The 57,671-nt window shown below is 57.1% G+C and carries 47 protein-coding genes and 2 tRNA genes (1 of these 49 running past the window's edge); 24 read left to right on the top strand and 25 right to left on the bottom strand.

Annotation, left to right across the window (positions count from 1 at the left end; genetic code table 11):
* Window positions 1-81 precede the first annotated feature (81 nt).
* From glyA to VFU50_15795, 6 genes are all read right to left on the bottom strand, one after another.
* Entirely contained in the window at window positions 82-1,335 is a 1,254-nt protein-coding gene (glyA, locus tag VFU50_15770; protein ID HEU5234320.1) for a serine hydroxymethyltransferase, read from the bottom strand.
* A gap of 53 nt (window positions 1,336-1,388) precedes the next feature.
* Complete coding sequence (pruA, locus tag VFU50_15775; protein ID HEU5234321.1) at window positions 1,389-2,984, bottom strand: L-glutamate gamma-semialdehyde dehydrogenase; 1,596 nt, start codon at window positions 2,982-2,984, stop codon at window positions 1,389-1,391.
* A 295-nt stretch (window positions 2,985-3,279) separates the two neighbouring features.
* A complete protein-coding gene (locus tag VFU50_15780; protein HEU5234322.1) occupies window positions 3,280-3,546 on the bottom strand; it encodes a hypothetical protein in 267 nt (88 codons plus the stop codon).
* A gap of 499 nt (window positions 3,547-4,045) precedes the next feature.
* A complete protein-coding gene (dusB, locus tag VFU50_15785) occupies window positions 4,046-5,239 on the bottom strand; it encodes a tRNA dihydrouridine synthase DusB (protein HEU5234323.1) in 1,194 nt (397 codons plus the stop codon).
* Window positions 5,240-5,400: 161 nt separating this feature from the next.
* Complete coding sequence (rpmE, locus tag VFU50_15790) at window positions 5,401-5,634, bottom strand: 50S ribosomal protein L31 (protein HEU5234324.1); 234 nt, start codon at window positions 5,632-5,634, stop codon at window positions 5,401-5,403.
* A 190-nt stretch (window positions 5,635-5,824) separates the two neighbouring features.
* Window positions 5,825-6,025: a cold-shock protein gene (locus tag VFU50_15795; GenBank protein ID HEU5234325.1), complete on the bottom strand. Its 201-nt coding sequence runs from the start codon at window positions 6,023-6,025 to the stop codon at window positions 5,825-5,827.
* Between the two features lie 447 nt (window positions 6,026-6,472).
* Here VFU50_15795 and ppk1 point away from each other — a divergent pair, with 447 nt between their 5' ends.
* Together ppk1 and VFU50_15805 are read left to right on the top strand one after the other, a co-directional pair.
* The gene (ppk1, locus tag VFU50_15800) at window positions 6,473-8,635 is read left to right on the top strand and encodes a polyphosphate kinase 1 (GenBank protein HEU5234326.1); all 2,163 of its coding nucleotides are present in this window, start codon (window positions 6,473-6,475) and stop codon (window positions 8,633-8,635) included.
* Entirely contained in the window at window positions 8,632-9,279 is a 648-nt protein-coding gene (locus tag VFU50_15805; GenBank protein HEU5234327.1) for a phosphoglycerate mutase family protein, read from the top strand. Before ppk1 ends, VFU50_15805 begins: the two co-directional genes overlap by 4 nt.
* Here VFU50_15805 and VFU50_15810 read toward each other — a convergent pair.
* The 4 genes from VFU50_15810 to selD all read right to left on the bottom strand — a co-directional run bounded on the left by VFU50_15810 (window position 9,228) and on the right by selD (window position 14,028).
* Complete coding sequence (locus VFU50_15810) at window positions 9,228-10,751, bottom strand: Ppx/GppA phosphatase family protein (protein HEU5234328.1); 1,524 nt, start codon at window positions 10,749-10,751, stop codon at window positions 9,228-9,230. The genes VFU50_15805 and VFU50_15810 overlap by 52 nt on opposite strands.
* Window positions 10,752-10,775: 24 nt before the next feature.
* Window positions 10,776-11,627: a CHAD domain-containing protein gene (locus VFU50_15815; GenBank protein ID HEU5234329.1), complete on the bottom strand. Its 852-nt coding sequence runs from the start codon at window positions 11,625-11,627 to the stop codon at window positions 10,776-10,778.
* 24 nt (window positions 11,628-11,651) lie between these two features.
* The gene (locus VFU50_15820; protein ID HEU5234330.1) at window positions 11,652-12,863 is read right to left on the bottom strand and encodes a glycine C-acetyltransferase; all 1,212 of its coding nucleotides are present in this window, start codon (window positions 12,861-12,863) and stop codon (window positions 11,652-11,654) included.
* A gap of 178 nt (window positions 12,864-13,041) precedes the next feature.
* The gene (gene selD, locus VFU50_15825; GenBank protein HEU5234331.1) at window positions 13,042-14,028 is read right to left on the bottom strand and encodes a selenide, water dikinase SelD; all 987 of its coding nucleotides are present in this window, start codon (window positions 14,026-14,028) and stop codon (window positions 13,042-13,044) included.
* Window positions 14,029-14,221: 193 nt separating this feature from the next.
* Between selD and VFU50_15830 the strand changes: the two genes are divergently transcribed.
* The 3 genes from VFU50_15830 to VFU50_15840 all read left to right on the top strand — a co-directional run bounded on the left by VFU50_15830 (window position 14,222) and on the right by VFU50_15840 (window position 16,804).
* Window positions 14,222-14,866 (top strand): hypothetical protein, encoded by a 645-nt coding sequence (locus VFU50_15830; GenBank protein HEU5234332.1) that lies wholly within the window; start codon window positions 14,222-14,224, stop codon window positions 14,864-14,866.
* Between the two features lie 6 nt (window positions 14,867-14,872).
* Window positions 14,873-15,256 (top strand): transcriptional regulator, encoded by a 384-nt coding sequence (locus VFU50_15835; GenBank protein ID HEU5234333.1) that lies wholly within the window; start codon window positions 14,873-14,875, stop codon window positions 15,254-15,256.
* 180 nt (window positions 15,257-15,436) lie between these two features.
* Entirely contained in the window at window positions 15,437-16,804 is a 1,368-nt protein-coding gene (locus VFU50_15840) for an FAD-dependent oxidoreductase (GenBank protein ID HEU5234334.1), read from the top strand.
* Window positions 16,805-17,102: 298 nt separating this feature from the next.
* On the opposite strand, the gene VFU50_15845 is transcribed toward VFU50_15840, so the two are convergent.
* On the bottom strand, window positions 17,103-18,524 hold the full coding sequence (locus VFU50_15845) for a M28 family peptidase (GenBank protein HEU5234335.1): 1,422 nt from the start codon (window positions 18,522-18,524) through the stop codon (window positions 17,103-17,105).
* Between the two features lie 326 nt (window positions 18,525-18,850).
* Here VFU50_15845 and VFU50_15850 point away from each other — a divergent pair, with 326 nt between their 5' ends.
* The 4 genes from VFU50_15850 to VFU50_15865 are packed head-to-tail and all read left to right on the top strand — an operon-like array spanning window position 18,851 to window position 22,935.
* Entirely contained in the window at window positions 18,851-20,515 is a 1,665-nt protein-coding gene (locus tag VFU50_15850; GenBank protein HEU5234336.1) for an altronate dehydratase family protein, read from the top strand.
* Window positions 20,516-20,547: 32 nt separating this feature from the next.
* Window positions 20,548-21,312: a glucose 1-dehydrogenase gene (locus tag VFU50_15855; protein HEU5234337.1), complete on the top strand. Its 765-nt coding sequence runs from the start codon at window positions 20,548-20,550 to the stop codon at window positions 21,310-21,312.
* Between the two features lie 23 nt (window positions 21,313-21,335).
* On the top strand, window positions 21,336-22,169 hold the full coding sequence (locus VFU50_15860; protein ID HEU5234338.1) for an amidohydrolase family protein: 834 nt from the start codon (window positions 21,336-21,338) through the stop codon (window positions 22,167-22,169).
* The gene (locus VFU50_15865) at window positions 22,153-22,935 is read left to right on the top strand and encodes an SDR family oxidoreductase (protein ID HEU5234339.1); all 783 of its coding nucleotides are present in this window, start codon (window positions 22,153-22,155) and stop codon (window positions 22,933-22,935) included. The genes VFU50_15860 and VFU50_15865 overlap by 17 nt, the downstream gene beginning before the upstream one ends.
* Before the next feature lie 105 nt (window positions 22,936-23,040).
* Here VFU50_15865 and VFU50_15870 read toward each other — a convergent pair whose 3' ends face one another.
* Both VFU50_15870 and VFU50_15875 read right to left on the bottom strand, forming a co-directional pair.
* Window positions 23,041-23,505, bottom strand: a complete 465-nt coding sequence (locus VFU50_15870) for a MarR family transcriptional regulator (GenBank protein HEU5234340.1) — start codon at window positions 23,503-23,505, stop codon at window positions 23,041-23,043.
* Between the two features lie 59 nt (window positions 23,506-23,564).
* Window positions 23,565-23,654, bottom strand: a tRNA-Ser gene (locus VFU50_15875).
* Window positions 23,655-23,891: 237 nt separating this feature from the next.
* Here VFU50_15875 and VFU50_15880 point away from each other — a divergent pair.
* Window positions 23,892-24,683: a hypothetical protein gene (locus VFU50_15880; GenBank protein ID HEU5234341.1), complete on the top strand. Its 792-nt coding sequence runs from the start codon at window positions 23,892-23,894 to the stop codon at window positions 24,681-24,683.
* Window positions 24,684-24,704: 21 nt separating this feature from the next.
* Window positions 24,705-25,058 carry a phage holin family protein gene (locus VFU50_15885; GenBank protein ID HEU5234342.1) on the top strand — a complete coding sequence of 118 codons (354 nt, stop codon included), beginning with the start codon at window positions 24,705-24,707 and terminating at the stop codon, window positions 25,056-25,058.
* Between the two features lie 32 nt (window positions 25,059-25,090).
* Here the strand turns inward: VFU50_15885 and VFU50_15890 are convergent, their stop codons facing one another.
* The 4 genes from VFU50_15890 to VFU50_15905 all read right to left on the bottom strand — a co-directional run bounded on the left by VFU50_15890 (window position 25,091) and on the right by VFU50_15905 (window position 29,861).
* Window positions 25,091-25,651 (bottom strand): hypothetical protein, encoded by a 561-nt coding sequence (locus VFU50_15890; GenBank protein HEU5234343.1) that lies wholly within the window; start codon window positions 25,649-25,651, stop codon window positions 25,091-25,093.
* 596 nt (window positions 25,652-26,247) lie between these two features.
* Entirely contained in the window at window positions 26,248-26,856 is a 609-nt protein-coding gene (locus tag VFU50_15895) for an RNA polymerase sigma factor (GenBank protein HEU5234344.1), read from the bottom strand.
* Window positions 26,857-27,132: 276 nt separating this feature from the next.
* The gene (gene gatB, locus VFU50_15900) at window positions 27,133-28,605 is read right to left on the bottom strand and encodes an Asp-tRNA(Asn)/Glu-tRNA(Gln) amidotransferase subunit GatB (protein ID HEU5234345.1); all 1,473 of its coding nucleotides are present in this window, start codon (window positions 28,603-28,605) and stop codon (window positions 27,133-27,135) included.
* Window positions 28,606-28,652: 47 nt separating this feature from the next.
* The gene (locus tag VFU50_15905; GenBank protein HEU5234346.1) at window positions 28,653-29,861 is read right to left on the bottom strand and encodes an AI-2E family transporter; all 1,209 of its coding nucleotides are present in this window, start codon (window positions 29,859-29,861) and stop codon (window positions 28,653-28,655) included.
* 52 nt (window positions 29,862-29,913) lie between these two features.
* Between VFU50_15905 and ruvX the strand changes: the two genes are divergently transcribed.
* Window positions 29,914-30,360 (top strand): Holliday junction resolvase RuvX, encoded by a 447-nt coding sequence (ruvX, locus tag VFU50_15910; GenBank protein HEU5234347.1) that lies wholly within the window; start codon window positions 29,914-29,916, stop codon window positions 30,358-30,360.
* A 284-nt stretch (window positions 30,361-30,644) separates the two neighbouring features.
* Here the strand turns inward: ruvX and prmC are convergent, their stop codons facing one another.
* From prmC to VFU50_15925, 3 genes are all read right to left on the bottom strand, one after another.
* Window positions 30,645-31,487, bottom strand: coding sequence for a peptide chain release factor N(5)-glutamine methyltransferase (gene prmC, locus VFU50_15915; GenBank protein ID HEU5234348.1), 843 nt, complete (start codon window positions 31,485-31,487; stop codon window positions 30,645-30,647).
* Between the two features lie 13 nt (window positions 31,488-31,500).
* Entirely contained in the window at window positions 31,501-32,577 is a 1,077-nt protein-coding gene (prfA, locus tag VFU50_15920) for a peptide chain release factor 1 (protein HEU5234349.1), read from the bottom strand.
* A 102-nt stretch (window positions 32,578-32,679) separates the two neighbouring features.
* Window positions 32,680-33,681 carry a DUF1385 domain-containing protein gene (locus VFU50_15925; protein ID HEU5234350.1) on the bottom strand — a complete coding sequence of 334 codons (1,002 nt, stop codon included), beginning with the start codon at window positions 33,679-33,681 and terminating at the stop codon, window positions 32,680-32,682.
* Between the two features lie 158 nt (window positions 33,682-33,839).
* Between VFU50_15925 and VFU50_15930 the strand changes: the two genes are divergently transcribed.
* On the top strand, window positions 33,840-34,235 hold the full coding sequence (locus VFU50_15930) for a hypothetical protein (protein HEU5234351.1): 396 nt from the start codon (window positions 33,840-33,842) through the stop codon (window positions 34,233-34,235).
* A 90-nt stretch (window positions 34,236-34,325) separates the two neighbouring features.
* Entirely contained in the window at window positions 34,326-36,047 is a 1,722-nt protein-coding gene (locus tag VFU50_15935) for an ATP-dependent DNA ligase (GenBank protein HEU5234352.1), read from the top strand.
* A gap of 103 nt (window positions 36,048-36,150) precedes the next feature.
* On the opposite strand, the gene VFU50_15940 is transcribed toward VFU50_15935, so the two are convergent.
* From VFU50_15940 to VFU50_15950, 3 genes are all read right to left on the bottom strand, one after another.
* Window positions 36,151-37,404: a class I SAM-dependent rRNA methyltransferase gene (locus VFU50_15940; protein HEU5234353.1), complete on the bottom strand. Its 1,254-nt coding sequence runs from the start codon at window positions 37,402-37,404 to the stop codon at window positions 36,151-36,153.
* Between the two features lie 394 nt (window positions 37,405-37,798).
* Window positions 37,799-39,055, bottom strand: coding sequence for an OFA family MFS transporter (locus VFU50_15945; protein ID HEU5234354.1), 1,257 nt, complete (start codon window positions 39,053-39,055; stop codon window positions 37,799-37,801).
* A gap of 24 nt (window positions 39,056-39,079) precedes the next feature.
* Complete coding sequence (locus VFU50_15950; GenBank protein HEU5234355.1) at window positions 39,080-41,365, bottom strand: FdhF/YdeP family oxidoreductase; 2,286 nt, start codon at window positions 41,363-41,365, stop codon at window positions 39,080-39,082.
* A 232-nt stretch (window positions 41,366-41,597) separates the two neighbouring features.
* Between VFU50_15950 and VFU50_15955 the strand changes: the two genes are divergently transcribed.
* Window positions 41,598-41,870, top strand: a complete 273-nt coding sequence (locus VFU50_15955) for a DUF4242 domain-containing protein (GenBank protein ID HEU5234356.1) — start codon at window positions 41,598-41,600, stop codon at window positions 41,868-41,870.
* Here VFU50_15955 and VFU50_15960 read toward each other — a convergent pair.
* Complete coding sequence (locus tag VFU50_15960) at window positions 41,845-44,424, bottom strand: tetratricopeptide repeat protein (GenBank protein HEU5234357.1); 2,580 nt, start codon at window positions 44,422-44,424, stop codon at window positions 41,845-41,847. The genes VFU50_15955 and VFU50_15960 overlap by 26 nt on opposite strands.
* Before the next feature lie 255 nt (window positions 44,425-44,679).
* Here VFU50_15960 and VFU50_15965 point away from each other — a divergent pair, with 255 nt between their 5' ends.
* The 5 genes from VFU50_15965 to egtD all read left to right on the top strand — a co-directional run bounded on the left by VFU50_15965 (window position 44,680) and on the right by egtD (window position 50,202).
* The gene (locus VFU50_15965; GenBank protein HEU5234358.1) at window positions 44,680-45,270 is read left to right on the top strand and encodes a hypothetical protein; all 591 of its coding nucleotides are present in this window, start codon (window positions 44,680-44,682) and stop codon (window positions 45,268-45,270) included.
* 102 nt (window positions 45,271-45,372) lie between these two features.
* The gene (locus tag VFU50_15970) at window positions 45,373-46,446 is read left to right on the top strand and encodes a class I SAM-dependent methyltransferase (GenBank protein ID HEU5234359.1); all 1,074 of its coding nucleotides are present in this window, start codon (window positions 45,373-45,375) and stop codon (window positions 46,444-46,446) included.
* 51 nt (window positions 46,447-46,497) lie between these two features.
* Window positions 46,498-47,763, top strand: coding sequence for an acyl-CoA dehydrogenase family protein (locus VFU50_15975; GenBank protein ID HEU5234360.1), 1,266 nt, complete (start codon window positions 46,498-46,500; stop codon window positions 47,761-47,763).
* Window positions 47,764-47,951: 188 nt separating this feature from the next.
* Complete coding sequence (egtB, locus tag VFU50_15980) at window positions 47,952-49,250, top strand: ergothioneine biosynthesis protein EgtB (GenBank protein HEU5234361.1); 1,299 nt, start codon at window positions 47,952-47,954, stop codon at window positions 49,248-49,250.
* Entirely contained in the window at window positions 49,240-50,202 is a 963-nt protein-coding gene (egtD, locus tag VFU50_15985) for an L-histidine N(alpha)-methyltransferase (protein ID HEU5234362.1), read from the top strand. Before egtB ends, egtD begins: the two co-directional genes overlap by 11 nt.
* Before the next feature lie 13 nt (window positions 50,203-50,215).
* Here the strand turns inward: egtD and VFU50_15990 are convergent, their stop codons facing one another.
* Window positions 50,216-50,920 (bottom strand): four helix bundle suffix domain-containing protein, encoded by a 705-nt coding sequence (locus tag VFU50_15990; protein HEU5234363.1) that lies wholly within the window; start codon window positions 50,918-50,920, stop codon window positions 50,216-50,218.
* A gap of 131 nt (window positions 50,921-51,051) precedes the next feature.
* On the opposite strand from VFU50_15990, the gene VFU50_15995 reads away from it, so the two are divergent.
* The 4 genes from VFU50_15995 to VFU50_16010 form a co-directional block, all read left to right on the top strand.
* A complete protein-coding gene (locus VFU50_15995) occupies window positions 51,052-53,829 on the top strand; it encodes a TIM-barrel domain-containing protein (protein HEU5234364.1) in 2,778 nt (925 codons plus the stop codon).
* Window positions 53,826-55,430: a tannase/feruloyl esterase family alpha/beta hydrolase gene (locus tag VFU50_16000; GenBank protein HEU5234365.1), complete on the top strand. Its 1,605-nt coding sequence runs from the start codon at window positions 53,826-53,828 to the stop codon at window positions 55,428-55,430. The genes VFU50_15995 and VFU50_16000 overlap by 4 nt, the downstream gene beginning before the upstream one ends.
* A gap of 27 nt (window positions 55,431-55,457) precedes the next feature.
* A tRNA-Arg gene (locus VFU50_16005) sits at window positions 55,458-55,534 on the top strand.
* 319 nt (window positions 55,535-55,853) lie between these two features.
* Window positions 55,854-57,671, top strand: partial view of an alginate lyase family protein gene (locus VFU50_16010; GenBank protein ID HEU5234366.1) — the 5' portion only. 384 nt of this gene lie beyond the right edge of the window; 1,818 of the gene's 2,202 nt are visible here — the first part of the coding sequence; it begins with the start codon at window positions 55,854-55,856; its stop codon lies off the right edge, out of view.

Below are 57,671 nucleotides of genomic sequence, written 5' to 3' on the forward strand. Positions count from 1 at the left end.
GCTGGGCTACACATATGTCGCGCCTACGGCGCTTTGGGCTTCGCTTCGCTCGCGTCGATGACACGGCGGCTGGCCCTACGTTTACTTCGCTCGCCGTTCCGCGTACAACGGAAACTGCTCCGCCAACTCGAACACCTGATGGCGAATGCGATCCAGCACCTTGTCGTCTGATCGATGTTCGAGGGCCTCGGCGATCCAGCGCCCGATCTGTTCCATTTCGGGTTCCTTCATTCCGCGCGTAGTCATTGCGGGCGTGCCGATGCGGATGCCGCTGGGTTTGAGTGGTGGATTTGTATCGAAAGGAATTGCGTTTTTGTTGACCGTGATTCCAGCTTTACCTAGAGCCGCTTCGGCTTCGCTGCCAAGCATGCCTTTGGCAAAGACATCAACCAGCATGAGGTGGGTATCAGTCCCGCCGGAGATGATGCGATAGCCTGCATCCTTCAAGGTCTGCGCCAGAACTTTCGCATTGGCGACGATCTGGCGGGCGTACTCCTTAAACGAGGGTTCGAGCGCTTCCTTGAACGCGACCGCTTTGGCGGCGATGATGTGTACGAGCGGACCACCTTGATGTCCGGGGAATACGTTCTTATCAACGGCCGCAGCGTATTCCTGTTTGCACAAAATCATTCCCGCGCGCGGACCTCGTAGAGTTTTGTGTGTGGTCGTAGTTACGAATTGCGCGTGCGGAACTGGCGAAGGATGTACACCGCCAGCAACGAGTCCGGCGAAGTGCGCCATGTCGATGAGCAGCAGTGCGCCGCAGGCGTCCGCAATCGCTCTCATGCGTGGAAAATCGAACGTTCGCGGATACGCGCTGCCTCCGCCGATGATCAACTTCGGCTTGTCGCGTTGCGCGATCTGCTCGAGCTCGTCGTAATCGATCGTTTCCGTGTCTTTCCGGACTCCATAGGAAACGACGCGATACAACTTGCCGGAGAAATTCAGCTTGTGGCCATGCGTAAGGTGCCCGCCATGGGCGAGATCGAGTCCCAAAATGGTATCCCCGGGCTGAAGGACAGAAGAATACGCCGCAGCGTTGGCTTGCGAGCCTGAGTGCGGCTGCACGTTAGCATGATCGGCGCCGAAGAGCTGCTTGGCACGATCGCGAGCTAGATTCTCGACAACATCACTGAACTCGCACCCGCCGTAATAACGCTTGCCGGGATAGCCTTCGGCATACTTGTTGGTGAAGACACTGCCCGCGGCTTCCATCACCGCTTCGCTGACAAAGTTTTCTGACGCGATCAGCTCCAAGCCTTCGTGTTGACGGCGTTGCTCGTTCTCAATCGCGGTGAAAACCTCTGGATCGACGGCCGAAAGTGGCCGCGCCATTCTTGCTTCGGCTCCAGAGCGCTGAGTCTGATGCGGAGATGTCATCGTCGCCATTATCGCGTCACCTTCTCTCCTATCGATTTTGCCTGCGTGAACAAATACAGATAATCCGGTCCACCGGCTTTCGAGTCCGTGCCCGACATATTAAAACCGCCGAACGGATGCGCGCCGACCATCGCTCCCGTACACTTGCGATTGATGTAAAGATTGCCGACGTGGAAGTCGCGCTTGGCAATCTCGATCTTCTCCGGGGACGACGTGTAAATCGCTCCGGTGAGTCCGTATTCGGTATTATTTGCAATCGCAAGCGATTCTTCGAAATCGCGAGCTTTGATCACGGCGAGCACCGGACCGAAAATCTCCTCCTGGGAGATGCGCGCATTCGGAGCGACATCGGCGATCACGGTTGGCTGAACGTAATAACCCTCGCCCTCGCCACGGCCGCCGCCGGCAATCACCCGACCTTCTTTCTTGCCGATTTCGATGTACTCGAGAATCGACTTCATCGCTCCTTCATTCACTACCGGTCCTGTGTTCTTGTTCTCGGCGGGATCGCCCTGCGTAAGCCGGCTCACACGCTCGCGCAGGCGCGACAGGAACACATCATAGATTGGCTCTTCGACAATCGCGCGCGAGCACGCTGAGCATTTTTGTCCGTTGAACCCGAATGCCGACGCCACCACGCCTTCGACCGCTGCTTCGAGATCGCAGTCAGCCTGCACGACGATTGAATCCTTGCCGCCCATTTCCAAAATGGTCCGCTTGATCCAGATCTGTCCTTTGCGCGGCTGCGCGGCGCGCATGTTTATGTCGAGGCCAACTTCTTTTGAACCCGTAAAAGCAATGAAGCGAGTCTTCGGATGCTCGACCAGGGCATTGCCGAAAGTGCCTCCCGATCCGGGACAGAAATTGACGACGCCGTCGGGCATGCCTGCCTCTTGCAGCACTTCGAAAAATTTCGCGGCGATTGTTGGTGAATCGCTGGAAGGCTTCAGAATTACGGTATTCCCGGAGACGATCGCCGCCGAAGTCATCCCTGCCATGATTGCGAAAGGGAAGTTCCAAGGGGGAATTACCGCGCCTACGCCGAGCGGAATGTATTGGAGTTGGTCGTGCTCGCCGGGAAGCTGCACCGGAGCTTCAGCGCGGGAAAGCCGCAGCGCCTCGCGCGCATAAAACTCAAGAAAGTCGATGGTTTCAGCGGTATCGGCATCTGCCTCCGCCCAGTTCTTGCCGACTTCGTAGACCATCCAGGCATTGAACTCAAAACGGCGCGATTGAATGATGGCGCTCGCGTTCAGCAGCAGAGACGCGCGTTCTTCCCAGGAAGTCGTTTTCCAGCTTTCGAAAGCTCGCAGCGCCGCCTGCATCGCCGGGTCAACGTGCTCAGCCCCGGCCTTCTGATGAATACCGACAACCTCTGAGGGCTTCGCCGGATTTAGCGATTTGATCTTGTCCTTGGTGCGCACCATCTCGCCGCCGATGACGAGGTCGTACTCGGTCCCGAGCTGCGCACCCACCGACCGCAGAGCGTCGCGCATGCTGCGGGCATTCTCCTCGCGGCCGAAGTCAGTGTGCGTACAGTTGCGGAACTCGCCCTGCGGCGAACGCAAAGAAATCGTGGAGATAGTGTCAACGGTAGCTGCCATGAATGGCCCTCAGGAAGGAATCGGGCGGCAGAAGCGCCGCAAAAGGGTAGTTTACACCCGAGAACTTTGCGAAGAGCGCCAGGGTAAATATAAGAAGATGGGTTGCGAGCTCTGCGAAAATCAGAACATGTCTCGCGAGAATTTTCCGGAACTTTTGAAAACGGACCGGCTGGTCTTGCGGCGTTACCGCCCGGCAGACTCTCCTGGCATTTTAAGACTGGTAAGTAGCGACAGAGACCGTCTGGTCAGAGAATTCGCGCAAATCGCCGCGCTACGAACGCTCGAAGACGCCGCCTCATTCGTCTCCGAAAAACGCGAACAATGGAATGAGCGGAAGACCTTCTGCTATGGCATCTGGCGCAACGATCAAGCCGATCAAATCGGCCAGATCCAGGTGAAGAACATATCTTGGCAAATTCCTGGGGCCGAGCTGGGATATTTCATTGGCGGAACCTGGCAACAATGCGGTTATGCGACCGAGGCCATCCACGCACTTTTGCGCTTCGCGTTTCTTAGATTGTCGTTCGAACGGGTGTTTGTGCGCATCTTGCCCGACAATCATCGGAGCTTGTCGCTAGTGCAGAAGCTAGGCTTTCGATCGGAGGGTCTGCACCGTAGCGCATACCGCTGCGGGTTCGGTGAACTTCACGATGTCCATTGCCTGGGGTTAATTCAAGACGACTATCGAAAGCTGGAGAGATCGGATGCGAATTCTTGACCGAAGATTGCGCTGCTGTTAAAGCATGTTTCACTTGCCATAGACTGAGTTTGAAAAGCCTGACCTTCCCTGCACTGTCATCCTTCGGAGCGCCGCGATGAAGTCTCGATTTTTCACAATTTGGCGTGCGCTCCGGGGGATCTGCTGTTTCATTTTGCCTTTAAAACAGCAGGTTCCCCGCGCCGCGAACCCAAGTCTTGGCAGGAGGCACTCTGTCGCTGCGGCGCGAGGAATGACAGGGTTAACCATGGTCGTTTGAGTTGGAGCCTCGGCGGAGTTTCACGCGAGCTGTGCCGTACATCACGATTGGATCAGGTATGGAGAAAAATGCTCTGACATCGAGTCAGAACGCCGCAGCAAGGACTGAAGGGACAATCGCTTGTTCGTGCTGTGGTCGACCTAGATGTTGCTCAAAGAATTCGTCCACGCGGCCTAGAACTTCGTTAGCCGACTTCGCTTCGTAGACGGCTTTTCTCAGATAACTGCCGTTCGTTACACCATGCGTAAACCACGAAGCGAACTGCTTCATCTTGCCGACCGCATCTGGTAACTCCTCAGCAATAAGCATGGCGAAGTAGGTGCGGATCATCTGGTAGCGGTCGTACTCAGTCGGCTGCGTGTACGTGCCCACGCCGGTCGCCTGCTTTGAGGCGGTGTACTCGGCGATTTGGCGGAAGATCCACGGATTTGATGGCGCGGTACGGCCGATCATAATGCCATCGCATCCGGTCTGCGCGACCATTGCCCCCGCATCCTCGGGAGTGCGAATGTCCCCATTTCCTATAACGGGAATTTTAACAGCACTCTTTACCGCCGCGATGAATTCCCAACGCGCATTCCCACTGTAGCCTTGCTCGCGAGTGCGGGCGTGGAGAGCGACGGCATTCAATCCACAATTCTCAGCTAGACGTGCGAGTTCCACACACACTATTTCCGAGTCCGACCAGCCCAGCCGGTATTTCACCGTAAACGGAATCTTCACCGCCGAGCGCACCGCTTCGAAGATGCGCTGAATCTGCGGCAGATCGCGCAGCAATCCCGATCCGCCATTGCACTTGACCACCCGCTTGGCCGGACAGCCGAGATTGAGATCGACCAGGTCAAACCCGAGGTCTTCGACAACACGCGCAGCGCCGGCCACGATCGTTGGATCAGAGCCAAAGAGCTGCGCCGAGATCGGATGCTCGTCATCGTAGAACGTGAGATAGCGCTTGCGACGCGACTCGCGGCACCGCGCCAGCCCGTCGGCCGAGGTGAACTCAGTCATAATCAGCCCGCAGCCGGACTGAACGTTCGTGATGTCAGCCTCGACCCGTGAACTCAGAACCCCCTGCGGTAGCGGGGGGCGATCTTCGTTAGTACTTGTAAACAGGCTAGCGTTGCGGATAAAGCGACGAAACACGGTGTCCGTAACACCCGCCATGGGAGCCAGAACGGTGGCAGGAGCCACACGAACGTTCCCAATACGCACCTCCGCCGGCACGCAGACGTCTGCCGGCATGGCATGGGAGATCGGGTTGTCCCAGGATTTGCGCACGGTTAGGGAACAGGTTACAGGGGACAGGGTACAGGGAAAAGCACAAAGGGAGTACTTCCCGCTGACCGGATGTGCAGCTAAAGCCAACAGGATGGACAGCTAAAAGAAGCGGTGGCTCTGAGCCGCCCTGTTCCCTGTAACCTGTCCCCTGTTCCCTTGTCTTATTTCGTGCCTGTCTTCGCGCCCGCCTGCTCTGACTTGGCGTACTTGCGGCGGAAGCGCTCAACGCGACCGGCGGTATCGACCAGCTTCTGTTTGCCGGTGAAGAACGGATGGCAATTAGAGCAGATTTCCAGGTGGATATCGCCCTTATGGGTGGATCGGGTGGTAAAGCTGTTCCCGCACGCGCACATGACGCGTATCTCGTTGTAAGCGGGATGAATCTTCTCTTTCACAGTAAAACCTTCCTTGGATCACCGGGGCACACGGAGCCTCTCCGCGAGTTTTCCGGGAACTTCTAGTTTACGGGAATTCACCACAGTTCGGCAACGCGCGCAGTCCATCAAGTCCACCAAGTCCACTGAGTCCACCCCAAAAACGAAAGGGCGACCTTTCGGTCGCCCCTGGTGTTCCGGTATTTCAGGATTAGAGCGGTTGGACGCTCTCTGCCTGCCAACCCTTGGGTCCCTTCACGACGGTGAACTGCACCGGCTGGCCTTCTTTCAGGCTGCGAAATCCGTTGGCCTGAATTGCCGAAAAGTGCACGAAAACATCTTCGCCGTTCTGGCGGCTGATGAATCCGTAGCCCTTAGCGTCGTTGAACCACTTAACTGTACCTTGTTCCATAGTGTTGCTCTCTAATCCTTTAATCTTGTGAATTACGCTGAGATGTCAAGCGGAGGATACTTCAGGCAGGACCAGCTTTAAGGCGAGGACTGCTCACAACCGTGCATCTAACGCGGGCATAGTATACCAGAGAACATCCTTGTTCCCTCAGAAATTCTGCTTAATACTAACTATAGAGTTCGTGCTGAAGGGCCTTTTGTGCTCGCAGCTCGGCTAAGCCTTTACTGACCCGCAACTTGCCAGAGCGGTTCCATTCGACCACTCTTCCCGAAACTGTGAACCTATCAGATGCCGCACGGTTGTGGGCCTTCGCACATCGGAACACTTATATGGCTTTACGCCGGTTTGCTAAGCCATTCACCCATCAGGCTGCCAATTCGAGGTCGGTCGCCGTGCGTTACACTTTTCTGAGCCCAACTGGCGTTCCTCCCCGCTCTTAGGCCGACCATGCCGCCTCTCTCGACTGATAAACCTGACTACTTCCTGAATCGTGAACTATCGTGGCTCAAGTTCAACGAGCGTGTTCTTGAAGAGGCTGAAGATGAATCGAATCCGCTGTTGGAGCGGGTGAAATTTCTCAGCATTACAGCGTCCAACCTCGATGAATTCTTCGAGGTTCGCCTCGCCGGCCTTCTGCAGCGCATTGAAGACGGCTACATCATTCCTGGGCCTGATGGATTGCCTCCGGAGCAGGAACTTGAGCTCGTCATTAAAGACGTAAAGCAATTCGTCGATGCTCAGTACTCGTCCTGGAACGACCACCTGCGTCCCGCGCTGGCCGAGAACGGCATTCGCATCCTTGCACTGAGCGATCTCGACACCAACGCCGCCGATTTTCTTGAAGAGTATTGCGAGCGCGAGGTCGATCCGCTGCTTACGCCCATTACGATCGATCCAGCGCACCCGTTTCCGCGTGTCGTGAACAAAGCGTTGTGCCTGGCATTCCTGCTGCGTCGGCGCCGGCGATCTTCGGCGGTTTACATGGGTGTGATTACGGTGCCGCGTTCGCTGCCCCGCATCCTGCGCGTGCCTTCTGACGAAGGCACCCACGATTACGTATTCCTTGCTGATCTGGTGGCAGCCCATGCTGCGAAGATGTATCGCGGGTACGAGATTATCTCCGCCGCAGCCTTTCGCGTTACGCGCAACAGCAATCTCTATTTGCAGGAAGAAGAGTCGCGCAATCTGCTCGAGTCAGTACGAACTGAGCTGCACAACCGTCGTAAGGGCGATGCGGTGAGACTTGAAATCGATGATGGCGCGGCTCCGGAGATCGTTGAGCGTCTCCGCGGTAATTTTGGACTCGAAGAATGGCAGGTATTTCGCACTCCCGGGCCAGTGAATCTTTCGCGCGTGTTGAGCATTCACGAGCAGACGCCGCGTCCCGATTTGAAATTCCGGCCGTTCGTGCCGCGCGAACTGCATCTCACCGGCAAAGCGCGCGACATCTTCGAGGAAATTCGCAAGCACGACATCCTCTTGCACCATCCCTTTGACTCGTTCAATGCCGTAGTCGGCTTCATTGAGACTGCAGCCAAAGATCCGAACGTGATCTCCGTTCGCCAGACTCTTTACCGGACGGGCGAGGAGTCGCGCATTGTGCAAGCGATGATCGAAGCGGCCGCGAGTAAGGAAGTCACGGTGGTGGTCGAACTGAAAGCGCGCTTTGACGAAGCTTCGAACATTCGCTGGGCCCGCAGCCTTGAAGATGCAGGCGTGCAGGTCTTCCATGGCCTGGTCGGACTCAAGACGCATTGCAAGCTCACCCTGCTGGTGCGCCGCGATCCTGACGGCGTGACGCGCCGTTATGCCCATCTTGGGACCGGCAACTACAATGCGGTGACCGCCCGGTTCTATACCGACCTGAGTCTGCTGACTGCAAACGAAGAAATTACCGAAGCCGTCCAGGAGGTCTTCAATTTCCTCACCGCCTATGCCGATCACGCGCACTACGACCCGCTGCTCGTCTCGCCTGTCGATTGCGCCGAGCGCACTATCGCGTTGATTCAACGGGAGGCAGATCATGCTCGCGCACGTCGTCCGGCACGCATTATCGGAAAGATGAATGCGCTTCTCGACAAGCCGGTGATTCAGGCCTTGTATCGTGCGTCGCAGGCTGGAGTCGAGATTGATCTCATTGTGCGCGGTATGTGCGCGCTTCGCCCGGGCGTTCGTGGAATCAGCGATCGCATTCGTGTGCGCAGCATTGTCGGCAGATTTCTGGAGCACAGCAGAATCTTTTCGTTCGCCAACGCCGGCGAGGAAGAACTCTATCTCGGCAGCGCCGATTGGATGCCGCGCAATCTTTACGAGCGCGTGGAGGTTGTTTTTCCGGTTTTCGATCCCTTGCTGAAGCAGCGGGTACGCCAGGAGATTCTCGAATCGTATTTGGCCGACACCGCGAAGGCCCGCGTACTGCAATCTTCCGGCGACTACATTCGCGCCAGTGAACTGGCACGCGGAGGCCGACGTAGAAGGCTGCGCCCACTCTTCAACGCGCAGGAGTTCCTGATAGCATTAGCCGAGGGCAGCGCGTCGCTCGCATCGATTCCCCCCATTCCGGTGCGTTCGCAGCGACCACGTCCGCGTCACCGAGTTGAGCAGGCATGATCATCTACTTCGTTCGCCACGCTAGCGCAGGTCAGAAAAAACTCAGCGGAAAAAAAGACGAGAAGCGCCCCCTCGACCCCGACGGTGTGCAACAGTGTACGCAAATGGGGCGGGTCCTCTCGTCGATGGAAGTTGGCGTAGACGCCATCATCTCGAGTCCTCTGAAGCGTGCAACGCAGACCGCCGCTCTGATCGCGAACGAGATTGGCTACGATGGCAAGCTGCACATCGAGAACGCGCTGCGTCCTGAGGCCAAGTACGACCACTTTCGCGACATGCTGCGCGATTACTCGAAGAACGAATCTATTCTGGTGGTCGGCCATAATCCCAACTTCAGCGACTTTCTTGGACGGACAATTGCCGGAAGCGGCGAGCGCGCGCACGTGGACATGAGGAAGGGCGCAGTCGCGAAGATCGAAAGCAAGCAGAAGAAGTACGTGCTCGACTGGCTGCTCACGCCGCGGCTGGCGAAAGCTGCAGCCGATGCCAATGCCGGTGACAGCACCGCTTCGAATGCCCCAAACGGGAATGGAGAATTCGAAATTCCGGACGAGTACTTGAGCGTACGAGGAAAAAGCCTGACGAACAACGATCAGGGCGCTGGACGCACGACTAAATCCCGTCCGAAGACGTCGCGGAAGTAGCTGCGCTCTTTTTCCGCCGCCCAGACTTCCAGGTCCATTCCCGACTTGCCACGCAATTCCAAAAGCACGAGTGGGCCGCGCTGCTGCGCGCGCACTTGTTGCACTATGCCGCGTCGGCCCTGATTCAGAGCGCGCGCGATCCGCAGCAAGATGACCGCACGGTCGAGCAAGGCGCGAGCCGAAGGACGCAGGCTCTTCAACTCGCGATCGCGTTCACTGGGCCGCGATTTGCCCATGTAGCGCGCGATGGCAGCGATCAAATGACGCTGCTCCGGCGCGAAACCAAACAGTTCTGAATTGGAAATCAGGTAGTACGTGTGGCGATGGCGCCCGTTGCGATTTACGTACGAACCGATCTCATGGAGCATCGCCGCCGCGCCAATCCACTGTGTGTATTCCGCAGGCAGGCCGTGCAGCTTCTCCAGTGCCTTGAATAGCTGCAGGACTAGCTCACGGACATTTTGTGCGTGACGGGCGTCGGCTCCATACCGTTTGCCTAAAGCGATGAGAGCATCCTCCTGCTCGGCCTCAAGCTGGCGATGCGCACGAACTCCAATACCGGCGTCCGCCGCCATTTGAGCGAGCAGGCCGTCCCGTAATCCTAAAGGCGAATACTGGAAAGAAGGGAGTTCGTACGCGCTCATTAGCTCGGAGAATACGAAAGCGCCGGCAACGATGATCTCGGCGCGTCTCGGTCCGATTCCGGAATACCGCTCGCGCTCGTTGCGGGAGTGAACAGCCAGTTCCCGGGCCAGCCCAGCCGTCATGCTGCGCGAGACTTTGTGCGCGTACTTCGATCGTTTCTGGATCGATCTCGCGGCCTGTGCCAATGCAGCCGCCGTTCCCGAAGTGGCAATCGCGAGATCGATGCGATAGCTGCGAATGGCCGGCGCGATCCGGTTGACCTGCTCGGCGATATACTCCCGCATGCGTTCAACTTCTTTCGATTTTGGCGGATCATGCAGCAGAAACTCCTGCGTGAGCCGCACCGCGCCTAGAGGCAGGCTGAACATCTCGCGAATGTGTCCGCGCTCGGAGATGGTGACCTCGCAACTGCCGCCGCCGAGGTCGAACAGGAGCACGTCTTTGTTCTCGATGCGCAAATTCGAGAGGACGCCGAGATGGATGAGGCGTCCTTCTTCGAGTCCTGAAATGATCTCGATCTTCCAGCCGGTTGCGGATTTCACCCATTCGAGGAACGCTCGGGCGTTCTTGGAGTCGCGCAGAGGACTCGTTGCGACGATTCGAACCTGCTCCACATGAAACTTCTGCGTGGCCCGATAGAAGCGCGTAAGCACTTTCACCGTCTGCGCCATCGCTTCCGGCGCGAGCGCACTGTTGCGAAAGACCGATTCGCCGAGACGCGTGACTTCGCGGTCTTCGTGAATCACCCTCAGCTTGCTGCGGCTAAGCTCGGCGATTTTTAGACGGACCGAATTGGCGCCGATGTCAACGGCGGCAAAGACAGGCATAAGACGGTGAGTTGCTTTCCGAGATTACGCGACCGACGAACGACGATGATTCTTGCGCACGCCGGCGGGCTTCTTCTTGGCCGTCTCAGGACTCGCCAGAAGCTGACGTTCGGCAGTCTCAACCGCGGCGACCGACTCGTCATACTTCTTATCGCGCATTCCCACCAGCAATGAATGCAGGGTACAGTCGCCGCAGACTTCTTCCGTCAATTCCGAGAGCGTGAGGTAATCATGCCAATCGCCACTCACCTCCTGAACCGACTTCCACGCGTCAATCAGCGTTCGAGCCTGTGGCGTATCGCCGGCCAGTTCCGCTTTGTAGCGAAATCCTTTGCAGGCGAGGCGATAAGAATGCAAGTTATCTGGCGACAAAGGCGCACGGCTTTCGACAAAGCTGCGGTATTCGTCCAGAGCGAGTTGATCGGCTGCGGGCAGCGGATTTTCGCTCGCTTCGCGGCTCGCCAGCGGCGGCTCTCCGAAAAGGCGCAGGTGATTCAAATGCGCTTTCACGTCGGCATCGCTGAGCAGCGATTCGAGTTTGGTGCGCGCAGCCTTGCGCCGGAGCTTTAGAGCTTTTTCAACTTTCTTTTTCTCCTTTGCAGTGACTCCGTCGAGACTGTCGAGCAGATCAAGATGAACCTCACTGTCGCGCAACCTTCCGGTTGCTTTCCGCATTTTGTTGAGGAACTTCATGGAGTTCTTCTTGTCCGAATCCAGCTTGGGATGAATCACCTCCTCCCAAGCTTGAAAACGACGCAGGCTGGTGCGGAAGAAGTGAGCGCTCTTCGAGTTGTGACGCTTGCGCAGGCGCTCGATAGAAATAAGCAGCCGCTCGACTGGCGATCCTTCATCGGCGTGACGCTTCTGTGCAGTCATTCAAGAAAATCTGCTTTCGTGAGATTAGATGATTGCGAGACGCTTTCCGACGTGCTTCAAGGTATCCAGCGCCTGGTCGAGCTGCTCACGCGTGTGAGTCGCAGTCATGATCGTTCGAATGCGAGCTTTGCCCTCGGGAACAGTTGGAAAAGCGATTCCGGTTGCCATCACTCCTTCGCTGAACAGCTCGCGCGAGAACTGCATCGCCAGCTTGCCTTCACCGACGATGATCGGCGTGATTGGCGTCTCGCTCGCAGGTGTGTTCGTTCCACCGATATTGAAGCCGAGATTGCCGAGTTCCTTTTTGAAATAACGCGTGTTCTCCCACAGCTTCTCCATGAGCTGCGGTTCCTGTTCCAGGACCTCGAAAGCGGCAATGCAGGTCGCAGCGACCGATGGTGGATGAGAGGTCGAAAAGAGGAATGGACGAGCGCGGTGATACAGATAGTCGATCAGATCGCGCGAGCCGCAGACGTACCCGCCTAGCGCGCCGATTGCCTTTGAGAGCGTTCCGACCTGAACGTCGACGCGACCGTGGACTTTGAAATGATCGATCGTACCCCGACCATTGCGTCCGAGAACGCCAGATGCGTGCGCGTCATCGACCATCATGATTGCCCCGTACTTCTCGGCTAAATGGCAGAGTGCGGGCAGAGGTCCGATATCGCCGTCCATAGAGAAGACGCCGTCAGTGATCAGCAGCTTGTGTCCGGGCTGATCTTTTACTGACGCGAGCTGCTCCTCGGCATGAGCAATGTCTTTGTGGCGAAATACGAGGATCTTCGCGCGAGAGAGCCTGGCGCCGTCAATGATCGAAGCATGATTCAGTTCGTCGGAAATGATGAAATCTTCTTTTCCCAAAATCGCAGAGACGGTGCCTGCGTTCGCGGTAAATCCCGACTGAAAGACTACACATGCCTCAACGTCCTTAAAGCGCGCAATCTTCTCTTCCAGTTCCATGTGAATGCGCATGGTGCCCGCAATGGTGCGGACCGCGCCTGAACCAACGCCGTATTTCCTGGTTGCTTCGAGCGCCGCCTCGCGCAGCTTGGGATGGGTGGTCAGCCCGAGGTAATTGTTGGAAGCGAGATTGATGACCTTCTTGCCGTCAAAGGTACACACCGGCTCCTGCTCGTCTTCGAGCACACGTAGCCTAAAATATGTGCCTTTTTCTTTGAGCTGACTGATTTGATCGCCGAGATAGGACAGGGGATCGACGCGTGTTGCGGTAGGCATGACGGGATAGTGTAAATCTAAAACCTATTCACCACGGAGACACGGAGAACACGGAGGAACCTTGGGAGTTTTTCTGTGTAGGCCGCAACTCGCGATAATGCATTGAGTTTCCTCCCATGCAGAAAAAGATACTTTCGACATTCTCCGTGTGCCCCGTGTCTCCGTGGTGAATTACTTTCTATACAACTTCAATCGCCTTCTCGGCTTTTGGCAGCACTTCGCCGATCCGCACAGCCGGCACCCCAGCGACTTCCAGCGCGGCAACTACACCCTTCGCGATCTCGCTGGGAACCGAGAGCAGGAGACCGCCAGCGGTTTGTGGATCGTACAGCAGCGTCTTCAATTCTTCCGGACGCTCGCCTTTGTAGACGACGCAACATTCTGCAAAGTCACGGTTCGTATTAAGTCCTCCCGGAATGTACCGAGCCCGCACGCATTCCAGCGCGCCAGGCAAAAGTTCGATTCGTTCGGCTTCTATACGGATTGTGGTCTTGCTGCCTATTGCCATCTCGCGCACATGACCGATGATGCCGAAGCCGGTGATGTCAGTCGCAGCATGAACGGTGAAGCCGCCTTGATGGATTACCTCGACGGCGCGATTGTTGAGCTTCGTCATAGACGCCATGGCGCCATCGATCCATTCCTGCTTCGCTTTGCCTTTTTTGATTGCCGTCGAGATGACTCCTGTGCCAATGGCTTTCGTGAGCACGAGGGCATCACCAACTTTGGCCTTTGAGTTTGCCCAGAATTTCTTCGGATGAACACGGCCGGTGACAGAGTATCCGAGTTTCATTTCGGGATCGCGCACGCTGTGTCCGCCGGCGACAATGCATCCGGCTTCCTGCATCTTGGAGAGCCCCCCGGCGAGCATTTGTCCGAGCACTTCCAGATCACCCTCATCGGGAAAGCAGGAGATCGCTAGAGCGGTCATCGGCATTCCGCCCATGGCATACACATCGCTGAGCGAGTTCACGGCCGCGATCTGTCCGAAAATGTAAGGATCATCGACGATTGGAGTGAAGAAATCGACCGTCTGCACTAACGCCAGATCGTCCGAAAGACGGTACACTGCGGCGTCGTCGGCGGTATCGAAGCCGACCAGCAGGTTTTCGTCATGTTGCCGGGCTAATTTCCCAAGCACCGTGTCCAGCGCCGCCGGACTCAGCTTCGACGCTCAACCCGCAGCTTTCACCTGTTCCGTGAGCCGCAATGGACGGCGATCTTCCATGAACCCGATTCTAGGGTGCGGGGAGCAAAACTGCCATGATTCACGCCCAGGTCAGAGGCGTAGGACGGCAGGCGGGCCTTTTGGGGGCAAAGTACTTGACACTATGCCTCTGTTCCAGCATTCTCGTTGAATGCAGCAATGCCGGCAAACGCGCAGTGGGGCACGACTGCGTGCACGCGCTCTGATTGGAGACGCGCCTGAGAATCCACCCTCCCGCGAGGTTCTAGACCAGCTCGAATACATCCGCCAGACCATGGAAGGAGCGACATCCTTCACTGCCGTCCCCGGGTGGGGAATGGTCCTGCTCGGGACCACGGCGCTGGCGACTGCGTTGTTGACGAGGAGCATCGCGTCGCAGACCAATTGGGTCTTGCTATGGCTCGGTGAAGCCTTTGCTGCCGCCGTGATCTCGCTCATCGCAATGGTCAAGAAGACTGGCAGCATCGAAAAGCTGGCCAGCAACATCCCAGCGCGCAGGTGCGCCCTGAGCCTGGTGCCGCCGTTAGCCGCCGGCGGAGTGCTCACCGTTGTGATGATGAATGAGCACTTCTACCGGGCGCTCCCCGGCATGTGGCTGATGCTTTACGGCGTCGCCGTGATTACCGGCGGAGCATTCTCGGTGCGAGTAATTCCTGTAATGGGAATCTGTTTTGCTCTGTTCGGAACGGCTGCGCTTGGATTTCCGGCAAGTTGGGCTAATGCAGCGATGGCCGTGGGATTCGGCGGACTGCACATATTTTTCGGGCTGTGGATCGCCCGCAGACATGGAGGCTAGAGAGGTTTGACGCAGCCGAAGTTGAAGTCAAAGTCGTTGGCGCCGGAGAACTCACGTCTGAGCGCGCGTTCCCTTGCCGTGCGAAAAGAGGCTTCGGCCGCCGAACTCGATCCCGTAATTCACGAGCGCATGCGCCTGGGCATCATCAGCGCGCTCGCGGTTCGTGATGCTCTCACCTTCTCAGAGCTGAAGCGTCTGCTCGAAGCCACCGACGGCAATCTGAGCGTCCATGCACGCAAGCTCGAAGAAGCTGAATACATCGTATGCACGAAGAGCTTTAACGGACGCGTCCCTCGCACCGAATACCGGATCACAGCCGCCGGCCGCAAGGCGCTCGAGGGGTATCTCGATCAAATGGAGCAAATCATCCGCCAGACGCGCGGAGATTGACCTCTCGCCGCTCTAACCTTCAAGCGATAACTGCTGTCGCGATCGCCTGAGTGAAACATGCGCACATTTGCCTCCCCGACGATCGTTTCACAACGCGCATCTTTCTTGGAAAACACCATCTTCATCGGCGAGAATAGCTGACAGAAGCACTATTTCAGGGCTGAACTAAAAGGACCACGCATGAAGACGGTGTTCGTCGTAGGCGCGGGGCCGGCGGGGATGTTCGCCGCGCAGAAGATCGCGCTTGCCGGTCACCAGGTTGTCATCCTCAATCGCGACATCAAACCCGGCGGCCTGGCCGAGTACGGCATTTATCCGACAAAGGACAAGATGAAAGTGGGACTGCGAAAGCAGTTCGCCAAGGTGCTCGCATTGCCGAACGTCCATTATTTCGGACATGTGTGCATTGCGGAGAATGGCTGTCTCTCGATTAAGGATCTCCGTGATTTCAATCCCTCTGCCATCGTTTTTGCCGTTGGAGCGCAGGGCACGAAGAAACTGAGCCTTGAAGGCAGTTCCGCCCGCGGAGTTTATTCAGCCAAGGACTTCGTCTATTTCTACAATCAACTCCCGCCGTACACTTCGCAGGATTTCTCCACCGGCAAGCGCGTCGCCGTCATTGGCATGGGAAACGTGGCGGTCGATATTGCCCACTGGTTGCTGGTTGATGCTCCAGAAAAAGCTGAGGAAGTGATCGTGGTTGCGCGCCGCGGGCCGTTTGAGGCCAAGTTCGACAAGAAAGAATTCGCATACATCGAGCAATATCTCGATCGCGAAGCGTTTCACGCCGAACTCGAACGCATTCGCCCGCAGCTTGAGGCCGTAGGTCAGGACGCCAGCAAAGTTGCCGAAACGACTTTCCCAATTTTGAACAAGCCTGCAACCCCCGCTTTGGGCGAAGGAAGGCTTCTGTTCCGCTTTTTGAGTTCGCCGTGCTCGATCCATGTCGACCCGAATGGCCGCATCAACCGTCTGCGAGTTACCGAAAATGTTCTCGTGCAGCGTGACACCAGCATCGCCTGCAAAGCCACGGATCGCACCGCGGACATCGACGTAGACACAATGATCTTCGCCATCGGCGACGTAGCAGATCCTGCCGTGGGCCTGCCGTACGGAACGGACAGCTATCTGATTAACCCCGATACGACCGATCCGCAGCGCGCCGCCTACGAGGTCTACGACAACCTAGGCTGCTGCGCGATGGAAGGTATTTACGTTGTCGGCTGGGCGCGCAAAGCCAGTGAAGGCCTGGTGGGCATCGCGCGCCATGACGCCGAAGTTGGTGCGACGCACGTGCTGAAGTACCTCGAAGCGACGCCGGAAAAAGCCTGCGCCACGCCCGAGCAGATCAAGAAAAGCATCGAAGCTCGAGGCGTTCGCGTCGTGGATAAGTCCGATCTCGATCACCTGGCCAAGGCTGAAGAAGAGCAGGCCAAGGCCAAAGGGATGCTCTGGTTCAAGTTCTCAGAAGACGAAGCCATGCTGGCGGCAATCGATGAAAGAAAGCGCCAAGCTCAACCTACCACTGCCGGAAGCGTCTTTGCCTGAGGGCGAACTCCGGCAAGGTTCGCGATCTACTTATCTCGATATCGCAAAGATCAGCGAATAGAACAGCGATGATTCCGCAATTCCGCTACAAATTCATCGAATTTGGCCCCAAATCCGATAATTTCGCTGGGCACCAGGGATTTATCAGCGAAAGAGTCAAAATCCACACGTAAGCGTTTCATTTCAGATGGCTTAGCCGGATTTTTCCCGCGCACCGTCAAATTAACAGCGATTTATCAGTGAAAATTTCGTCCTATTTTGGGACAGGCTCCTTGAAATAGATCCGGAGCTTGACCGATTACTCGCGCGCATGCGGCTGCTTCCCGGGCAGCCAGTGCGGGACGAAGTCGGAATTGGCCAGCCAGCGGAGGGGCTCGATCAGAGACTGAATGGCCTCGGTCATGAAGTTGAAATCAAGATGAGCGAGATCATCGTCAGGTTTGTGATACGTGGGCGGCGTACCCCATCCTCCGGCCGTGTGCGCGACCACGCCTTTCAGGGCCAGCGGATAATTGTCGGAGCGCTCGAAGAAGTGCTGCTCGGGATACGGATCGTTCCCCAGCAGCGCTCCGTGCTGGACAAGAGTGGGACCTAGATTCGAACGATCCCATCCGGTCAGCAGCATCTTTCCCTTAGGCATCTTCGGATCCTGATTGCCGATCATCTCGAATTCCAGGTTCGCAGCAATGCGATCAAGTGGAATCGGAGGGTGCTCGCGGAAATACGTCGACCCAAGTCCTCCCAGCTCTTCGCTGCCATAGCAGACGAAATAAACCGTCCGCTGGAGTGGCTGTCCCGATGCCAACGCATGCGCCAGCTCGATGACTGCCGTGGTGCCTGAAGCATCGTCATCAGCACCGTTGTAGATGGAGTCGCCATTCACGGGCGTGCCAATTCCGAGGTGGTCGAGATGGGCTGAGAGCAAAAGAACCTTCGCGTTGGCGCTGGAGTTCTTACCTGGAAGCACGCCAATGGCGTTATAGCTGTATCGTGGCGTGTCCTTGGCTTGAAGTTGCAGGGAGACAATCGTTCCATCCGACAAACCAGATAACTGATCACCGGCGTTCGAAGTGAGTGATACCACGCTAAAACCAGCGCCCATTACTCCGCCAGTACTTCCCGCCAGATGCAGATGGATCGAACTGCCCTCCTCACTTGCCGCTTCCATCTTCTCCGCAGTGAGACTGGGATCCATGCGGAGCAGCGCCTTTGCTCCAGCGATGACGGCTCTGCGCGCGACGGCCCGAGACTGCTCCCCAAGATCACTGCCAAGCAGAACGACGCTCCCGGGCTGGAATTGAGCCGTGCCCGCATTCGCAGCCGTAACCTTCAGCAACGGACCGGAAAAGCCCTGCCCGTCCGTACGCGAGAGGAGGAAGTCTTTGCCTTGCTCCAAGGTGATGCCGGAAGTCTGCGCGGTGAGCGTAGCTTTGCCTTCGATCACCGGCTGCACCAACTCAACTCGCTGGATGAAGGTTCCGTCGGGCGTGCCGGGCTTTAATCCAAATCTCTCGAATTGCGATGCAACGTAGGTCGCCGCGATCAGCTCATCAGGTGTCGCGCTGCCTCGGCCGCGCATGGCATCGCTGGCCAGGAACATTTCATGCGCGCGCACCCATTCCGGTTTTACTTTCCAGGGCGAAGCATTCTGAGCGAGGGAACTAAGCGAAAGACAAAAAATTACAAGAAAAAAGTTGAAGTGAGCCTTCGTTCTGAGCATTGGCGGCAGTATATAAGAGCGCGCGGCCGCTACTATCAGCGAGACGAGCAGTTCAGCCGCTGTTTTTTGGACTTTGGCCGGAAAGCGCGGGCTGAAGTTGAGGGCTTTCACCCTAACCGACCCGATGAGTTGGCGGCGCACTCCGCGAAATGCCGTTTGGATCGCATTTCCGCATTCGGAACAGATCGACTGCTCCTGGCAAACTCGCCGAAGCAGTCGACTTAGCCGGTTCAGTACGCAATACGATGGCTTGTGATTCCTGCACAACGGACTGAAAATGTTTCTGTTGCTGCCGCGCACGCTGGCGGCAGAGAGGCTGCACACAATTGCCCGAGATACTGACACAAACTCGCGTCTTAAAACTCGACCGCCAGGATGATGTCCTCATTGCGCTAACTGACCTGCGCGCCGGCGAGGAGATTCATTTTGGGAACGAGACCTGCAGGCTCGTCACCGGCGTTCCGGCTAAACATAAGTTCGCATTGCGTGACTTTGCCCTGGGCGATCGCATCACCATGTACGGCGTGACCGTTGGCAAAGCCATGCAGCCGATCCGCCGCGGCGAAGCGATCACAACACGCAATCTTCGCCACGAAGCCGCGGATTTTCATCAGAAGACCGGCACGTACGACTGGCACGCACCCGATGTCGCTAAGTGGAAGAAGCGCACGTTTTCCGGTTACCGTCGGGCCGATGGCCAGGTAGGCACGAGGAATTATTGGCTGGTTGTGCCGCTCGTCTTCTGTGAGAACCGCAACATTGACGTGTTGCGCAAAGCGTTCGATGAGGGACTCGGATACGCGCCTCCGCAGGTTTATCGCGAGCAGGTTTCCGACCTTGCCCGGTTATATCGCGAAGGGCGCGTTGACGCGATTAGAAATTATCAGCAGACCTCAGAAGATGGCCGGCAACAGCATCGCGGATTCTTCGAGAACGTCGATGGAGTGAAATTTCTCACGCACGAGCGCGGCTGCGGCGGCACGCGCGAGGATGCGCGCAATCTATGCGGCCTCATCGCCGGCTATCTGCATCATCCCAACGTTGCCGGCGCTACGGTGTTGAGCCTTGGGTGCCAGCACTCGCAGTCGGACATTCTGCGCGAAGAGATTCAGAAGCGCGATCCGCACTTCAACAAGCCGCTCATTCTGCTCGAGCAGCAGCGCAGTCCTTCGGAGCGCGCGATGCTCTCGCAGGCGATACGCGAGACTTTCCTGGGCATGGTCGAGGCCAACAAAATGAAGCGCGAGGACACATCGCTCGCGAGCCTGTGTGTTGGATTGAAGTGCGGAGGATCGGATGGATTTTCCGGGATTTCGGCGAATCCAGCCATAGGTCACGTTTCAGATATTCTTGCCGAGCTTGGCGGGAAAACAGTGCTCGCCGAATTTCCCGAGCTGTGCGGTGTGGAACAATCGCTGATCGATCGCGCCACCACACAAGCTGTCGCCGACCGCTTTATCGAGCTCATGCGGGATTATGCGGCGCGCGCAAAGGCCGTGCGAGCAGGCTTCGAGATGAATCCGTCGCCCGGCAACATCAAAGACGGTCTGATCACCGATGCGATGAAGTCGGCTGGCGCTGCGCGCAAAGGGGGAAGCTCGCCGGTGACAGGAGTTCTCGATTATCCCGAATACGCAACCACGTCCGGACTCAACCTGCTCTGTACTCCTGGGAGTGATGTCGAAGCGGTCACCGCGCAAGTCGGAGCTGGATGCAACGTCGTGCTGTTTACTACCGGACTGGGCACGCCAACGGGCAATCCCATTGCGCCGGTCATCAAAATTTCGACCAACACACAGCTGGCACAGCGCATGTCCGACGCTATCGACATCGATACCGGACAGATCATTGCCGGAGAAGAGACGGTGGAAGAAGCCGGCGAACGAGTGCTCGAATTCATTCTGAAGGTCGCGAGCGGCGAGGTGAAAACCAAAGCGGAACTGCTGGGGCAGGACGACTTCATCCCCTGGAAGCGAGGCGTTTCACTCTGAGCGCAAACGGCAACAACTCGGCGGCATTTCGGCTGGACGGCAAGAATGCTGTCGTCACCGGTGGAGCGAGCGGCATTGGCCGGGCCATCGCGATCAGCTTCGCTGAGGCCGGCGCGTCCGTCCACATCATTGAAGTCGATAAAAAGAATGCGGAAGAGACGACGCAGCAGATTCGCGATGCCGGAGGCACAGCTCAGTGGACGCTCTGCGATGTTTCCGATCAGAAGCAGGTCAGAGATGTTTTCGGGGGGATTGCGGCTGCAGGCACCATCAATATTCTTGTGAACAATGCCGGCGTATCCCATATTGGGAAGCTGGAGAGCACACCCGAAGACGAATTCGATCGCGTTTATCGCATTAACGTGAAGGGCGTTTACAACTGCATGTACGCGGCGCTCGGCGCTATGAAAGCTGCCGGTGGTGGCGTGATTCTGAATCTCGCCTCCATTGCCGGGCTTGCAGGACTCGCCGACCGCTTCGCGTACAGCATGAGCAAAGGTGCAGTGCTCACGATGACGTATTCCGTTGCACGCGATTACCTAAACCACAATATCCGCTGCAACTGCATCTCGCCGGCGCGCGTGCATACGCCGTTTGTCGACGGCTTCCTGCGTAAGAACTATCCCGGACGCGAGCAGGAGATGATGCAGAAACTCTCGCAGCTGCAGCCCATCGGCCGCATGGGGCAGCCCGAAGAAGTCGCATCGCTGGCGCTGTTCCTCTGCTCCGATGCCGCCGGTTTCATTACGGGAAGCAATTATCCCATCGACGGAGGATTTCTGAACCTGCACGGGTAGTGCTTCGTTCGGAGCCTCCGAGCATGCGCGTCGATTCTCACCAGCACTTCTGGCGCTACCATCCGGTTCGAGACGCCTGGATCACCGACGAAATGGCGCTGTTGAAGCGCGATTTTCTGCCGGCAGATCTTCTTCCCGAGCTGCGCGCTAACGGTATCGATGCGTGTGTGGCGGTACAGGCAGATCAATCAGAAGAGGAAACCCGCTTTCTGCTCGATCTTGCCGAAAACCATCACGAAGTCGCCGGAGTCGTAGGCTGGGTGGACCTGCTCGAAGATACAGTTGAAGAGCGACTCGCGCACTTTTCCCAATCCCGGAAGCTGCGCGGCTTTCGTCACATCGTTCAGGCGGAAGCCGACGATCGCTTTTTGATGAGGAAAGAGTTTCTGCGCGGAATCGGCATGCTTTCGCGATTTGGTTTCACGTATGACATTTTGATTTATGCCCGCCATCTGCACGTCGCGAATGAATTCGTGCAGCAATTTCCGGAACAGAAATTCGTTGTCGATCACATTGCGAAACCGCAGATCAAAGCTCGCGAGCTGGATGGATGGTCGCGTGGCATACGCGCCATTGCCAGGCATCCGAATGTCTGGTGCAAGGTGTCAGGTCTGGTAACCGAAGCAGATTGGAAGCGGTGGAGGGCAAGCGACTTCCGGCCATATCTCGACGTGGTGTTCGAGGCCTTCGGCGTGGATCGTCTGATGTTCGGGTCCGACTGGCCGGTGTGCCTGCTGGGCGGCAATTATGCCAAGGTAAAAGCTATCGTCGACGACTACACTCAGAGTTTCTCCTCAGCCGACAAAGACAAAATTTTCGGAGGGAATGCAGTGCGCTTCTATGGACTTGCAACTTAAGGACAAGGTTGTAGTCATCACCGGCGGCGCTAAGGGGATCGGCGGCGCGATTACGCGGGCTTGTGCTGAAGAGGGCGCGATTCCAGCGATCGTCGATCGCGACCAGGCGGCGCTCGCAGAAATCGAGAAACTGCTGACCGGGAAAAATCGACGCTGCCTTTGCATTTCCGCCGAGTTGAGCAAGGCCGCCGATTGTCGGCGTGCAATTGAACAAACACAGAAAACATTGGGCCGAATCGATGCCCTGATCAACAACGCCGGCGTCAACGACAAAGTTGGCCTGGAACACGGCAGCCCCGAAGAGTACGTCGCATCGCTCGAACGCAACCTGCTGCACTACTACAACATGGCGTACTTCGCGCTTCCCTTTTTGAAACAGGCGCGCGGCGCAATCGTGAACATCAGCTCCAAAACTGCGATTACCGGACAGGGCGGTACTTCGGGCTATGCCTCTTCCAAGGGCGCGATTCTGGCGCTTACGCGGGAGTGGGCCGCAGAGCTACTGCCCTACGAAATTCGCGTGAACGCCATCGTTCCGGCAGAAGTAATGACTCCGCTCTATCGGCAGTGGCTCGACACGTTCCCAAATCCGGAAGAAAAGCTGAAGATGATCGTGGCGAAAATTCCTCTCGGCAAACGAATGACACTGCCCGAAGAGATCGCCGCCATGGCCGTATTTCTGCTTTCACCGCGAGCAGGCCACACGACCGGTCAGCACATCTTTGTGGATGGCGGCTACACGCACCTGGATCGCGCATTGAGCTAACAGAACCGTCGGCGGTAGAGCGGGGTCCCCGGGAAGCGCCGGTTTTGCGCTTGCTGGGGTGCTAGCCGATGGGGCAGCCGCGTGTTTGCGGCTGCGTTATCACAATCAGCCTGTCGACGCCTTCTTGCGAGCTTCTAGCAACATCTCCGCAAGTTCGCGCAAACGGCTGATCCCGAGGTGTCCCAACTGCCGGCGGTGCATCTGCAGGATGGGTTCATCTAGCCGGGCGAGCATCTTCAGGCCGTCACGCGTGATCTTTGCCATAACTGTCCGACGGTCTTGGGGATCCCGACCCCGCTCGATGAGCTTTCGTCTCTCGAGACGATCGAGCAAACGAGTTACGTCGGGATCGCGTGTGATCATGCGATTGGCGATTTCGCCGCACGCAAGCCCATCAGGAGCTCCACGCAAGATTCGCAGCACGTTGTATTGCGTGGCCGACAGGTCGTCTTCTCTGAGTACTTGTACGATTCCACGCGAGAGCGAGTCAGTGGTGCGCAGCAACTCGAGATAGACGAGTTCTTCGAGACAGACCTTCTGGGTGATGCCGGAAGCCTTTGCTTTGCTCACAGCTCATTATTTGTTGTAACGAGCATCCGTCGCAAGGCGGGCAGAAAGTCTGGCGAATATGGCGGAGGGAGAGGGATTCGAACCCCCGATACCCTTTCGGGTATAGCGGTTTTCAAGACCGCCTGTTTCAACCGCTCACACATCCCTCCGCGGTTCTAAAAGATTATCTCATTCGCTCACGAGAATTCATCGATGGCACGATGCGCTGAGCCCGATTTTCCTGCTTCGAATGTTGATAAAGGACCTCGAATGCGCGAGCGCGATTTCATTGGCTCTGGCTTACCGAGGTAACACCTGGGTACCCGGTCGTAACCTCTGGCGGGCAATTCCAATTAAGGATTTCTAATTCCAGCGTTACTCTGCATTCTGCGCCATTTTCATTTTTTATGAAGAGCGAGTCCACCCTCACGCCTCGCAAAGAGACCGTCTACGACGGCCCGGAGGTGGACCTTTTTAAACCTCGCCAGCTCAAACCCACCGTCGCCGAGACCCATGCGGGAAAAGAGACGGTACACCAAGGCGAAATCCCTGATTTCATTAGCCGGCGTTTCAAGGGCAAACTCGAGCAAGAAGTTCCGCTGAAGCCGCAAACCGAAACCGTCCATCAAGGCCCAATTCCGGAAATGTTCGCGAAGCTCGGACGCATTGCGCATGACCTCGTGATGCCCGATAAGGAGACCATTTACCAGGGGCCGGAAGTTGTCTCCCGGCAAACCGTGGATCTAGCGCAGTTAAATTCGGAAACGGGAGAGAAGAAAGAAACGGTTTACGACGAGAGCAATTTCGTCGCCAAGCGTGTTGACACCAGCGCTGCCCGCGATCTGGTCACGCGCATGGTGCAGCGCGCATCGGTTCGGTTCTTCGCCGTGGCTGTCCTATCGGGAATCGAACTCTATGTATGCCGGGACAATTTGCCGATCGCCATCGCGTCGGGAATCATGGCATTCACGTTTGCCATCGTCGGCGTCCAGACATACAAGCTGAACTTGAAAGCCCTGCTCCTGGCGATCGGACTCTATGCCTTCAGCACTCTGTTCATGATTGCGAATGGGATCATGGAGGACCACATGCTGGAGATGCTCATTCCCCTGTTCTCGCGCGGCTTCATGATATATAACCTGCTCAGGACATACGGACTGCTCGTTGACCTTCATCTGCTCGAAGCTGAAATCTACTGACACGAGCGGCCGCTCCGCCGCATGATCAACGCACTCGTACGCTGGTTGCTGATGTCGCTCAGCCTGCTCATTGTTTCGTATATCGTTCCCGGCTTTTATGTCCGAAGTCTCGGCGCAGCGCTGGTCGCAGCCATCGTGTTCGGATTCCTGAACGCCACGCTGGGCCTGATAGTGAAGATCATCACTTTCCCACTAACGGTGCTTACGCTCGGGATTTTCTGGTTCATCATCAACGCGATCATCCTCGAGATCACGTCCGCGCTGGTGCCTGGATTCTTCATTCGACATTTCCTCTCGGCATTAGTGGGAGCTGTCGTGCTGATGTTCGTGAACATGCTCTTACGTGCGCTGGTGAGAGAAGTAGAAACCAGATAATCACAGCTACGTGGGGTAAGGGGAATCGGCCCTCACCTCAGCTTCGTCGCGGTCACCTCCAGGTCGAATCTGCCAGTTCCATCCACCTGGTCGGCGCTTCCGACAAGAGTTCTCTTTTCGAGTGGAACGATGCTTTCGGCCTGAATTTGAGTATTCCTGATAATTGGGGGCAGATTTCGATTTTCACTGGGTTGATCAGGAGGGACGCTGCTCACCTGGCTATTAGTGACCAGGACAACGGCCGCATCAGCGTCGTGCTCGACGCGACAATCAATATTCACACCGAGATCAACATACTGGTATTGCTGATTGGCCGTAGGAACGGGCACCCTGCTGCCGAGTCGAATGCTGCCTCGCTCTCCAGTACGCACCACCATGGTATAAGCGCGCGAGTTGACCTTCTTCCCATTCTGGATTTCAGAGAATACATATTCCAGCCGGTACACTGAATTCGATTGCGTGGCCGGTGGTGTCTTCTGTTCCTGTTTTTGCTCCTGCACGTGTTCTTGCTTCTGCTCCTGCGCCCAGCAAGAAACCGTGACAATGAGTACGACAACCAATACTGCCGGCTTAGCTATTTGTTTAAGAAACATCTCTTCATCTCCATTTTCAATACAGCGGCGAATTATCCCGTGGAGTTCCCTCCATCGGAGGAATGTTGATTGCAGGAATCGATAGTTCCTTTAGCGGCGAATCCGAATTGAGATGCGCTGTCTGCAGCAAGCCTGGTTGCGCTGCCAGTCGCAGGAGCAGACGTTCCTGTTCCGTTTCGGGCCGAGGAGTAGGGAATGCAGCTAATTTTGGCAACCGTTCGCGAGTCTGTTCTCTGGATACGGCATTTCTACTCACCCAAATCCGACCATGCCTGAGCCTGGCGGTAGCTGCGGCTCTGGAAGCTTGGCTTGTTCGTGTCGGGCTACTCACACGCTGAGCACTCGCCGGCTCTGCAGCACCATGCGCAAGCGTGGGCTCATGCCGGGTTGGTCTCAGCAAGGCGATAGCGAGCGCGATTAAAACAACTGCCGCTCCCGCCACTGCAATCGCTGGCCACCAAACCTTGCGCCGCGGTTCCGATGCGAGCCGCGCCAGCACGCGCTCCTCCAGTCGCATCCGCGGCTCGGCATTCGCCCTCGCTTGCAGTGCTGAGTCAAGCCAGTGATCGAAATTCTTTTGCTGATCGGATCTGTTTTCAGCGTCCATAACTTACACCTGTTAACTTCTGCAGCTTCTCCGCGAGCCGTTGGCGCGCGCGGAACACTCGCGCTCGCACTGAGGTCTCGCTTGTGCCGAGGACTCTCGCGGCTTCAGTGCTGCTCAACTCCTCGACCGAGGTGAGCAATAGGGCTTCGCGTTCTTTCCTTGGGAGCGCAGCAATAAGTCGATCAAGGAGGGCGAGCATCTCGCGCGATATCGCTTCGTGTTCCGTTCCACTCACGTGAACAAACGGCGGATGGATTCGTTCGTCGAACTCTTCCTGGCTCTGCTTCCTCGCGCTGCGATAGCGATCTACGGATACGCGCCACGCAATCCGCGCAAGCCATGCTTTCCCGTCACCGATGTCTTTTGCTCCATGCTTCGCGACTCGCAAGAAGACGTCCTGCACGATGTCCTCAGCGTCGGCATGATTGCGAACAACCGAGTAAGCGATGCGAAACACCAGCCGCGAATGCTCGCGCACCAGCCGTTCAACGTTCGGCGAAACGCCGCAGTCGGTCACGCAGCATGACTCCGCTTGTGCAAGATCGAAGGCCATCGCGCCGGAAATGGAGTGCTCCAGGCCACCCATGCTACGTCTCATGAGTGAAGAACGGGAGTTTAAGGGAATCGTTCGGATTTTTCAGTGCCTTTGGTCTTGTCATTCCGAACCGCCGGGGTTGGCGGTGAGGAATCCCTATCCATGTCTATGCGCGTGGATGGCACGGGCCTCTAGCAGCGTGGTAGAGAAGGCGCGAAATGAGAGTGCACTCAATTCAAATCTCCGCGTTCTAAAATTTGCGAATGCAGCCGGCATCGAGGCCATAGGGATTCCTCGCCGCCAAAATCGGGCGGTTCGGAATGACAAACATAAGAGCACCTAGCCGCCGAGCTTGCGCGTGAGGATCTCGTTGACCAGCGCAGGATTTGCCTGGCCCTTGGATGCTTTCATCACCTGGCCAACGAAGAATCCCGCGACGGTCTTCTTGCCGGCGCGGTATTGCTCGACCTGCTTGGGATTGGCGGCGATCACCTCGTCGATCATCTTTTCAATCGCAGACATATCGGTGATCTGCTGCGGCTTTTCCTGCTCGTAAATCGCGGGGAAATCCTGGTTGCGTTCGAAAGCCAGGTCGTAGAGGTCTTTGAGAATCTTGCCGGAGATCGTTCCGCTCTCAACCAGATCGGCGGACATTGCTACACCCTTCATGCTAATAGGCGATTGCTCGATTTCGAGCCCGCGAGTTTTCAGGCGGCCCATAATCTCGCTCTGCACCAGGTTGGCGACGCGCTTGGGATTCTTCGCCGATCGTGCAGCTTCTTCGAATTGGTCAGCCAGGGTGCGAGAAGCTGTGAGAACTGCAGCGTCGTAGGCGGTGATGCCGTATTGGGAAACCATGCGCTCGCGCCGTGCCTCCGGCATTTCAGGCAGGGAAGAGCGAATCTCTTGCTGCCGTTTCGCATCGACGATGAGTGGCAGCAGATCGGGTTCGGGGAAGTAGCGGTAATCGTGAGCTTCTTCCTTTGACCTCATGCTGTAGGTTCTGCCCTCGTTGGCATTGTAAAGACGCGTTTCCTGAACGACCTTTTCTCCGGATTCGACGATCTCGATCTGGCGTTCGATTTCGTACTCCAGCGCATCGCGAATGAAGCGGAAGGAGTTCACGTTTTTGACCTCGGCTTTGGTGCCGAGCTTCTGCTCGCCGCGTGGACGGATGCTTACATTCGCGTCACAACGTAGGGAGCCCTCTTCCATGTTGCAGTCGCTCACGCCGGTGTACAGGACGATCTCTTTCAGCCGCGTGAGGTATTCATAAGCTTCATCAGGCGAGCGCATGTCGGGCTCGCTGACGATCTCGATCAGAGGCACGCCGGAGCGGTTCAGATCGACATAAGTGAAGTGTGCCGAATCGGGAAGACCGTCGTGCAGGCTCTTGCCCGCATCTTCTTCCATGTGGAGGCGCGTGATGCCGATCCTTTTCGGGCCGTCGTTGGCCGAAGGTATGTCGATGAAGCCATGTTCGGCAATCGGTTTGTCATACTGGGAAATCTGGTATCCCTTGGGAAGGTCGGGATAGAAGTAATTCTTGCGGGCAAAGATCGAGCGCTCGCGAATCTGGCAGTGCAAGGCCATGGCCGCGCGCACCGCAAATTCGACTGCTTTGCTGTTCAAAACAGGAAGCGCGCCGGGCAATCCGAGACATACCGGGCAGACATTCGTGTTCGGAGGAGCGCCGAAGGCGGCCGAGCATCCGCAGAATGCCTTGGTTTTCGTAAGAAGCTGGACGTGCACCTCGAGTCCAATCACGGCCTCGTAGCGCGTGCGCACGTCAGGCGAAAGCAGGGTGGCCATTGCACAAATTATAGAGTGCTAGTTTCAATCTGGCAGGTGGATCAGGTTCAGGACGCCTTGGCTCGTCGCTTCTTACCGTCCAGCCCTTCGCCAAGCAGCCGCCCAAAGGGCTCCAGCCCTTCGACGTTGTCGCAAACGATCTTGATTGCTCCCAGAACGGGAACGGCGAGGATCAGACCCATGGCGCCCCAAATCCATCCCCAGATCAGCAGGCCGAGGGTTACAGCTAACGGATTCAATTCCAATCTGCCGCCAATCACTTTCGGATAGAGCACGTTCATTGAGAAAACGTGCAATCCAAGAATCACCACAGCAATGATGATGATGCCTGTTCCGTGCAGCACGCCAATGCCGGAGGCAATCGGAGGCAGCAGCGCAAGAACTATTCCAAGATATGGAATCAAACTGAGAAAACCACTGATGAGTCCGAGGAAATAAAAGTAGGGCAGGTGAAGGAAAGCAAATACGATCCCGCTGGCAATCGCCATAAAGATGCCAATGACGAAGTTGCCGACAATAAATCCCTTCATCATCTCCGAGATCTTTCCCATTGCGGAATACGCCTTCAGACGTTTTTCGCGCGGAAAGAGACATACGGTCGAGCGCCTCATGTGCTCCTCCCACGTGAGCATGAAGTAGACGATGAAAGGAATGAAGGCAATGGTGAGGAGAACCTCCCCGATGTTGGCTATTTCCGAGCCTCCGATGAGTCCGCGAATCCCGCTTTCCTGCTGAACTTTTACCGGAACCGCATTTTTGTCTTCACCGGGCATTACTCCCTGCGTGCTCTTCTGAATCTGCTCCGCACCCTTTTGGTACTTGCCCATCACTTTCTTGATTTCACTTTGCACTCTTGGCAGTTGGTGAGCGAAATCCACGGCACGCTGATAAAAGAAATAACTGAGTCCGTACAGAAGAGCGAGCACAAGCAAGACAGCAATTCCCGATCCCAATGTGCGAGGAATCTTGATTTTTCCCATGAGCCGAACAAACGGTTCGAGAATGTAAGCAATCAGAATGGAAGTAAAGATGGTCACCAAGACCAGCTTGGCAAAGTAACAGACTGCGAGGACGGCAAGGATCGTGAGGACAATCTGTGTAATCGTGGCCTTGCGAAGTTCTTCGTGGACCTCCTGAACGCCTTCGCCGAGGTCTTCGAGTTCCGCCGCCGTTTCCGCAGCAACATCATCCGCAACCGGAGTCGGACCCTTTAGCTGCTGCTCCGATCGTTTCGGCCATAGCGATTTTGAAGACACGGTGTCGGCTTCTCCTCGCAGGTAGGATGCTGAGCGCACCTATAATCGCAGCATGGAGGCAGAGCAAAATCACGTCAGAGGCCGCATCCTCGGCCTTGATGTTGGCGCACGTCGTATTGGAATTGCGGTCTCCGATCCGCTCGGCCTCACCGCCCAAGGACTTCCTACATTGCACCGTCGGAATCGCCGCTACGATCAATCGGAGCTGCGAAAAGTAGTCCGCGAATATGAGGTCAGCGAGATCGTGGTTGGAAATCCGCTCCGCATGAGCGGACAAACCGGTGCGCAGGCAGACAAAATGGCGGCTTTCGCTGAGCAAATCAAGCAGGAGCTTTCGTTGCCCGTGCATTTATGGGATGAGCGTCTAAGCACAGCGGAAGCTCACCGCCTCCTGGATGAAACCGGCATTCGCGATGCGCGACGCAAAGAAGTAATCGACAAAATGGCAGCGGTGCTGATTCTGCAGTCGTTCCTGGATGGGAGAGCAGCCAGAAGATAAGGCGGATCCTAGGCCCGGGCCGACATAAGCGCAGCCCAGCGGCGTAAGCCCTGGGTTAACCGTGCCTCTCGAATCCGAGCTTGTAAGGGCGGCATTTTGGGCGACCGGACAATGGAGTCATTCAGATCCAAATGGGAACGCCGCAACCTTGGAACCGGGAGAGTGCCCCGCCGAAGGATGGCGCCCTTACGGGGCTCCGATGACCCGATGTACATTCCCAGGACTTACGCTGCTGGGCTGCGCTTATTTCGGCCCTTTGGGGCCTGTGCTGCTTCTCAGTGGAATCATTTTCGCGCGATTACCACTCTGGGAATTCCGCGCAAGTCTGGCACCGAATGTACATCGTGCCAGTCACGCAGGAGTTGATGAATCTGCTGCTCTTGAGAAAAGCCGATCTCCATCACCAGCCATCCACCCGGCTTCAGAACCTGGCGCGCTTGCGGAATGAGGCGGCCGTAGATGTCCAGCCCTTGTTGTCCGCCGAACAGAGCACAATGCGGCTCGTGCTGGCGGACCTCAATCTGCAGCTTCTCGGCTTCGCTCTCGCCTACGTAAGGAGGATTGGAAATGACCATGTCGTACGTTCGGCCAAGATCAAGGTAGTTGCCTAGCAGATCGCCCTGAGCGAATTTGATGCGATCGCCGAATCCGAGCCGTTGGGCGTTACTACGTGCGATCTCGAGTGCCTCGGCTGAAATGTCTACGGCACCGATCTTGGCCGTTGGCAATTCGGAAGCGAGCGCCAACGCGATGCACCCTGATCCGGTGCCCACATCGACGATGCGCGGCGATTCGATATCGCGCAACAACTCCAGAGCGGCTTCAACCGAATGTTCCGTTTCGGGACGCGGTATCAATACCGCCGGAGTGACCAATAGGTCGAGCCCCCAGAACTCCTGATGTCTGGTGATGTACTGCAGCGGCTCTCCGCTCGCGCGCCGCTCGAGGAGTTGGTTATATCCGCTGAGCTCGCGGCAAGAGAGTTCCAAATCAGGATGTGCGTATAAGTATGCTCGGTCGCGTCCGAGGACGTGCATCAACAAAGTTTCGGCGTCGAGGCGGGCGTCGCCTCGGGCACTGGCCTCCAGGCGCTCTGTCGCTTGCTTGATGGTGAGATCGAGCCGCAAGGCTCCCTTCCTCTTAAACCGCCACCATCTCCTGCTTGAGCTTTTCCGCCTGGAAGTGCGCGATGAGCGCGTCGATGAGCGGCTGGATTTTTCCGTCCATCACTTCCGGAAGCTGGTGGATGGTTAAGCCGATGCGATGATCCGTGACGCGGTTCTGCGGGAAGTTGTAGGTGCGAATCTTCTCGCTGCGATCGCCGCTGCCAACTTGCGTCTTGCGCTCTTTGGCCAGCTCCGCCTGCTGACGCTCCAGCTCAACCTCATACAGACGTGAGCGTAGAACGCGCATGGCCTTTTCGCGGTTCTTAATCTGCGACTTTTCATCCTGACAGCTCACGACCGTGTTCGTTGGAATGTGCGTGATGCGGACGGCAGAGTAAGTCGTGTTCACCGACTGGCCGCCGGGACCTGAAGAGCAAAAAGTATCGATGCGAATGTCCTTGGCCTCGATTTTGATGTCTACGTCTTCGGCTTCGGGCAGCACAGCAACCGTGATGGCGGAAGTGTGCACGCGCCCCTGCTGTTCGGTTTCGGGAACGCGTTGTACGCGATGCACTCCACTTTCATATTTCAGCTTGGAGTAGGCGCCGTGACCTTCGATCATGGCAATGACTTCTTTCAGCCCACCGACTCCCGATTCGGAACTCGACAGGACTTCTACCTTCCAGCGCTGCGATTCGGCATAACGCGAGTACATACGGAACATTTCGGCGGCGAACAACGAAGACTCGTCCCCACCCGTACCGGCGCGAATTTCGAGGATCACGTTGCGCTCGTCGTTCGGGTCTTTGGGAAGGAGAAGCACCTTCAGCTCCTCTTCGGTCTTATCGAGCCGCGATTGCAGAGACGCCAACTCTTCCTCCGCCATTGCCTTCAGCTCCGCATCATGCTCGTCGGCAAGCATGGATTTCGTATCGGCGATGCCTCGCTTCAAATCCTTGTACTCGCGATAGCGGTCGACTATGGACGTGAGCTCGCTGTGCGCTTTCGCGGTCTTCTGATACCGCGACGAGTCGCTGATGATCTCCGGCGAAGCGAGCGCTTCGGTGAGTTCCTGATATTTATTTTCGATTTGGTCGAGTCGTTCAAACATGGTGGCTACCGGCTGCTGGCCACCTGCTTCCGGCCGCAGCAATCTGATATTGCGTTTTAAGAAAGGAAGGAGGGCAAAAAGACGAGTGCGCGGCGGGGGCCGCTAGGCAATCACCAGTTCGCCGCCGTTTTGCTTTTCGAGATCGAGAGCGGCGTCGAGGGCGGTGATTGCGCAGACTACTTGCTCGTCAGACGGTGGCTGGGTCGTGATCCTCTGCAGCCAAAGTCCCGGCTTCGTGAGCATCGCGAAAAGCGAATTGCGCTTCTTCGCTGCGTAGCGGATCAGCTCATACGAGATGCCGGCGATAAACGGCAGCGCGATGATGCGCAGCGCGAACTTGCCCCAAAAGGTCTGAATCGGGAACAGACTGTAAACGATGATGCAGATCAGCATCACCGTCATCAGGAAGCTGGTGCCGCAGCGCGGATGCCATGTGACGAAGCTCTGTGCGCGCGGTACATCCACCGGCTCGCCAGTTTCGAAAGCAAACACCGTCTTGTGCTCGGCGCCGTGATACTCGTACACGCGATGGATGTCATTGGCCAGCGAGATTCCCCAGACGAAGAGCAGGAACAAGCCAATACGAATCGCGCCATCAACAAGATTGAAGAGAATCTGATTGCCCAGTGTGGGAAATGCGTGCTTTAGACCGGTAGCTGCGAGCAGCGGGAGGAACTTGTAGAACAGAATGAAAAAACCGAGTGAGAGGACGATGTTGACGGTCGCCATCCATCCGCTGATCTCGAGCTTCTCCTGAGGCTTTGAGCCTTCCGAAGGCTTGCCGGTCATCTCTTCCAAAGCTACGTTCGCCGAGAACTTCAGAGCACGAAAGCCGAGCATCATCGCATAACCAAGCGTCACGACTCCGCGAACGACCGGCCAACCCATCCACTTGCGCTTGTCCGAGGGACGCTTCAGCAGGTCTGAATGCGTGACCGTCTCGCCCGACTGCTTGCGAACCGTGATGCCCCACGCATGGGGCGTACGCATCATGACTCCTTCGAGCACAGCCTGGCCGCCGACGAGGGTCTCCTCTCCGCTCTCAAGAGCGGGAAGCAGCTGAGTCGCCGCCAGTAGTCGAAGGTATTGTTTCCAGTAAGTCATGCCTGCCCAGCGCCAAAGTGGTAACCTGTAACAGTTACCAGCAAAACTCTTCCATTATACGTTAGGCACGTGCCAACGCCGCGCGTATGGTATCGGGTCAGTGCCTCGCGCAACTTTTTGCCAGATCTTCAGTTTGGCAGTTACGAACCCTCATTTCGATGAGTAATTTACCTGAGAAGATTCAATCAGCCACCCAGGAGCTTCGCCGCCTTCAGGAGGAGATCCAGACCTCGACGACGGCTCCAAATCTGGCGGAGGCCGATTCTAATGCTATTCGCGAGTTCAAGGCGGCGATCGGCTATGTACGGCAGCTTCTCTGGAATCTGATTCAAGCTGACACCCTTCAAAGGGGGCAGAGTGTCGACGAGGAAGTCCGCAGCCTGCGCCTGCAGCGCGTGACCGAAATGCTGCACGCGATCCAGCAAGAAGCCAAAGTGCGAAAGTTGACACCCACTCCCGCTACAGTAACCTTCTTGAATGCTGTGCATGACATTGCCGACGCCGCTTTCGAGCGACATTCGGGTTCAGGAACGGAAGTCGATAAGGCGAGCTAGGTGGCTAGGGTTGCCAAGTAGTCAGCGTTCAGTGGCAAACCGCTTTGCCGATTGCTGACTGCGGATTACTTTTCCCGCTACCATCCTTCCATGCTGCGCTTCGCCCAGCTCTGTGAAGCTGTTGCTGCAACCCCGAAGAAGCTGGAGAAGCGCAGGCTCGTCGCCGAGTACTTTTGCGCGCAGCCGGAGCAGACTGCTTCACAGGCGGCCATTTTCCTCTCCGGCGATGTCTATCCCGCATTTTCTGAGCGTACGCTCAACGTCGGTGGCTCGATCGTTTGGCGAGCCGTGCAGCAGATCACCGGAGCTTCTGAACAGGAGATGTCGGCAGCTTATCGGCGAACCGGAGATCTCGGAGCCGCTGCCCACCTTATATGGCCTGCGAAGTTCACCGGCTCCCTCCTCACTCTTCCCGATTTGACAAAGCTACTTGATGACATCGCAGTCGCGCATGGTCCGGCCGCAAAGCTGGAGAGAGTGACAGCCCTGCTGAGACAATGCTCGGCTCTCGAAGCAAAGTATGCGATCAAAATCATCGTTGGTGATTTGCGCATTGGAATGCGCGAGAGTCTGGTCGAGGAAGCAATTGCCGCAGCCTACGGCAAACCGGAATCAGCCGTACGACGTGCCAACATGCTGCTCGGCGATATCGGCGAAACGTTGCGTCTGGCTGCAGAAGACCGGCTGACTGAAGCACAGATGCGGCTCTTCCACCCGATCGGCTTTATGCTCGCTGCGGAAGTGAAATCGAGTGACGAAGCCCTGTCGTATTTCGAGGATGCCCAGGTGGAGGACAAATACGACGGCGTTCGCGCGCAAGTCCATTGCGGTGAGGGTAAAGTACGCATCTTCTCGCGGACGCAGGACGACATCGCCGAATCATTTCCCGAATTGATACCGGTGTTCGCAGGTGTGCGCACGCAATTGGTCCTCGATGGCGAGATTCTTGCCTGGGGAACGGATGCAAGCGGCGCCGCATCTGCAGGGAGCGCTTTGCCATTCTCTGCTCTACAGAAAAGGCTCGGTCGCAAGCGCGTCACCGAAAAGATGATGCGCGAGGTTCCTGTCGTATACGTCGCCTTCGATGTACTCTTCGCTGGCGATGAGATGGTCATCGATCGTCCGCTGCGGGAACGATCTGAGCTTCTGGCGCAGATCATTGCAGAAATGCCCGCAACCACATCCAGTGATGGCTTCTCTGAGCAGGGCAGCCTTTCTTTTGACGAAGAAACAGCCATGGTATCGATGCCTCGCATATTCCGCGCGCCTTTTGCCGCTGCGCACACATCGGAAGACATCGATCGCATCTTCGTCGAGGCGCGTGCCCGCGGAAATGAAGGTTTGATGATTAAGAATCGCACTTCTCTCTATGCTCCCGGCCGGCGTGGACACGCTTGGCTCAAGATGAAGCGCGAACTGGCGACGCTCGATTGCGTAGTTACCGCAGTCGAGTTTGGAAACGGCAAGCGCGCCGGCGTCTTGAGCGACTACACCTTCGCCGTTCGCGGAGAGAATGGCCGCCTGATGAATGTGGGCAAAGCCTACTCAGGATTGACCGACGCCGAGATTGCAGAGATGACCGAATGGTTCAAGCAGCACACGCTGGCCGACTTCGGTCACTCACGCCTGGTCGAACCGAAGATCGTGCTGGAAGTAGCGTTCAACAACATCATGCGTTCCGATCGGCACGAGAGCGGCTTCGCTCTGCGCTTCCCGCGTATTGTGCGCCTGCGTCCAGACAAGCCGCCGGAAGAGGCGGATACAGTGAAGCGCGTAGAAGAGATCTACTTGAGCCAGCATCGGGCGGAATAAGAAGGCGCTCGGCACTCGGCTGTCGGCGTTCGGCCAGTGGACTGTTTAGCTTCACCGAAAAGGTTACTGGCCGAAAGCTGACAGCCGAAAGCCGACAGCGTGTTTATTCAACGTATGCAATCACGCACTTCAAATACGCCGTTTCGGGAATGCCGGCGACCACCGGATGATCCTGGCTCTGGCCCCGCACTTCGAGCAGGCGGATGCGGCGATGTGCATCACGTGCGGCTTCAGCGAGCATGGAGAGGAAATCGTCCTGGCCGACATGATGCGAGCACGAGCAGGTCACGAGGATGCCGCCAGGCTCCAACATCCTCAGGGCGCGCAGATTCAGCTCTTTATACCCGCGAAGAGCGGTTGGGAGAGCGCGTTTAGTTTTGGCAAAGGCCGGGGGATCCAGGACGATTGTGCCGAACTTCCGGCCAGCGTCTGACCAGTCGCGCAGAAGGTCAAAGGCATTGCCTTCGATCCATTCGATCTCTGGCGCGCGTAGTGAATCACGATTGAGTGCGAAGTTCTCTTCTGCGGCTTCGAGTGCCTCGCGGGAGGCGTCCACGCCGGTAACTTGCGAGCAAACGCGCGAGAGATGCAGAGCAAATCCGCCTCGATAGCAGAAAACGTCCATCGCCGCTCCGCGAGCGTAGCACTCGGCGGCAGCGTAGTTCTCCCGCTGATCGAGAAAAGCGCCCGTCTTTTGACCTCCCAAAGCGTCGTACTGAAAACGCAACGCAGGCGAACTAGCCGTAGCGTTCATTTCAACTGTGGTGTTTGATTTCGATCCGGCGATCAGGCCGCCTGCAATCGCGGGCAGCTCTTCCAGTTCGCGAATACGCGTCTCGACGCGCTCCACAATTCCCGCCGGTCGCATTTCATCGCGCAACGTTTGCACAACGGAATTTCGAACTTCGGCGCGATCCATAGCCTGGGTTAGAACCTGAAAGGCGAGCACATCGTTATAGCGATCGACGATCAATCCGGGCAATTGGTCGGCTTCGCTGAAGACGACGCGATACGCGTTTGACCGCTCAGGAATTCCGAGGCGCTCACGATAGGCGATGGCGGCGCGTATGCGTTCTATGACGATGCCGGGCAGATCGCGGCTCGAGCATTCGCGTTCCGAGATCATTCGCAGCGCGATTTGGGAGGTAGAACTCGATAACGCGTAGCCAAGAGTGCGGTCGAGTTGGTCCGCGATACGAACCACCTCACCTCTCGGTAACTCGATTTCAGGGTCCAAATCCGAGCGATACGTCCAAGGGTGACCAGAACGCAGGCGCGCCGCTGCGCGGGTATTGACTCGAACGCTGAATGACGAAAGAGCTACAGGTGGCGAACTGCGAACGCGGGGGGCGGGCATTCGTGCTCGATTGTAAGTCGTCCCTGTCGCTCAAGGAACGACCGGCACCGAACATAGTTCGGTGTATCACGAATGTAAGGCGAAAGTCAAGACATTCTTGAGCGCGCGGCAGCGGTCCGTTCCCATTTTGGAATGCATCGGCGCGGGAAAATCGTGGATAGGCTGTAATCGCAACTTCTTTCGCTGTTCGGAACAAGACTCCGCCCAGCCGCAAGTCCGTAAGACGTTGCGCGTCAGAGAGTTGCACGAATCATTCGCGGTTCGCACGCGGCAATTTTAAAACTTACGCTGTTAAGTACGCTGTTATGTTCGCTGTTCTCAGAAAAACTGCGTCCCGGCAGCCATCGACCCGCGATCCCAGGGCGCGTCAACCGCTGGCTCAATTGTCAGCGGTTCAGCTTGCCGCTTTGAGCTGAGTTACGACTGCACTCTCTTTCGTCGGACGTCGCGCGATGAGCGGCAACACCAGCGACGCTGCCATGACGATCGCAATAACGTAGATCCCCGTCGTGTACTGTCCTGTCACTTGCCGCAGGCGCGCAATCATGATGGGAGACGGAATCGCGCCGGCTCCCCAGGCCAGCAGAATCCAGCCATAGATTCCGCCCATGTACTTGGCGCCGAAGTAGTCGGCGGTGAAAGAGGGCATGGTACCGAAGCCGCCGCCGTAGCAGAGGCCGATGATGGCGAAGGCGATGCTAAATACGGTTACGTTTGAAATGTGCGGCAGGGAGAAGAACACCACGACCTGAATGAGAAAGAGCAGGAAGTAAACTCGTGCTCTCCCGATATGGTCTGAGACCCAGGCCCAGAAGACGCGGCCGAGTCCATTGAAAATAGAGATCACGCCCACCATGCCCGCCGCCTGCACGGCAGTCATGCGGATCATCTGCTGCGCCATGGGCGATGCTTGACTGATGATCATGATTCCGGCGGAGACATTCAGAAAGAGCATCGCCCACAACAGATAGAACTGCCACGTCGCGACCGCTTCTTTCACGGTGTAATCGTAAGTACCCGCCGCCTTGGAAACCGCAGTCTTCGGCTGCCATCCGGGGAGAGTCCAACCTTGGGGAGGATTCGCGTAGAACTGGGCGGCCACGACGACGCCGATGAAATATACGATTCCGAGAGTAAGAAAAGTCGCTGGAACACCTTTGGAGAGAATCTCGCGCGCGGCGAATGGACTCATCACGAGAGCGCCAAATCCGTATCCGCAAACCGCTACGCCGGTCATCAGGCCGCGCTTATCGGGAAACCACTTCACTAGTGTTGCGACGGGCGTGATGTATCCCATTCCCATTCCCAATCCGCCGATCACGCCGTAACTGAGGTAGAGCCCACTTAGGGAATGCTTGCCGGCCGCCAGCGAGGCGAGCATGTAACTCACGCCGTAAAGTATGCCGGCCACAGTTGCTACTTTGCGCGGACCAACGCGGTCCATCCACAAGCCGCCAATCACCGTGCCCACGCCGAGAAACAGAATGGCAAGGGTGAACGTTAAGGAGACTTGCGTGAGTGTCCAATGCTCGACGCCGATCAGAGGTTTGACAAAGACGCTCCAGCCATAAGCAGCGCCCAGGCAGATTTGCATCACCACCGCGGCAACTGCGATCCCCCAGCGGTTCGGGATATTGTTAGAAGGCATCATCTTCGTCTCCTTGCGTTCTCTTGCTCAAGCCACAGCTACCGCGGCATCTCCTACCAGGCAGGTTGCTCCAACGATCTCGACAGTCGCGTTGTAATCGGGCACGCCACTGGCATCGAGGCGGCCGGCGGGAATCAGAACGTTGATCTCCGGCCAATGTGCTGCCAGAACTCCGGGGCGGATACGATCCACGCGCACGCGTCCTTGGAACTCGCCTGACTGATTTCGCAGTGTGATTGGATCACCGTTCTTTAAGCTCAGACGCTCGGCGTCTTCGGTGGAGATGATCACGTCGTCACGTCGCGCTCCGGTGAGTGGGTCGGTCTCATCGTGGATGATGCTGTTGAACTGCTTGCCGCGCCGCGTGGTGAGCAGGAACTGGCCTGCGGGCACGTGCTCGTCCGGGAGCTCGACCGCGGAGAAATGACCTTTGCCGTCGGGTGTGAGGCATTTGTCGACGAGCAAGCGGCTGCCGCCGTATTGGAAGTTATCGCCCTTGTATTTGAGGTTGGCGATGCCTTTATAGGTAGGACAGACGCGCTCGATTTCGTTACGAATGTCCTGTGTATCGGCCCAGGCGAACGCGTTCTGCGCTCGCGCGGGATCGAGCTTGCGCGCGACCAAAACGGGAATCTCCCACTCGTCTTTCGTTTCAGGAATGCGCGGACCAGCGATCTCCGGACTGAAGATAACGCGTCGCTCCGTACTGGTCTCACTGCCGCCACCACGTTGCTCGTAGCGTGTGCGGGCGGGAAAGAGGACGACTGTATCGGCAGGATCGACAAGCATTGTCGGATTCACCACGATGTCCTGATGAACGCGCAGCTTGATTTTTCCCAGAGCTCGATCGACTAACTCCGGCTGCGGCAGCGTCTGCTTGAAGTTGCCGCCGCTTTGCCACAGCGCATCGATCTCACCGCGTTCGGCTGCCAGGACCATATGGGCCGCAGGCATTCCCTTCCAACTCGGGGGCTCAAAGCCCCACATTTGCGGCGCTGCGAATCGTTTCGCGTTGTCTTCTGTTACGGGAAAGCCCATGACGTATGCGGACGGCATGCCTCCCATTTCGGCACCGCCCTGCACGCCGCTGTGCCCGCGAATGGGCATCAATCCTGTATGCGGCCGCCCGATGTTTCCACGCGAGAGCTGCAGGTTGACGATGGCGCGAACGTTATCAGTCCCGTATCGGTGCTGCGTGATTCCCATGCTCCAGACCACGATCGCGTGTCGCGCCTGCCCGAACATTTTGGCGAAACGGAACATATCGGCGCGAGTCTGACCGGCGGATCGCTCCAGCGCCTCCCAGGAAAGTGAGCGGGCTTTGGCTTCGATCTGTTCCCAACCTGCAGTGCGCGCGGCGATGAAGTCGCGATTGATCCAGTTGTTCTCGATCAGGTGCTTAATGGCGCCATAGAAGAAGGCAATGTCGCCGCCCGCATGTACCTGAAAGAAATCGTCGGCAAGCTTGGTGCCGAACAACGCGCTCTCCATCACCGACGGAACCCAGTACCGTTCCATTCCGGGCTCAGCGTAAGGATTCACTACAACAATCTTTGTCCCGGCCTTCTTCGCGTAGTAAAGATACTTGGTCGTGACTGGCTGATTGTTGGCCGGATTCGCTCCGACAAAGACGATCAGATCGCTGCCGATCCAGTCGGAGTATGAGCACGTCGTTGCTGCGCATCCGACCGTCGCCATGAGCCCGGCTGTGCTTGGCGCATGGCAGATGCGTGCGCTCGTATCGACATGATTTGTCCCAATGAATCGCGCAACTTTCTGATGCGCATAGTAGGCTTCGTTCGTCAGCCCGCGCGATGTCAGGAACCATGCGACACGCTTCGGATCGATGCCCTTGAGTTGCTCGGCAACGATCTCGATGGCCTCATCCCACGAAACGCGCGTAAATCCTTTTTCACCTTTGCGTCGGACCATCGGAACGGCCAGTCGTCCCAGCTTGCGCAGCTTCTTTTCTGACGTCTCTCGCAGAGGCGCGACATCTTCGAGCAGATGCCAGTCCATCGCCGGCATGGTGTTCAAGCGCAGAAGCTGCAGCCGGACCGCGCACAGATGAATGCCTTTCATCGTCCAGTCATGCATGCCGCTGGTGCCCAGCGAGCATCCATCGCAGCAGCCGTCGCGCAGAATGCGATAGGCATACCCCAGGTTGTCGCGGTTCTCCCAGGCGACATCGAGCATTTCTTTGTAGCTGTTGGGATGCTGCTGATTCAGGCCATAAGGAATGAGGCTGACCCAACTCTTCGGATTCCACCGCGAATTGCCTTTCTCGGCAGAACCCTGCACTGGACGTGCCACAAACACCTCCCGGAGCGAAAAGCAAACCAGGGACGCTGGGGAGTCGCGTCCTAAAACGGCAAATGCCGAAACTGCCCGACAAATCTACGCCGATTGTCGTTGTACGAGCAATGAATTTGTGAAAGAAATGCGGTGCGAAATTGCGGTTTGGACCTGAATTACACGCCACAGGCGAGCCACGCAGGCTCTTCAAGCTCAGGAATTTCCCTAAGCGGTGCTAAACTTTCCTTCGATGCCCCAGTTTGTCATTGAACGGGAAGTACCAGGCGCTGGGTCCCTCTCCGAGTCCGAAATCCGGGAGCTATCGCTACGCTCGCTGCGTGCGTTGAACGAGCTGGGTCCGCAGATTCAGTGGCTTCACAGCTACGTCACCGAAGACAAGGTCTACTGCGTGTATATCGCGCCAGATGAAAACAGCATCCGCGAGCACGCCCGGCGGTCGGGCATTCCCGCAGACCGCATCTCCGCCGTCCGCAGGCTCATCGACCCGAATGGGTTGAACTGAAGGATTGCGGCTGTTCCAGCGAGTACTGGATCGCCTTCTCGAAGCTCATCGCAGCCCCTTCCGCCCAAGCCTCTTTACCAACCGCCTGGCCTAACGCATCCCAAGCCGGGGCAAGCGCCTGATTGAGCTTTTCCTGTTCCGAGTGCCTCAACGGGGCGCCGATCACCCCGCGCAGATGAGCAGCGGCGCCGGCGAGCTTCAGTGCGCGTTTGGGTTGTCCTTGAGCTAGCGCCAGACGTGCGTATCCTTCCAGGCTTCGGGCCAAACCGCGTCGATGCCCAAGATCGACAAAGATCTGCAGCGCCTCGGCATATGCCTCCAGCGCTGAGGGATACTCGCCCCGATTGGCATAAATAAGCCCGAGATCGGCCAGGGAACGCGCGCAGCCCCAGCGGTCGCCGGCTTCACGGAACAGAGAGAGAGCCCGCTCGTAGAGTTCCCTGGCCGCAGTGATATCGCCCTGTTCAGACGAAATGTCGCCCTCCAAGTTGATGGACCATGCAGCGCCGCTGCGGTCCCCGAGTTCCTGAAAGATTGCCGTAGCCTCGCGGGCCGCAGCGTGCGCGCCGGCATAATCGCGACGAAGACGGAGCACATTGGCGAGGTTGTGAAGGCCCCGTGCCGTGGACACGCGGTCAGAAACTGCTCGCCAAAAGGCGAGGCTTTTTTCGAAATTCTTCTGCGCGTTGGCGTAGTCGCCTAAATCGCGAGTGTTGACCGCCAGCGCATTGAGCGCCGCACCTATTCCCCACTTGTCGTCGAGTTCCTCATACAACGAGAGGCTTTGACTGAGGTAGCCCTGTGCAATCTCAAACTCCCCCTGACTGGTCGTCAGCGCGCCCAGGAAGGTCCAAATCTGAGCTCGCTCGCGCGGGTAGTCATCTCCTGCGAGCTGCACGATCGTTTCCAGCCGCGCGCGTCCTTCGCTCAAATGTTCTCGCATATCCCAAAAGCGGAATAACGCAATGCACAAACGCAAACCCCACTCGAGTTCCCGATTCTGGAACAGCCAATCGAGAGATGAGCGAAAGTTGTCGATCTCGCTGTCGCAGCGCGCCAGCCAGGCGTCGCGGTCGACCGCATTCAGTTCCGGATTCCCCTCTTCCGCGAGCACCAGGCAATACGCCGCATGCGCCCGCCGCACCTTGCGCTCCTCGCCGCTCTCGCGCAGACGCTCCAGAGCGTATTCGCGGATAGTGTCCAGCATGACGAAGCGCGGTTCCGCATCATGCACTTCCAGACTCTGAACAAGATTCTTATCGACCAGAGAGGAGACACCCTCGAAGGCGTCAAGATCGAGGTCGTAACGCGTGTTGCAGACAGCCTCTACGGCCTCCAGCGTGCAGCCGCCTACGAAGACAGAAAGCCGACGAAAGAGCTTCTGCTCGGCCTCATTCAGCAGATCATGGCTCCAGTCGATCGCGCTGCGCAGTGTTTGCTGACGCTGCGGCAGATCAAGCGCTCCACCGACCAATAACTGCAGACGGCTCTGCAATCGTTCGAGCATAGTGAGTGGCGAGAGCACTCTGGTTCTCGCTGCGGCGAGTTCGATGGCTAATGGCAATCCATCCAGCTTAGAGCAGATTTCCCGAATTGAAATTTCGTTCTCTGGCGTAACTGCGAAACTCGGCCGCACCGCTCGTGCTCGCTGCACAAACAATTCCATGGCTGACTCTTGTGCGAGTGGAGATACGGGAAACTCCTGCTCCCCATAAATGCGCAGGCAGGCGCGGCTGGTGATAAGAATCTTCACCGACGGGCACGCTTCCAGCAGTTCGGCAATGAGCGTCGCTGCGGGAAGCAGTTGTTCGAAGTTGTCGAGGAGAAGCAGAAAAGGTCCCGACTCATGAAGTTCGGCGGAGATGGCTTGGGTGAATGTCCGTCCGGCCGGCTGCTGGGCGTCAAGGGCTTTGACAATCACGCTGCCGACCAGATCGGGATTGGTGATCCCGCCTAAGCCAACAAACTGTACGCCTGCCGTGAAATGATCACCGACAGCAGCAGCGACTGCGAGGGCCAGCCGCGTCTTTCCGGCTCCACCCGGACCAACCAGGGTCAACAAGCGGACGTCGGGGCGTACCAACAGCTTCGCCGCATTTGCAACCTGTTGCTCACGACCGATCAGCGATGTGCGCGGATTGGGGACATCGAAGCGCTTCTTGCGTACCTTTGCGAATCGCTGTTCGGCAATTTCTTCTCGCTCGAAATTCTCTTCAGATGACTCTGAGGGAGCTTTGTGCCGACTGACATTGGCGGTGAACAGATATCCCCGACGAGGAACGGTTTTGAGCAACTCCTGTTTGTGATCGTCGAGCGCACGGCGAAGCTCGACCGTGCACTGGACCAGCGAGTCATCGGTGACAAAGGAATCGGGCCATACGGCTTGAATTAGTTCTTTTTTGCTGACCAGGCGGCCAGAGTTCTCAACCAGGTATTTGAGGGCCTCAAAGACTTTGGGACGAAGCTTCACTTCATGTCCCGCACGGATCACGCATCCCTTGGCGACGTCGAGAATGAACTCACCGAACTGATAGTTTAGGCGCTCTGTCTCCAAGGCACACCAACGCGGCGGTCCGCGTATTCGTTGAATCTTTGGACTTTCTTTGGCGGTCTTTCGTTACTTCCGGTTTGTCCGCGCAGTACCTTCCAGTTGCGAGGCGAGATAAGCACCGCGTTCCGGTTTAAGCGAGCCCTGCGCAGTGCGAATTCTAGCAAAGCAGTGGCTACGGCCCTAGTAAGGTGCGTAGCCACCTTCAGGGACCTAGATCCCATAAACAGATAAGAAATCCAGATTGGGGAGGATTCCACGATGAACTTCGAAAGATTCGCGACGTACTTGCAGCTTTCCACCGTCGCGTTGTTTGTTGCAGTGGTGTGCGCCTGTACCTCAAGCGCTTTGGCGCAGGATGGGCATTCGCATAACGCGCAGCAAAACGACGCAATGAGCAGCCAAGCCCAAAATCTTGTGAACGTTGTTCGCCAGGCGACTGAGAAGTACAAGGACGTCTCTGTGGCCGAGGCGGACGGCTATGCCCTGCAGTTTGGCTGTGTTACCGGTCCTGATTCGGGAGCAATGGGGCTTCACTACGTGAATGGCGCTCTCGTATCCAGCGGCATTCTCGATGCCAGACACCCGCAGATCGTGATCTACGAGCCGACACCGGATGGGAAGTTGAAGCTCATCGGCGCTGACTTTCTGGTGATCGCGCAGCAATGGGATTCGCAGCACTCCGGCCCCCCGGAACTTATGGGGCAGCTCTTCCACTACTTCGAAGCTCCCAACCGGTTCGGTCTTCCGGCCTTCTACACGCTGCATGTATGGGCGTGGAAGGAGAATCCTAATGGAGCATTCGTGAACTGGCACCCGAATGTTTCCTGCCAATCCTTCTCTGCACAGTGAGACAATTCCAGCCCAGCTTCCCGTGCCCGTTGCTGGCGGGGAGACTGGGCTGAGAAGACTGAACAATAGAAACTTGCAACAGCAACGAAAAGGGGTATTCATATGAGCACAGCACCAGCTTCCGCACTCGACATGAACAAACTCAACGCCTTCATCGGACAGTTTGTAAACGATCTCGGCGCTTCGGCCCACGCGGGTATGGTTGTGATCGGGGAGAGACTCGGACTCTACAAAGCGTTGGCCAGCGGTCCCATGACGCCGGCTCAGCTCGCAGCGAAGACGCAGACGGATGAACGCTATGTGCGTGAATGGCTGTCATCCCAGGCGGCTGGCGGATATGTCACATACGATGACAAGAGCGGTAAATTCAGCCTCAGCGAAGAACAGGCATTTACGCTTGCGGATGAGAACAGTCCCGCATACCTGCCTGGCGCATTCCAGTTGGCACTTGGCGCACTGGCTGCGGTGCCGCGGATCACAGATGCATTTCGCACCGGCGCCGGATTTGGCTGGCACGAACACGCCGAGGATGTCTTTCACGGATGCGAGAAGTTCTTTCGCCCTGGCTACGCCGCCAACCTCGCAAGTTCGTGGATTCCGTCCCTCGAAGGCGTGCAGAAGAAACTGCAGGCGGGTGCGCGTGTCGCCGACGTCGGCTGTGGCAAAGGAGCTTCCACTCTACTCTTGGCAAAGACGTTCACGAAATCACGCTTTTATGGCTTTGATTATCACACGGGCTCCATCGACGCAGCCCGTGAGGGTGCCAAGCGCGAAGGAGTCGCTGATCGCGTCAGCTTCGAGATAGGCAAGGCAAAAGAATTTCCGGGCAAGGACTACGATCTCGTAGCTTTCTTCGACTGCCTGCACGACATGGGCGATCCGGTGGGTGCGGCGACTCATGTGCATCAAGCGCTGGCAAAAGACGGCACATGGATGATCGTGGAACCTTATGCTAAGGACGATTTGAAGGACAATCTGAATCCGGTCGGACGCGTGTACTACTCGTTCTCCACGTTGTTATGCACGCCGTGCTCGCGTTCGCAGGAAGTTGGATTGTGCTTGGGCGCACAGGCTGGAGAAGCTCGCATCCGCGAAGTTGTTACCAAAGCTGGATTCAGCCGCTTCCGTCGCGCAACAGAAACTCCGTTCAACATCGTTTACGAGGCGAGACCGTAAGTAAACGGGAACTGAAGAACCCATTTTACCACAATGGGAAAGAAGGAAAACATGAATTCAAGTTCACAGGCAACAGCCTCAAAGACGATCCCAATCGACGGGCGCTCTGATTTTTCGTCGATAGTTTCCGTTCCGCAGCAGGGTGCTGCACGCGAGTCGCTTCTCACTGACGAGATGCTGGCGCGATTCGCGTCGCGCGCTGCTGCGTACGATCGCGAGAACCGGTTCTTCCAGGAAGACTTCGACGAACTACGCGCGGCGAAGTATCTCCTCATGCCGGTGCCTACCCAATTCGGCGGCGCCGGCATGACGCTTGCCGAGGTTTGCCGGGAGCAGCGGCGGCTTGCATATCACGCTCCGGCTACCGCCTTGGCTGTGAACATGCATTTGTACTGGGTAGGCATCGCCGCTGACCTGTGGAGCGGCGGCGATCACTCGCTGGAGTGGCTCCTGCGCGAGGCCGCCGCCGGCGAGGTCTTCGCCGCTGGGCACGCGGAAAGCGGCAACGACATCCCGATCCTGCTCTCCACGACGAAGGCAGAACGAGTCGAAGGCGGATATAGGTTTACAGGCCGCAAGCAGTTCGGCAGCTTGACTCCAGTCTGGACGCGCTTCGGCCTGCACGGCATGGACATGAGCGATCCCAAGCAGCCGAAGATAGTCCACGGCTTCATGCCGCGCGACACCGCCGGCTACGTGATCAAAGAAACCTGGGACACTCTCGGCATGCGCGCAACGCGCAGCGACGATACCGTTTTGGAAAATGTCTTTGTTCCAGATCGGTATATCGCTCGTGTTGTGCCCGCTGGAGGAGCTGGAGTGGATGCCTTTATTCTCGGCATTTTTGCCTGGGGGTTGCTGGGATTCGGCAACATCTATTATGGACTGGCGAACCGGGCGCTTGACCTGGCCGTGGCATCAACAAAAAAGAAAACCTCACTCGCGCTTTCTCGATCAATGGCGTACCACCCCGAAGTACAGCACGCAGTCGCTGAGATGGCGATTGAACTTGAATCCATCGGCCCTCACCTGGAGAGCGTTGCGCAGGATTGGTCAAACGGCCTAGATCACGGCGCCGCCTGGCCGGCAAAGATATTCGCAGCCAAATATCGAGCGGTCGAGGGTTCCTGGCGCGTAATCGATTTGGGCCTCGACGTCATGGGCGGGGGAGGCATCTTTCGCTCCGTCGGCTACGAGCGCCTGGTCAGAGATGCGCGGCTCGGACGCATTCACCCGGCAAACTCGTTTCTTGCTCATGAGGTGATAGCCAAGACAATGCTAGGCATCAGTCTGGATGAACATCCGAGGTGGGGCTGAACGCTTTCCCTGACAGAATTGTCATAATTCGATCGCTTGTTGCTCATTCAAAGCAAAACAATTTGGCGCCTTTCAAATCTTCCCGCATCTAAAGCTCTCGTCGGGACCAGCGGAACGTGACAACAGTACGCTGGTCCTTGGCCGTCGCTTGTTTTCTGGCGACGGTTTAAGATTCCCAGAATTGCCCTATGGCAACTTCTCTGTCCAGCCGGTGGTCTGGTTCGCAGCGCTCGGTTGAGAGCCTGCAAGCGCGATACGGTGAGGTGCGCCGCGCCACGCTCGCGCTGCTTGCTTCGCTCTCTGCGGAAGATCAGATGTTGCAGTCGATGCCTGGAGCTAGTCCGGCGAAGTGGCATCTGGCGCATACCGCCTGGTTTTTTGAGACTTTCATTCTTAGACCGAATTGCCGCGAATACCGCCCTATCGATGAACGGTTCCAGACCGTCTTTAACTCCTATTACAAACAAGTCGGAGATCATCCCAATCGCGCCAATCGCGGTCTGTTTTCGCGCCCGACCTTGGATGAAGTAATCGCTTATCGCGAATATGTGGATGAGCACATGGTGCGGCTGATTGGCGATTTGGATCCTGACCGCCAGACGGATCTGCTTTCCAAAATCGAACTCGGCCTGCAGCACGAGCAGCAGCATCAGGAACTGATTCTCACCGATATCAAGCATGCCTTCTGGAGCCAGCCACTAAGACCTCTATATCGCACTCAGCCGAGGGACATGCAGCCGCAACGCGGTATCGATTCAAAATGGGAAACATATTCGGGCGGCATTGTGAACATCGGTTATTCAGGCGAGGGATTTTGCTTCGATAACGAGCTGCCGCGCCACGAAGCCCTCCTTCGCGATTTTCGTCTGCAAAGCCGGCTCGTTACCAACCGCGAATACCTCGAATTCATCGAGGATGGCGGGTATCGCCGCCCGGAGCTGTGGCTCTCGAATGGATGGGACACTGTCTTACAGGAACACTGGGAAGCTCCTCTGTATTGGGAGCGCCATGACCAAGGCTGGCGCGTGTTCACACTGACAGGAGTGCATGAGCTTCGTCTCCATGAACCCGTCTGCCACGTGAGCTATTTCGAGGCCGATGCATTTGCGCGCTGGAAAGGCGTGCGCCTTCCGCTCGAATCAGAATGGGAACATGCCGCGTCTGATCGGCCGATAACCGGCAACTTTGTCGAAAGCGGTGCGCTGCACCCTGAAGCTGCAGGTTCCCAATTTGGAACTAATCCGGAGCAGATGTTCGGAGACGTCTGGGAATGGACGTCGAGTCCCTACGTCGCCTATCCCGGATTCCGCGCCGCGACAGGGGCTCTCGGCGAGTACAACGGAAAATTCATGTGCGATCAGTGGGTGCTTCGCGGAGGGTCATGTGCAACGCCGCAGTCGCACATTCGCGCAAGCTATCGGAATTTCTTTCCTGCGCCAGCCCGCTGGCAATTCACTGGGATAAGGCTGGCCGCGGATGCTGCCTAGAGTCGTTCCTGCAATCCGCGAGCTGCCGGAGATCGCCGGCGCGGTTCTCGAAGGGCTCACATCATTCCCAAAATGGCTCCCGCCAAAGCTGTTCTACGACCATGAAGGTTCGCTGCTCTTCGAACGCATCACAGAATTGCCGGAGTATTACCTCACGCGCACTGAACGGGGGATTCTCAGCGAGTACGCCGATGAGATCATCTCTGCTGCGGGCAATCCCGAAACGCTTGTTGAACTTGGAGCAGGGAGTGCTTCGAAAACCACATTGCTGCTCGGCGCGGCAGTCGAGGCCTCTGGTGAAGCGAATTACATTCCCATTGATGTGTCTGGAGCTGCGCTGCGCGATGCCCAATCTCGTATCCGCTCCATCTGTTCCGGCGTAAACGTACAGCCCATTCATGCCGAGTACGCTCCAGGTCTGGCAAAATTACCGCGCTTCGCTGGCCGCAAGCTTGTGCTCTTCATCGGTTCAAGCATCGGCAATTTCGAACTCTTTGAAGCTGCGCGTCTACTTTCAGATATTCGCCGCAGCCTCTCGGCACACGATGCCGTTCTCCTCGGCACCGATATGCGCAAGAGCCTCGACCTGCTGATCCCTGCCTATGACGATGCGCAAGGCGTGACTGCTGCGTTTAACAAGAACTTGCTTCGCCGGATCAACCGAGAACTCGGCGCCGGATTCAAGCTCAGCACGTTCGCGCACCGCATCCGCTGGAACGACGAGCAGAGCCGCATCGAGATGCACCTCGAAAGCGTGTGCGAGCAGAGTGTGCCGATCGAGATGCTGGACATAGTCGTAAGTTTCCGCGAGGGCGAAACCATTCACACCGAAAACAGCACGAAGTTCTCCATGGACATGGTGGACAGAATGGTCGCCAATGCTGGACTTCGCCGCGAACGCACGTGGTTTGACCCACGGAAGTGGTTCGGGGTTCATTTGCTGCGGCGATGAGAGCTCAGTGCCATTACCGGCCACGTGCTTGCGCGCGAACGCGGTAGAGGCGTTCGGCAAACCCTCCCTCACGTTCAAAGGCGGCAGCAAGAGAAGCAAGCTGGCGATCAAGCAGGCTGCACGCTACCGCAATTAGCACCAACGCAGCATTCGCGGCAATTTCGGGAAAAGTGGACTCAGTGGACTTGGTGGACTTAGTGGACGAAGGCGACGACTGCGAGCCCCTCGCACCGATATTGATCTTGTTTGGTTCACTGCGTCCACTCAGTCCACTGGGTCCACCAAGTCCACTCAGTCCACGTTGTTCTTGCACCCACAGAGCCACGCAATCAGCGCTCGTGCATCGCCGTGCAATCAAACTTTCGCGCCTCCGATCTTGCCGATCCCAAATTGGCAGGCCGCGCTGCCGAAGAAAGTCTTCATAATCGAGGTGCAGCTCTTCTAGACTTGCACGCGCTACGTTGGTCAATTTGAGTTCGGTCTTCTTTGAGGTGCCGGCAGCCTGGCTGCCTTCGGCAATGTTTTGCACTCCGCTCCTGGCTGCCTGGACCATCTGATCGTGGGTACGGCTGCGCTTCTCGACGTATCGATCGCAGAAGCGGATAGTCACGTCGTAAATCAATTGAGCTACTTGAAAGCTCTTGAGCTTGCGATAACCGCCACGTTTAGGAATCAGCGGCTCTTTTTCGCGCGTATCGCGGGCTTCCGCGCTGCACAGATATCATTCTGAACGCCGTTCTAGCGATCAACCACGCCAATTCACCTGCGGGTGGATTAACATTGCTCTCCCACATGATCTCCATGACAGTTTTGAGAAATTCCTTTTTACTGACCATCCGGTCTCTTTGCGTGCTTCTTTTTGTATTGATTCTGTGCAGTGCAGGAGCGGCACAACAACCTAAGTCAGCGCCGACTCTGCCGGGACTCTACAACCCTGTCGCCGATCACGCAGCGGTTGTCATCCTCGGCAATGCGCGGTTTACCGTGCTGACGCCGCAGATGATTCGCATGGAGTGGGCGGCGGATGGCAAATTCGAGGATCATCCCTCGTTGGTGTTCCTAAATCGGCATCTACCCGTGCCCGAGTTCACGCATTCCGAGCACAAGGACGGCGATACTGACGTGCTCGATATTAAGACCGATGCCCTGTCGCTGTCGTATCGGCAGTCCGGCGATGGCAAATTCACTTCAGACAATCTGCACATTGACCTCACGCTCAACGGCAATCAAGTCACTTGGCATCCCGGAATGGAAGACAAAGGCAATCTCCAGGGCACCACGCGCACGCTCGATGGCGCGCTCGGGGGAAAGACACGCGAGCCGATCGATCCTGGCCTGATCTCGCGCGATGGCTGGGTGCTGGTCGACGACTCCAAACGTCCGCTCTTCGATTCCGACGATTTTCGTTTTACGCAAGGTGAACAGAGCCCCTGGCCGTGGGTGATGGAGCGTCCGGAAGGCGATCGTCAGGACTGGTACTTCTTCGGGTACGGACACAACTACAAGCAGGCTCTTACCGATTTCACTCGCGTCGCCGGAAAAATCCCACTGCCGCCGCGGTTCGCTTTCGGAACCTGGTGGTCACGGTACTGGGCGTACAGCGATCAGGAATTTCAGGATCTCGTGCGCGGCTTCCACGAGAGCGATGTCCCACTCGACGTGCTCGTCATCGACATGGACTGGCACCTCACCTTCCATCAGAACTGGTTTTCGCAGGAGAAAGATCAGTCCGGCCACACGCTCGGCTGGTCGGGATACACATGGAACAAGCTGCTCTTTCCGGATCCCGACGCATTCATGAAGAGCATCAAGAGCCAGGGGCTGAAGACCACGATGAATCTGCATCCCGCGTCCGGTGTGCAGCCTTGGGAGCAAGCCTATCCCGAAATGGCACGCCGCATGGGCATCGATCCGGCAACGAAGAAATACGTGCCGTTCGATATTACAAACAAGAAGTTCGCCCAGAACTATATGGACGTGCTGCACCATCCACTGGAGAGACAAGGTGTCGATTTCTGGTGGCTCGACTGGCAGCAGGAGAAGGACACAAAAACTGCGGGCGTGAATCCGACGTGGTGGCTGAACTACGTTCATTTCACAGACCAGGAACGCGAGGGCAAGCGTCCGCTGCTCTTTCATCGCTGGGGTGGGCTCGGGAATCATCGTTACCAGATCGGATTCTCCGGTGACACGATTTCCGTCTGGGACTCGCTCGCTTTCCAGCCGTGGTTTACGGCGACAGCAGCGAACGTCGGATACGCGTACTGGAGCCACGACATCGGTGGACACATGCCCGGAGCCGTCGATCCCGAGCTCTACACGCGCTGGATTCAGTTTGGGACTTTCAGCCCGATTCTGCGGACGCACACCACGAAGAATCCTGAATCAGAACGACGTATCTGGGCCTATCCCGAGCCTTATGCCGACATCATGCGCGACGAGTTTCATCTTCGCTATGCGCTGATCCCGTACATCTACACCGAGGCGCGGCGGACCTACGACACCGGCGTGGCCTTCCTGCGCCCGCTCTACTATGACTGGCCTGAAGCTGAGCAGGCATACGCGGCGAAAAACGAATACATGTTCGGCGACAACATGATCGTTGCCCCAGTCGTCAGCCCGATCGACAAGGCCACGGGGCTGGCAAGCGAATCTGTCTGGCTGCCACAAGGCGAGTGGATCGAGTGGAACACCGGCAAGCATTTCACCGGACCGGTTGAACTTACGCGCAAGTTCTCGATTCGCGAGACCCCGGTCTATGTGCGTGCGGGCGCAATCGTTCCCATGGCTCCCAAGATGGAGCACACCGGCGAGAAGCCGATCGATCCATTGATCGTGAATGTCTTTCCCCTTACCGCAGGAGAGAAGTCGTCGTACACGCTTTACGAGGATTCCGGGAAGGCACGGGAATACCAAATTGGGAAAGATGCCTGGACTGATCTTCACGCTTCCGAGACGAATGGAACGCTCACGGTGACGGTCGCTCCAGTTCGAGGCGGATATGCAGGCATGCCGACGCAGCGCTCATACGAAATTCGCTTGCCGGGAGATTGGCCACCACAGTCAGTAACTGTAAACGGCAAGGCACTGACCCTCGCATCAGCGCAGGACAAAGTCGGCTGGCGTTACGATGGCAACGCGCTGGATACCATCATCACAACTCCACATTTTCCGGTGAGCAGCACGGTGACTGTTCAGGTGAAGCGCACTGCCGATGTGATCGGGCGCCGGAAGGAGCTGGACGGCTTTGCCGGCGCTATGACTCGGCTCCGCGAAGCCTACGATTCCCTGAATGAAACCTGGCCTCTCGGCTGGTCTCCCGATGAGCTGATCGATGCTATGCAGAGCGGCGATCGTCTCAGCTATCACCCGGAGAATGCGGCGAAGGAGCTTACTCACTACAGCGAAGTTCTCACTAAAGCGCAGGAGCAAGTGCAGGCGCTCACGAAAGGCCTGAGCCAGGAGCAGATGGAGAAGGTTGCCTCACGTGTCGGTCAGGACTGGAGGTCGGACGTGGTGAAGAAAAAAATTTCTGAGTACAACGATCGTGTCGCGCGAGCGGCAGCGGAGATCGCCGACATCCAAACGCAACCGGCGGCTCAAGCCACTGCAGGCGGTGCCAAATGAAGACCATATCGGTCCCGCAAGCGATCGTCATTTCCCTGCTTGTGACGCTCAGCGCGGCACAGGCTCAAACGTCCTCGTGCGAAAAGCTCAAACAACTGGCTTTGAAGGACGCGCAAATTACTGCAGCAGAGGCAGTCGACGCAGGCTCAGCTTCCTCTCCGGAAAATGTTCCTCCTGCCATGGCTGCGCAGTTCAAATCGCTTCCGGCGTTCTGCCGCGTTCGCGTAGAAGCTCATCCCAGCTCTGATTCCGATATCAAGATCGAAGTCTGGATGCCGGCTACTGGCTGGAATGGGAAATTCCAGGCGCAGGGAAACGGCGGCTTCGCCGGACAGATCGATTATCGCGGCATGGCTACAGCTCTTAGGCAGGGGTATGCGACCGCCGGAACCGATACTGGCCATTCAGGATCGGCAGTCGATGCAAGTTGGGCGCTCGGACATCCGGAAAAGATCGTCGATTTCGGCTATCGCGGGATTCACGTAATGACGGAGATCGCCAAGCAGACGATCACAGCGTTTTACCAGAGCAAGCCGAAGCATTCCTATTTTGGGAGCTGCTCGAACGGCGGACGCGAGGCTCTGATGGAAGCGCAGCGGTATCCGGAGGACTACGACGGCATTCTCGCCGGCGCTCCCGCAAATTATTGGAGTCATCTGCTGGTCGGCGCGTTATGGGACGCGCAGGCGACCACGCTCGATCCTGCCAGCTACATTCCATCGTCGAAGCTCCCGGCGATCGCAGCAGCGGTAAACTCTGCCTGCGATGCCCAGGATGGAGTAAAAGACGGAATCCTCAACGACCCACGCCAGTGCCATTTTGATCCTGAGGTGCTGACCTGCAAGTCGACCGACAACGACCAATGCCTGACCCCGCCGCAGGTCACAGCCTTGAAGAAGCTTTATCAAGGCGCGCACGACAGCCATGGTCAAATATTCCCCGGCTTCCTTCCGGGCGCAGAAACCGGCGAAATCGGTTGGTCCGTATGGATCACCGGCGCGGCTCCCGGCCGTGCTTTGCTTTTCGCTTTCGGGAACGGCTACTTTGCAAACATGATTTACGACAAAGCCGACTGGGATTACAAAACCGCCGATCTGTCGCAGGCGACAAAGGCCTCCGATAAAAAAGGCGCGAAAATTCTAAACGCCACCAATCCCGATCTATCGCGGTTTAAGAACAGAGGCGGCAAGCTCATCATCTACCACGGGTGGAACGATCCCGCGATCTCCGCGCTGAACACCATCAACTACTTCCACCAGGTGCAGACCAAAATGGGAGCGCAGAGCGTCGAGTCGTTTCTGCGCGTGTACATGGTGCCAGGGATGCAGCACTGCGGCGGCGGCCCGGGAGCAACATCGTTCGAGGAGGGTGTACACGCTCGTCAGGATGCTGAGCACAACATGCGGTTAGCGCTCGAAGACTGGGTGGAAAGAGGCACAGCTCCGTCAAAGATCATCGCGAGTAAATACGTCGACTCCAATGCTGCGAGTCAGCCGAGCATGACTCGGCCCTTGTGCGCATATCCGCAGATCGCGAAGTATAAAGGCTCAGGAGATGTTAACAGTGCGGAGAGCTTCGCGTGTGTCGCGGGCGAGAAGTGATCACGCCATACAATAAAATTGACCGATGGCCCTGTAGCTCAGATGGATAGAGCAGCGGTTTCCTAAACCGTTGGTCGGCAGTTCGACTCTGCCCAGGGCCTCCATCGTACCCAAGATTCACCAGATTAGGCCCGAAGGGCTGACAGAAGCGGAGCCCAGCGGCGTGAGCCCTGGGTAAGTCCGGTTGCAGTCCAGAGCCCTGAAAGGGCGGCATCCCGCCTTGGAAAACGTCCAATTTTTCGTACCGATGTCGCCCTTTCAGGGCTCGGTCTCGTTGGTCGCACCAACCCAGGGCTCACGCCGCTGGGCTCCGCTTCTGCCAGCCCTTCGGGCTTGTGGTCTGGCGACGGAGGAGACTGAATAGGGCCCACCCGGAAGGGGCAAACGGTACAATCCCGACCATTCGAAAATTCATCGGTCAGGATGATCCCTCCTTCCACTGCCTGGAAACTCGTGCGCGACCTCGGTCCGGGTTGGGCGCTCCGCCGGTTGCGAATTGAAGCTGAGTTGAGGCTGGGAATTGTCGAGCGGCGTTTGCCGGTTTCAGATTGGAACTTCACAGTCGGCAATGCGTCTGACAATGAGACCAGAGTTGGCGATCCACTTAGATCTGAACTCCTCAGATCGAAATTTTTCTTCTCCCCGCAACAACTCCCGAAACCTGTTTGCTCGGCTCAAGTCTGCCGCGATGCAGATCGGGTCTTGGCCGGTGAGTGGCCGTACTTCTCACATTCATGGTTCCAGATCGGCTTTCCTCCCGACTGGCATCTCAATGTGCTCGATGGAAGTCGTGCTGATGATGCGAGACACTGGAGCCGCACGGCAGGTTACAGGGGACAGGTTACAGGGGACAGGGACGGCAGCGATATCAAGTTTGTCTGGGAACCTAGCCGATTCTCGGTGGTGTACTTGCTGGTTCGCGCTTATGCGGCGAGCGCAGATGAAAGATATGCAGAGGCTTTCTGGACTCTGGTGGAGGATTGGGCGGAGGTGAATCGGCCGAATTGTGGCGTGAACTGGGCCAGCGGGCAGGAAGCTGCCTTTCGCGTGATGGCGTGGTGCTTCGGTCTGTTCGGGTTCCTGAATGCCTCGTGTTCCACTTCGGAACGAGTCTTCCGCCTTGCGCGAATGATTGATGTTCACGGTGACAGGATCGCGGGATTCATCGAATACGCGCTTTCACAGCGGAACAATCACGGCATCAGCGAAGCAGTGGGGCTGTTCACGATTGGCGTTCTGTTTCCTCATCTAGCGCGCGCGGCCGAGTGGACCAGAATGGGACAGCTGCTGATCGTCTCGCAACTGCGCGAGCAGGTTTATGAAGACGGTAGCTACATTCAGCATTCGTTCAACTACGAACGCGTGCTCATCGATCTGCTGATCTGGGCGCTCCGGCTCGGCGAGATCCACGAAGTGCGCTTCGCCGCCGAATGTTATGAAGCGCTCGACCGCTGCCTGGCATTTATGGTTCGCTTCTGCCATTTGCGCAGCGGGCGCATACCCAACTACGGAGCGAATGACGGCACTCTTTTGTTGCCATTAACGAACTGCGATTACACAGATTTTCGGCCTTCCATCGATGCCGCACATCAGTTGCTTCACGGCAAGCCACTCTTGCGCGAAGGTCCGTGGAGTGAGTTATCGGCTTGGCTCCTCGGACGTCCTCTGTCGGACCGAGCCGCCGCGGATTCTTCCATTCCGGCATTGCGTTACATCCGAGCAAGTCAGCCTACGGCTTCCTCTGGTCCTCCGAAGAGACTTCCTCCTTCTGGATACCTGAACCTGATTGCCAACGAAAGTAACGGGATGCTGCGAGCAGGGCGATACGAAGATCGTCCGTCACAGGCTGATCAGTTGCATTTTGATCTGTGGTGGCGAGGGCAAAACGTAGCCTGCGACGCCGGATCGTATCTGTACAACGCTGGTCCATTATGGGCAAACGCGCTCGCCGGTACGGCGGTGCACAACACCGTCACGATCGCCGGACGCGATCAGATGACGCCTGCCGGACGGTTCCTCTGGCTCGATTCGGCCCAGGCTTCCTCTGAAAACTATTCCATTGGAACTCAAGCACAAGCGGTCACGGCGTATCACAACGGCTACCGTCGTCTTGGCGCAACGCACCGAAGGTCAATACTGTGCTTCCAGGAGGCGGATCTGTGGATCGTTGTCGATGATGTGACGGGAAGCTACTCAGGCGAAGTCCAGTTGCATTGGCTCTTTCCAGACGTTCCGTTCCGG

Source organism: Terriglobales bacterium (assembly GCA_035764005.1).
Lineage (GTDB): Bacteria > Acidobacteriota > Terriglobia > Terriglobales > Acidobacteriaceae > Gp1-AA112.

Bases quoted from the DNA above. Each gene is read 5' to 3' on its own strand.
- prfA (HEU5234349.1), bottom strand. From the start codon at position 32,577: ATGTTTGAACGACTCGACCAAATCGAAAATAAATATCAGGAACTCACC.
- VFU50_15975 (HEU5234360.1), top strand. From the start codon at position 46,498: ATGAATTCAAGTTCACAGGCAACAGCCTCAAAGACGATCCCAATCGAC.
- VFU50_15780 (HEU5234322.1), bottom strand. From the start codon at position 3,546: ATGATTGTCGGGCAAGATGCGCACAAACACCCGTTCGAACGACAATCT.
- VFU50_15895 (HEU5234344.1), bottom strand. From the start codon at position 26,856: ATGAGACGTAGCATGGGTGGCCTGGAGCACTCCATTTCCGGCGCGATG.
- VFU50_15955 (HEU5234356.1), top strand. From the start codon at position 41,598: ATGCCCCAGTTTGTCATTGAACGGGAAGTACCAGGCGCTGGGTCCCTC.
- egtB (HEU5234361.1), top strand. From the start codon at position 47,952: ATGGCAACTTCTCTGTCCAGCCGGTGGTCTGGTTCGCAGCGCTCGGTT.
- glyA (HEU5234320.1), bottom strand. From the start codon at position 1,335: ATGGCGCGGCCACTTTCGGCCGTCGATCCAGAGGTTTTCACCGCGATT.
- VFU50_15885 (HEU5234342.1), top strand. From the start codon at position 24,705: ATGATCAACGCACTCGTACGCTGGTTGCTGATGTCGCTCAGCCTGCTC.
- pruA (HEU5234321.1), bottom strand. From the start codon at position 2,984: ATGGCAGCTACCGTTGACACTATCTCCACGATTTCTTTGCGTTCGCCG.
- VFU50_15965 (HEU5234358.1), top strand. From the start codon at position 44,680: ATGAACTTCGAAAGATTCGCGACGTACTTGCAGCTTTCCACCGTCGCG.
- ppk1 (HEU5234326.1), top strand. From the start codon at position 6,473: ATGCCGCCTCTCTCGACTGATAAACCTGACTACTTCCTGAATCGTGAA.
- VFU50_15815 (HEU5234329.1), bottom strand. From the start codon at position 11,627: ATGACTGCACAGAAGCGTCACGCCGATGAAGGATCGCCAGTCGAGCGG.
- VFU50_15840 (HEU5234334.1), top strand. From the start codon at position 15,437: ATGAAGACGGTGTTCGTCGTAGGCGCGGGGCCGGCGGGGATGTTCGCC.
- VFU50_15925 (HEU5234350.1), bottom strand. From the start codon at position 33,681: ATGACTTACTGGAAACAATACCTTCGACTACTGGCGGCGACTCAGCTG.
- VFU50_15830 (HEU5234332.1), top strand. From the start codon at position 14,222: ATGCAGCAATGCCGGCAAACGCGCAGTGGGGCACGACTGCGTGCACGC.
- VFU50_15935 (HEU5234352.1), top strand. From the start codon at position 34,326: ATGCTGCGCTTCGCCCAGCTCTGTGAAGCTGTTGCTGCAACCCCGAAG.
- VFU50_15890 (HEU5234343.1), bottom strand. From the start codon at position 25,651: ATGTTTCTTAAACAAATAGCTAAGCCGGCAGTATTGGTTGTCGTACTC.
- VFU50_15845 (HEU5234335.1), bottom strand. From the start codon at position 18,524: ATGCTCAGAACGAAGGCTCACTTCAACTTTTTTCTTGTAATTTTTTGT.
- VFU50_15970 (HEU5234359.1), top strand. From the start codon at position 45,373: ATGAGCACAGCACCAGCTTCCGCACTCGACATGAACAAACTCAACGCC.
- VFU50_15810 (HEU5234328.1), bottom strand. From the start codon at position 10,751: ATGCCTGTCTTTGCCGCCGTTGACATCGGCGCCAATTCGGTCCGTCTA.
- VFU50_15820 (HEU5234330.1), bottom strand. From the start codon at position 12,863: ATGCCTACCGCAACACGCGTCGATCCCCTGTCCTATCTCGGCGATCAA.
- egtD (HEU5234362.1), top strand. From the start codon at position 49,240: ATGCTGCCTAGAGTCGTTCCTGCAATCCGCGAGCTGCCGGAGATCGCC.
- VFU50_15880 (HEU5234341.1), top strand. From the start codon at position 23,892: ATGAAGAGCGAGTCCACCCTCACGCCTCGCAAAGAGACCGTCTACGAC.
- VFU50_15805 (HEU5234327.1), top strand. From the start codon at position 8,632: ATGATCATCTACTTCGTTCGCCACGCTAGCGCAGGTCAGAAAAAACTC.
- VFU50_15930 (HEU5234351.1), top strand. From the start codon at position 33,840: ATGAGTAATTTACCTGAGAAGATTCAATCAGCCACCCAGGAGCTTCGC.
- VFU50_15945 (HEU5234354.1), bottom strand. From the start codon at position 39,055: ATGATGCCTTCTAACAATATCCCGAACCGCTGGGGGATCGCAGTTGCC.
- gatB (HEU5234345.1), bottom strand. From the start codon at position 28,605: ATGGCCACCCTGCTTTCGCCTGACGTGCGCACGCGCTACGAGGCCGTG.
- VFU50_15940 (HEU5234353.1), bottom strand. From the start codon at position 37,404: ATGCCCGCCCCCCGCGTTCGCAGTTCGCCACCTGTAGCTCTTTCGTCA.
- ruvX (HEU5234347.1), top strand. From the start codon at position 29,914: ATGGAGGCAGAGCAAAATCACGTCAGAGGCCGCATCCTCGGCCTTGAT.
- VFU50_15860 (HEU5234338.1), top strand. From the start codon at position 21,336: ATGCGCGTCGATTCTCACCAGCACTTCTGGCGCTACCATCCGGTTCGA.
- VFU50_15865 (HEU5234339.1), top strand. From the start codon at position 22,153: ATGGACTTGCAACTTAAGGACAAGGTTGTAGTCATCACCGGCGGCGCT.
- VFU50_15795 (HEU5234325.1), bottom strand. From the start codon at position 6,025: ATGGAACAAGGTACAGTTAAGTGGTTCAACGACGCTAAGGGCTACGGA.
- VFU50_16000 (HEU5234365.1), top strand. From the start codon at position 53,826: ATGAAGACCATATCGGTCCCGCAAGCGATCGTCATTTCCCTGCTTGTG.